Annotated in this window: 43 protein-coding genes, 3 tRNA genes and 1 pseudogene (1 of these 47 only partly in view); 19 read left to right on the top strand and 28 right to left on the bottom strand. The window is 68.4% G+C overall.

Annotated features, from left to right (window positions below):
* The 3 genes in view from ACPYN9_RS11870 to folP are tightly spaced (each overlapping or abutting the next) and all read right to left on the bottom strand, a layout consistent with a single transcriptional unit that may run on beyond the window.
* Nucleotides 1-481, bottom strand: the 5' portion of a protein-coding gene (locus ACPYN9_RS11870) for a DUF3180 domain-containing protein (RefSeq protein WP_424466735.1). Its footprint begins 146 nt before the window's first position; only the first 481 of its 627 coding nucleotides appear in the window; the start codon lies at nt 479-481; its stop codon lies off the left edge, out of view.
* The gene (gene folK / locus ACPYN9_RS11865) at nt 478-2295 is read right to left on the bottom strand and encodes a 2-amino-4-hydroxy-6-hydroxymethyldihydropteridine diphosphokinase (protein ID WP_424466734.1); all 1818 of its coding nucleotides are present in this window, start codon (nt 2293-2295) and stop codon (nt 478-480) included. Before folK ends, ACPYN9_RS11870 begins: the two co-directional genes overlap by 4 nt.
* Nucleotides 2288-4183 (bottom strand): dihydropteroate synthase, encoded by a 1896-nt coding sequence (gene folP, locus ACPYN9_RS11860; RefSeq protein ID WP_424466733.1) that lies wholly within the window; start codon nt 4181-4183, stop codon nt 2288-2290. Before folP ends, folK begins: the two co-directional genes overlap by 8 nt.
* A gap of 321 nt (nt 4184-4504) precedes the next feature.
* On the opposite strand from folP, the gene ACPYN9_RS11855 reads away from it, so the two are divergent.
* Nucleotides 4505-5086, top strand: coding sequence for a hypothetical protein (locus ACPYN9_RS11855; protein WP_424466732.1), 582 nt, complete (start codon nt 4505-4507; stop codon nt 5084-5086).
* An 87-nt stretch (nt 5087-5173) separates the two neighbouring features.
* Nucleotides 5174-5374, top strand: a complete 201-nt coding sequence (locus ACPYN9_RS11850) for a hypothetical protein (RefSeq protein ID WP_424466731.1) — start codon at nt 5174-5176, stop codon at nt 5372-5374.
* A 211-nt stretch (nt 5375-5585) separates the two neighbouring features.
* On the opposite strand, the gene ftsH is transcribed toward ACPYN9_RS11850, so the two are convergent.
* From ftsH to ACPYN9_RS11830, 4 genes are all read right to left on the bottom strand, one after another.
* Complete coding sequence (ftsH, locus tag ACPYN9_RS11845) at nt 5586-7562, bottom strand: ATP-dependent zinc metalloprotease FtsH (protein ID WP_424466730.1); 1977 nt, start codon at nt 7560-7562, stop codon at nt 5586-5588.
* A gap of 210 nt (nt 7563-7772) precedes the next feature.
* Nucleotides 7773-8330: a hypoxanthine phosphoribosyltransferase gene (gene hpt, locus ACPYN9_RS11840; RefSeq protein ID WP_424466729.1), complete on the bottom strand. Its 558-nt coding sequence runs from the start codon at nt 8328-8330 to the stop codon at nt 7773-7775.
* A gap of 60 nt (nt 8331-8390) precedes the next feature.
* Nucleotides 8391-9419, bottom strand: a complete 1029-nt coding sequence (gene tilS / locus ACPYN9_RS11835; protein WP_424466728.1) for a tRNA lysidine(34) synthetase TilS — start codon at nt 9417-9419, stop codon at nt 8391-8393.
* A 95-nt stretch (nt 9420-9514) separates the two neighbouring features.
* Entirely contained in the window at nt 9515-9775 is a 261-nt protein-coding gene (locus ACPYN9_RS11830; protein ID WP_424466727.1) for a PLDc N-terminal domain-containing protein, read from the bottom strand.
* A 235-nt stretch (nt 9776-10010) separates the two neighbouring features.
* Here ACPYN9_RS11830 and ppa point away from each other — a divergent pair, with 235 nt between their 5' ends.
* Nucleotides 10011-10499, top strand: a complete 489-nt coding sequence (gene ppa, locus ACPYN9_RS11825; protein ID WP_424466726.1) for an inorganic diphosphatase — start codon at nt 10011-10013, stop codon at nt 10497-10499.
* Between the two features lie 1557 nt (nt 10500-12056).
* Here the strand turns inward: ppa and ACPYN9_RS11820 are convergent.
* Nucleotides 12057-13859 carry a peptidoglycan DD-metalloendopeptidase family protein gene (locus ACPYN9_RS11820; RefSeq protein ID WP_424466725.1) on the bottom strand — a complete coding sequence of 601 codons (1803 nt, stop codon included), beginning with the start codon at nt 13857-13859 and terminating at the stop codon, nt 12057-12059.
* Nucleotides 13860-14217: 358 nt separating this feature from the next.
* Here ACPYN9_RS11820 and ACPYN9_RS11815 point away from each other — a divergent pair.
* From ACPYN9_RS11815 to ACPYN9_RS11805, 3 genes are all read left to right on the top strand, one after another.
* Nucleotides 14218-14290 (top strand) — tRNA-Glu (locus ACPYN9_RS11815).
* A gap of 91 nt (nt 14291-14381) precedes the next feature.
* Nucleotides 14382-14455 (top strand) — tRNA-Asp (locus ACPYN9_RS11810).
* 82 nt (nt 14456-14537) lie between these two features.
* Nucleotides 14538-14610 (top strand) — tRNA-Phe (locus ACPYN9_RS11805).
* Between the two features lie 171 nt (nt 14611-14781).
* Here ACPYN9_RS11805 and ACPYN9_RS11800 read toward each other — a convergent pair.
* Together ACPYN9_RS11800 and ACPYN9_RS11795 are read right to left on the bottom strand one after the other, a co-directional pair.
* On the bottom strand, nt 14782-15540 hold the full coding sequence (locus tag ACPYN9_RS11800) for a hypothetical protein (protein ID WP_424466724.1): 759 nt from the start codon (nt 15538-15540) through the stop codon (nt 14782-14784).
* 178 nt (nt 15541-15718) lie between these two features.
* Nucleotides 15719-17395 carry a molybdopterin-dependent oxidoreductase gene (locus ACPYN9_RS11795; RefSeq protein ID WP_424466723.1) on the bottom strand — a complete coding sequence of 559 codons (1677 nt, stop codon included), beginning with the start codon at nt 17393-17395 and terminating at the stop codon, nt 15719-15721.
* A 224-nt stretch (nt 17396-17619) separates the two neighbouring features.
* Between ACPYN9_RS11795 and ACPYN9_RS11790 the strand changes: the two genes are divergently transcribed.
* On the top strand, nt 17620-18540 hold the full coding sequence (locus ACPYN9_RS11790) for a DUF368 domain-containing protein (RefSeq protein WP_424466722.1): 921 nt from the start codon (nt 17620-17622) through the stop codon (nt 18538-18540).
* A 110-nt stretch (nt 18541-18650) separates the two neighbouring features.
* Nucleotides 18651-19181, top strand: a complete 531-nt coding sequence (locus ACPYN9_RS11785) for an NINE protein (RefSeq protein ID WP_424466721.1) — start codon at nt 18651-18653, stop codon at nt 19179-19181.
* A gap of 85 nt (nt 19182-19266) precedes the next feature.
* Here the strand turns inward: ACPYN9_RS11785 and ACPYN9_RS11780 are convergent, their stop codons facing one another.
* Nucleotides 19267-20889 carry a carboxylesterase/lipase family protein gene (locus ACPYN9_RS11780; RefSeq protein ID WP_424466720.1) on the bottom strand — a complete coding sequence of 541 codons (1623 nt, stop codon included), beginning with the start codon at nt 20887-20889 and terminating at the stop codon, nt 19267-19269.
* Between the two features lie 141 nt (nt 20890-21030).
* A complete protein-coding gene (locus ACPYN9_RS11775) occupies nt 21031-22578 on the bottom strand; it encodes an NCS2 family permease (RefSeq protein WP_424466719.1) in 1548 nt (515 codons plus the stop codon).
* 279 nt (nt 22579-22857) lie between these two features.
* On the opposite strand from ACPYN9_RS11775, the gene ACPYN9_RS11770 reads away from it, so the two are divergent.
* Nucleotides 22858-24192 carry a uracil-xanthine permease family protein gene (locus tag ACPYN9_RS11770; RefSeq protein WP_424466718.1) on the top strand — a complete coding sequence of 445 codons (1335 nt, stop codon included), beginning with the start codon at nt 22858-22860 and terminating at the stop codon, nt 24190-24192.
* A 158-nt stretch (nt 24193-24350) separates the two neighbouring features.
* Here ACPYN9_RS11770 and ACPYN9_RS11765 read toward each other — a convergent pair whose 3' ends face one another.
* Complete coding sequence (locus tag ACPYN9_RS11765; RefSeq protein ID WP_424466717.1) at nt 24351-25286, bottom strand: hypothetical protein; 936 nt, start codon at nt 25284-25286, stop codon at nt 24351-24353.
* A gap of 1139 nt (nt 25287-26425) precedes the next feature.
* Nucleotides 26426-28201, bottom strand: a complete 1776-nt coding sequence (locus tag ACPYN9_RS11760; protein ID WP_424466716.1) for an oleate hydratase — start codon at nt 28199-28201, stop codon at nt 26426-26428.
* Nucleotides 28202-28499: 298 nt separating this feature from the next.
* Between ACPYN9_RS11760 and ACPYN9_RS11755 the strand changes: the two genes are divergently transcribed.
* From ACPYN9_RS11755 to ACPYN9_RS11725, 7 genes and pseudogenes are all read left to right on the top strand, one after another.
* Nucleotides 28500-29582: a substrate-binding domain-containing protein gene (locus ACPYN9_RS11755; RefSeq protein WP_424466715.1), complete on the top strand. Its 1083-nt coding sequence runs from the start codon at nt 28500-28502 to the stop codon at nt 29580-29582.
* An 81-nt stretch (nt 29583-29663) separates the two neighbouring features.
* Entirely contained in the window at nt 29664-31319 is a 1656-nt protein-coding gene (locus ACPYN9_RS11750) for a sugar ABC transporter ATP-binding protein (RefSeq protein WP_424466714.1), read from the top strand.
* Nucleotides 31316-32335: an ABC transporter permease gene (locus ACPYN9_RS11745; RefSeq protein ID WP_424466713.1), complete on the top strand. Its 1020-nt coding sequence runs from the start codon at nt 31316-31318 to the stop codon at nt 32333-32335. Before ACPYN9_RS11750 ends, ACPYN9_RS11745 begins: the two co-directional genes overlap by 4 nt.
* Nucleotides 32332-33384 (top strand): ABC transporter permease, encoded by a 1053-nt coding sequence (locus ACPYN9_RS11740; RefSeq protein WP_424466712.1) that lies wholly within the window; start codon nt 32332-32334, stop codon nt 33382-33384. The genes ACPYN9_RS11745 and ACPYN9_RS11740 overlap by 4 nt, the downstream gene beginning before the upstream one ends.
* Before the next feature lie 299 nt (nt 33385-33683).
* A pseudogene (locus ACPYN9_RS11735) lies at nt 33684-34655 on the top strand (acyltransferase family protein); the annotation flags it as partial.
* A gap of 258 nt (nt 34656-34913) precedes the next feature.
* Nucleotides 34914-35327 carry a RidA family protein gene (locus ACPYN9_RS11730; RefSeq protein ID WP_424466762.1) on the top strand — a complete coding sequence of 138 codons (414 nt, stop codon included), beginning with the start codon at nt 34914-34916 and terminating at the stop codon, nt 35325-35327.
* A gap of 133 nt (nt 35328-35460) precedes the next feature.
* Complete coding sequence (locus ACPYN9_RS11725) at nt 35461-37035, top strand: AMP-binding protein (RefSeq protein ID WP_424466711.1); 1575 nt, start codon at nt 35461-35463, stop codon at nt 37033-37035.
* Between the two features lie 450 nt (nt 37036-37485).
* Here ACPYN9_RS11725 and ACPYN9_RS11720 read toward each other — a convergent pair whose 3' ends face one another.
* From ACPYN9_RS11720 to ACPYN9_RS11675, 10 genes are all read right to left on the bottom strand, one after another.
* A complete protein-coding gene (locus tag ACPYN9_RS11720) occupies nt 37486-38514 on the bottom strand; it encodes a LacI family DNA-binding transcriptional regulator (protein WP_424466710.1) in 1029 nt (342 codons plus the stop codon).
* The gene (locus ACPYN9_RS11715) at nt 38511-39731 is read right to left on the bottom strand and encodes a fumarylacetoacetate hydrolase family protein (RefSeq protein WP_424466709.1); all 1221 of its coding nucleotides are present in this window, start codon (nt 39729-39731) and stop codon (nt 38511-38513) included. Before ACPYN9_RS11715 ends, ACPYN9_RS11720 begins: the two co-directional genes overlap by 4 nt.
* A gap of 282 nt (nt 39732-40013) precedes the next feature.
* Entirely contained in the window at nt 40014-40808 is a 795-nt protein-coding gene (locus tag ACPYN9_RS11710; RefSeq protein WP_424466708.1) for an enoyl-CoA hydratase/isomerase family protein, read from the bottom strand.
* Complete coding sequence (locus ACPYN9_RS11705) at nt 40805-42103, bottom strand: extracellular solute-binding protein (protein ID WP_424466707.1); 1299 nt, start codon at nt 42101-42103, stop codon at nt 40805-40807. The genes ACPYN9_RS11710 and ACPYN9_RS11705 overlap by 4 nt, the downstream gene beginning before the upstream one ends.
* Nucleotides 42100-43671: a CaiB/BaiF CoA transferase family protein gene (locus ACPYN9_RS11700; protein ID WP_424466706.1), complete on the bottom strand. Its 1572-nt coding sequence runs from the start codon at nt 43669-43671 to the stop codon at nt 42100-42102. The genes ACPYN9_RS11705 and ACPYN9_RS11700 overlap by 4 nt, the downstream gene beginning before the upstream one ends.
* A gap of 97 nt (nt 43672-43768) precedes the next feature.
* Nucleotides 43769-44941 (bottom strand): aldose 1-epimerase family protein, encoded by a 1173-nt coding sequence (locus ACPYN9_RS11695; RefSeq protein WP_424466705.1) that lies wholly within the window; start codon nt 44939-44941, stop codon nt 43769-43771.
* On the bottom strand, nt 44938-45693 hold the full coding sequence (locus ACPYN9_RS11690) for an SDR family NAD(P)-dependent oxidoreductase (RefSeq protein ID WP_424466704.1): 756 nt from the start codon (nt 45691-45693) through the stop codon (nt 44938-44940). Before ACPYN9_RS11690 ends, ACPYN9_RS11695 begins: the two co-directional genes overlap by 4 nt.
* Nucleotides 45694-46022: 329 nt before the next feature.
* A complete protein-coding gene (locus tag ACPYN9_RS11685) occupies nt 46023-46937 on the bottom strand; it encodes a sugar phosphate isomerase/epimerase family protein (protein WP_424466703.1) in 915 nt (304 codons plus the stop codon).
* Nucleotides 46938-46990: 53 nt separating this feature from the next.
* Nucleotides 46991-48145 carry a Gfo/Idh/MocA family protein gene (locus tag ACPYN9_RS11680; RefSeq protein ID WP_424466702.1) on the bottom strand — a complete coding sequence of 385 codons (1155 nt, stop codon included), beginning with the start codon at nt 48143-48145 and terminating at the stop codon, nt 46991-46993.
* 163 nt (nt 48146-48308) lie between these two features.
* Nucleotides 48309-49454 carry a mandelate racemase/muconate lactonizing enzyme family protein gene (locus ACPYN9_RS11675; protein ID WP_424466701.1) on the bottom strand — a complete coding sequence of 382 codons (1146 nt, stop codon included), beginning with the start codon at nt 49452-49454 and terminating at the stop codon, nt 48309-48311.
* A 121-nt stretch (nt 49455-49575) separates the two neighbouring features.
* On the opposite strand from ACPYN9_RS11675, the gene ACPYN9_RS11670 reads away from it, so the two are divergent.
* A complete protein-coding gene (locus ACPYN9_RS11670) occupies nt 49576-50307 on the top strand; it encodes a FadR/GntR family transcriptional regulator (RefSeq protein ID WP_424466700.1) in 732 nt (243 codons plus the stop codon).
* A 416-nt stretch (nt 50308-50723) separates the two neighbouring features.
* On the opposite strand, the gene ACPYN9_RS11665 is transcribed toward ACPYN9_RS11670, so the two are convergent.
* A complete protein-coding gene (locus ACPYN9_RS11665; protein ID WP_424466699.1) occupies nt 50724-52775 on the bottom strand; it encodes an amidohydrolase in 2052 nt (683 codons plus the stop codon).
* A 393-nt stretch (nt 52776-53168) separates the two neighbouring features.
* Nucleotides 53169-54020 (bottom strand): sugar nucleotide-binding protein, encoded by an 852-nt coding sequence (locus ACPYN9_RS11660; RefSeq protein ID WP_424466698.1) that lies wholly within the window; start codon nt 54018-54020, stop codon nt 53169-53171.
* 723 nt (nt 54021-54743) lie between these two features.
* Between ACPYN9_RS11660 and ACPYN9_RS11655 the strand changes: the two genes are divergently transcribed.
* Together ACPYN9_RS11655 and ACPYN9_RS11650 are read left to right on the top strand one after the other, a co-directional pair.
* Nucleotides 54744-55553, top strand: a complete 810-nt coding sequence (locus tag ACPYN9_RS11655; RefSeq protein ID WP_424466697.1) for a thymidylate synthase — start codon at nt 54744-54746, stop codon at nt 55551-55553.
* A complete protein-coding gene (locus tag ACPYN9_RS11650) occupies nt 55550-56179 on the top strand; it encodes a dihydrofolate reductase (protein ID WP_424466696.1) in 630 nt (209 codons plus the stop codon). Before ACPYN9_RS11655 ends, ACPYN9_RS11650 begins: the two co-directional genes overlap by 4 nt.
* Nucleotide 56180: 1 nt before the next feature.
* Here ACPYN9_RS11650 and ACPYN9_RS11645 read toward each other — a convergent pair whose 3' ends face one another.
* Both ACPYN9_RS11645 and ACPYN9_RS11640 read right to left on the bottom strand, forming a co-directional pair.
* The gene (locus ACPYN9_RS11645) at nt 56181-56309 is read right to left on the bottom strand and encodes a hypothetical protein (protein WP_424466695.1); all 129 of its coding nucleotides are present in this window, start codon (nt 56307-56309) and stop codon (nt 56181-56183) included.
* 193 nt (nt 56310-56502) lie between these two features.
* Nucleotides 56503-57267 carry an SDR family NAD(P)-dependent oxidoreductase gene (locus tag ACPYN9_RS11640; protein WP_424466694.1) on the bottom strand — a complete coding sequence of 255 codons (765 nt, stop codon included), beginning with the start codon at nt 57265-57267 and terminating at the stop codon, nt 56503-56505.
* Nucleotides 57268-57671: the final 404 nt, after the last annotated feature.

Raw genomic sequence — 57671 nt, 5'->3', positions numbered from 1 at the left:
GAACGGTACGAGTCAGCGCGAACACCAGCACACCGAGGGCCACCCCGCCCATCAGCGACGAAGCGAGACTCGCCGCGCGAGCGAACGCCAGCACGCGGAACGCGTACTGCGGGTCGACACGCTTGCCCCGCGCATCGCGGGCAGCGTCGTGATCATCGTGACCTCGGCCCTGCTGGCGATCCGAGTTCCGCCCGCCGCCGCGCCCGCTCCTCGAACCGTCTCGCTCCAGCCCGGGCGCACGCCGCCTCGACTCCGCCTCGCGACGCTCCCGCCACAAGCGCCGCGTGTACGCACGGATCGGCCATGCAAGCCACAGAAGCAGCGCCGCCAGCACCACGAGCGTCAACGGCATCGTCAGCGGTGGCGCCATCACCGCCCTGCCCGACGTCACGAGCCACGTCTCCACGCACCACGCGAGCACACCGCCGATGATCGCGAGGCCGATCAGCAGGCCGGGACGGGTTCTGCTGGCGAGATTCATCGCGCCACCCGCTCGACCCGGTCGACCGCCGCCGACCTCAGCTCGGCAACACTTCCGTGAGGGACAAGCCGCGCACTCGGATCTATCTCAAGCCACGGCGCCAGCACGAACGCTCGCTCGTGCGCTCGAGGATGCGGCAGCTGCAGCTCACCGTCGCGCAGCTCCCCGGCGACTTGGATGAGATCTAGGTCGAGCGTTCGACTCCCCCACCGTGTCTCACGGGTGCGGCCGTGTGCGTCCTCGATGTCATGCAGTGCCCGCATCAGGGCCGTAGCCGGCAGATCGGTATCGACCAGGGCAACCGCGTTGCGGTAAGCGGGCGCTTCCTCGCTGACCCCGTCAAGCGTCAACGCCGGCGTCTCATAGAGGCTGGACGCGGCGAGCAGCTTCGTACCGGGCAGCTCCGAGATACTCCGCAGCGCGGCCGAGAGGGTCGCATCGCGGTCTCCGAGGTTCGCGCCGAGTGCGATCACCGCCTGCCGCACACGCGGCACCGCCTCCACCGCGACCGCGTTCGGCGCGCCGCCCTCGCGGCGCACCACCGCAGCATCGGACGGCGAACGCTCGTCCTGCTCCCGATGCGCGACCGGAGAGAAGAGATCACCCGCAGGCTCCACTCGAGGCAGCGGGACGTTGGGCGCGCCGCCCGTGTCCAGCACGATCGCAGCATCAGACGCGGAGTGCGCAGCCTGCCCAGAAGCACCTCCGCCCGCGGAAACATCTCGTGCCGTGCCGGCAAGCGCATGGCTGCCCTCAGGCGCGCCAACTGCCGCGCGCACAGCGGCGAGACTATTAACGTGTTCGCCGGTCTTTGCACCGGACGGCACTTCGGACGAGCCCGGCACCGGCGTACCCGGCACCGCGGGGCAGGCGCCGCCGAAGCTTTCAACTCCGGCGCCGACAACCCCGCCCGCGCGCGCGACCGGCCCCGCACCGCCGGCAGAGACCGAGCCTCCCCCTGGACCCGAACCCTGCACACCGGACGGCGCTTCGGGCGAGCCCGGCACCGCCGTACCCGGCACCGCGGGGCCGGCGCCGCCGACGCTTTCAACTCCGGCGCCGACAACCCCGCCCGCGCGCGCGACTGACCCCGCCGCACCACCCGAGACCGAGCCTCCCCCAGCAGCCAGTGCCGCGCCCGGCGAACCAGTTCCAGGTCCGGCTTCCGCGGCGGCGACCGCATGCGCGGCCGCAGACTCGAGATACTCGTCAGGCTCAGTCGGACGGTGGCGCAAGATACTCACCGCCACATCCTCGAAGTCCAAGGCCACAGGTGCCTGCGGCTTATGCACCGTGATCCGCACCGCCACCGCATCATCGAACCCGAAGGTGGCCTCCGCGAGGCGCTCCGCCAGCGTCTCGATGAGATCAACCGGCTCACCGGCGACGATGGCGTGCAGCGTGTGCATCCACTCTCCGTAATGGAGCGTGTCACCGATGTGGTCGCTCGCCGAGGCGGCGGCCGCATCGACCCACGCTTCGGCGTCGACGTAGAAGTCCTGGCCGTCGCGCCGCTCATGCTCGAACACCCCGTGGTGCCCCCGCGCGTGCATGCGCGTGATGAGGATCCGATCGAGCTCTGGCTCCGGCACACCTGCGCGCCGCGCGGCCGGGCGGGGGGACGCGGCGGCCCGCCCACCGACTGCGCTCGCGACGGCGGTGCTCGACGCGTCGGCGGCGGGCTCGCGCACGAACGCATGCTCGTGCGCGTGCCCCCGAGCCTCGTCGGCAGCCGCGACCGCGGCGGCCGCGCGTGCATCCGCGACCCTCCGGCCGTCGAGGTCCGGCTCGTGCCCACCCGTGTGATCAGTCATCTTGTGCTCCTTCGCGCCACGCGTCGACGACGTCCAACGCCACGCTGTTCGCCTCGACGTTGTGCACGCGCACACCCCAGATGCCGGCCTTCGCGGCCAGGGCCGTGATCACTGCCGTCGGCAGATCGCGCTCGACCACGTCGGCGTCCGGCTGCAGCACCTCGCCCGTGAACCGCTTGCGGGACGCCCCGACCAGCAGCGGATGCCCGAGCGCCACGAACTGCTCCAGCTCCCGCAGCACAGCCCAGTTGTCGTCGCGGCGCTTCGCGAAGCCGAGCCCCGGGTCGAGGACGATCTGCGACGGGTCGAGGCCCGCATCCACCGCGCGATCGCGGGCAACCGCCAGCTCTGCGAGGATCTCTGCTGCCGGGTCGCGATAATCGGCGAGGTCGTTCATACGGATCGAATGCCCGCGCCAATGGCTCAGGATGAACGGGTTGCCGCGCTCGGCGACCAGCCCGAGCATGGCCGGGTCGGCCTGCCCGCCCGACACGTCGTTGACGTACTCGGCGCCGAGCTCCAGCGCCGCCTCAGCGGTCTTCGCGTACATCGTGTCGATGCTGACCAGCACGCCGAGCGCGGCGAGCTCCTTGATCACCGGCAGTACGCGCGCCGCCTCTTCCTCCTGCGGTACGCGGACGGCGCCGGGCCGCGTCGACTCGCCGCCGACGTCGATGATGTCGGCGCCCTGCGCGACCAGCTCCCGCGCTCGGCGCAGGGCGCGCTTCGTGCGGCGATTCTGGCTGAACAGGTCCTCGAACTTGCCGCCGTCGCTGAACGAATCCGGGGTGATGTTCAAGATGCCGAGAATGCGCGGACGCTTCGGGATGGTCGGCTGCAGCAGGTTCGTGAACCGCTGCGGCAGCTCGAACGGTCGCGTGTGCACGGGGCCGGAGTCCGCCGCCCATGGCGCATCGGAAACAGCGCCGAGCTCGGTGACCTGAACCGCCTCGCGAGGCTCGACCCCAGAGGCGTCGAGCTCGACGTCGACGTCGGTCGCGTTCGTGGTGGGAGTCTGCACCGGATGCTCGCCCCCGGTCGCTTGCTCGCCGTCGCCGACCGCGGCGCCTGCGTCCGGCGAACCGCCCGCGAGCGGGTCGGAGAGCGGCTCCGCGAGCGGGTCGGAGAGCGGGTCCGCGAGCGGATCGAAGCGGGCACCTCGGAGCGCATGGCCGAGCACCGGCGCGACGCCGGGGGCCACCGCCGAACTCGCCCCGGACGCGACGTCCGGCGCACTGACCGGCTGCGCTCCGATGAGCGCGACGATCTCCGCCCGGGCGCTCGGTTCGGAGAGCTCGCCCCGCGCGGACACCGTCACCACAACGCCCGCCTGCTGGCGGGACCCTCTGAGTCCAGCGCACGCGTGGCTCGCCTCGATGATCGCCAGCGCACCGCGCGCATCCAGGGCCACCATCATGGCGTCGACGAGCTCATCGCCGAGCCGCTCCTGTAATGTCGCCCGCGCCGACAGCGTCTCAAGCAGCGTGTGCAAGCGGCCGAAACCGACGATCGAATCGGAGGGCACGTAGGCGAGATGCACGCGGCCCGAGAACGGCAAGAGATGGTGCTCACACATCGACCGGAACGCGAGATCGCGGAGCACAACCGGTTGAGAAGGCTCGGCCCCGCCGAGATCTCCGGATGCGCTGGCGCTGGCGCCCGCCGGCACGGCGTCGGCGACCGGGAACTTCGCCCCCTCGAGGGGCGCGATCGGGTCAACCCCGATACCGCCGAACAGCTCACGCGCGGCCTCAGCCACCCGTTCCGGAGTTCGCACGAGACCAGGCCTCGTGGGGTCCTCACCGATCGCGATCAGGAACTCGCGAACCGCAGCCTGGGCGCGGCCAACATCGACCTGATCGAATGACCCCGAATCGACATCGTTCATCTGCAAGTCCTCACTCCGCGCGGCCCGCGACACGGGTCCGGTCCCATCCTCCCGCGAAACGAAGCCCCCGCGCATCCCCGCACCGCTCCCGCGCGTCGCGACGGACACACGAGGCCACGCCAGCCGCGCGAACAGGCTCGCGACGCCCAGTCCGAGGCCGAGACGCGCTATCAGACGCGGAATCGCGCTCCTGAGCCCCAACGTCACGCACCGTGCACGTTCCCTGGGCGTCTGCGTCTCAGGTTGACATGCCGGTGGCGCCCTCGAGAGGCTCGAAGAGCTGATGCGCCAACCAGGCGCACGTACAGAGACGGAGGAACGATGAAGAAGTTCACGACCCTTGCAGCACTCAGCACCCTCGTCGGAGCCGCATTTGTCGGCCTCGCCGCCCCAGCCCAAGCATCCGAGGCGCCAGCGGCGACCCAGACGGCCGTCGCGCAGACCGCCGCCGCCGAGCTCACCGCCTACAAGCTCAGCGAAAACCAGCTCGGCCTCTCGTCTGCCGAGTTCACCTTTGCCGTCCAGGCTGACGGCACCGCCACCGCAACGAACAACGCGAGCGGCGCCGTCGAAACCCTCCCGAGCACCACGACCGACGCCAACGGAGCAACCGTGCAGCTCCAGTACGAGCTCACCGACGCCGGCGAAGTGCTCGTGAACCTCGTCGATCCGAACGCCACCGACGCCTCAGCCGCCGACGGACGCGCCTTCAACCCCGCCCAGTGCGCCCTCGGCACCGTCGGCGGAGCCGGTGCCGGCGCCGTCGCGGGAGGACTCGGCGGAGCCGCCGTTGGTACCGTGACACTGCCCGTCGTCGGCACCGTCGGCGCAGGCGCCGTCGGACTCATCGGTGGCGGCGTGTTCGGCGGTATGACCGGTGCCGCAGCGTCCTGCTTCGGCTGACCACCCCGCCGTGCCAGGCCCGGGCATCCGCGCCTGACCCTGCACCTGCAGATCTGAGTAGAGGAAGCGACAAGCGAAGGAGTTCACATGACCACCGAACGACCCGGCTTCCGGAGTTTCGCATCCACCCCACTCGCCATCGCGCTCTGGGTGGTCACCGTCGGCGCGACCGCGCTGTTCCTCGCGCTCGGCTGGAACGCGCTACAGCTGGGGATCCTCATCGTGCCCCTCGCGGCCGTCAGCATCGCCGTGACCGTGGCAGCGCTCAAGAAGGCCCGAGGCTCCTAAGCGCAGGCTGACAGCAACAAGTGCAGGCTCCCGGAAAACCGGGAGCCTGCACTTGTATCTGACTGGCCTCTCGCTCGGCGCCGGCGCGTCAGCGCGTCAGCGCGTCAGCGCGTCAGCGCGTCAGCGCGTCAGCGCGTCAGCGGCCGAAAGCAACCACACGCGGGAGCATGCACCCTAGCGAGCGCGGCTCGGCGGCTGGGCGGATAGGCGGCTAGAAGCCCAGCTCAGCGCCGCCGTCCTGTGCGTGCTCGATCGGGTCCATCTGATCGACCGGGATGTGCGGCTTCAGCGGCACCGGCGGCAGTGCGCTCACGGGGCGGTCGGGACTCGAAAGCCACTGCGGGCGCTCCGGGAGCTTACGAACCGGCGCGAAGATCTGCTCGAGACGCACGTGGTCGAGCGTCTCTTTCTCGAGCAGCTCAGCCGCAAGCTGGTCGAGGATGTCGCGGTTGTCGTTGATGACCTTCCACGCCTCGTCATGCGCCTGCTCGATGAGCGCGCGCACCTCGTGGTCGACAGTCTCAGCCACCGACTCCGAATAGTTGCGGCCCGCCCCCGCCTGCTGGCCGTAGACGGTCTCAGCGGACGACTCCCCGAGCTTCACCGAACCGACCGAAGCGGTCATGCCATACTCGGTCACCATCTTGCGGGCCGTCTTCGTGGCCTTCTCGATGTCGTTCGACGCGCCCGTGGTCGGGTCGTGGAACACGATCTCCTCCGCGACTCGGCCACCCATGGCGTACGCGAGCTGGTCGAGGAGCTCATTGCGGGTCACGGAGTACTTGTCTTCCAGCGGCAGCACCATCGTGTACCCCAGCGCTCGGCCACGCGGAAGGATCGTGATCTTCGTCACCGGGTCGGTGTGACGCATCGCAGCAGCCGCCAAAGCGTGGCCACCCTCGTGATACGCCGTGATAAGCCGCTCCTGGTCGTTCATCACCCGGCTGCGACGCTGCGGACCCGCGATGACGCGGTCGACCGCCTCATCAAGCGCCTCATTGTCGATGATCTGCGCGTTCGAACGTGCCGTGAGCAACGCGGCCTCGTTGAGGACGTTCGCGAGGTCGGCACCCGTGAAACCGGGCGTCTTGCGCGCGATGACCTTGAGGTCGACATCCTGCGACAGCGGCTTGCCCTTCGCGTGGACACCGAGGATGCGGGCGCGGCCGTCGAGATCAGGCGCATCGACACCGATCTGGCGATCGAAGCGGCCCGGGCGGAGCAAGGCAGGGTCAAGCACGTCAGGACGGTTCGTTGCCGCGATCAGGATGACATTCGTCGAGCCATCAAAACCGTCCATCTCGACCAGCAGCTGGTTGAGCGTCTGCTCGCGCTCGTCGTTACCGCCGCCGATACCAACGCCACGGTGACGACCGACCGCATCAATCTCATCGACGAAGATGATCGCCGGCGAGTTCTGCTTCGCCTGCTCAAACAGGTCACGGACACGGCTCGCACCGACACCCACGAACATCTCCACGAAGTCGGAACCCGAGATCGAATAGAACGGCACGCCCGCCTCGCCTGCGACAGCGCGCGCAAGCAACGTCTTACCCGTACCGGGAGGGCCATACAACAGCACACCCTTCGGGATCCGCGCACCCACAGCCTGGAACTTGGCCGGCTCCTTCAGGAACTCCTTGATCTCCTGCAGCTCCTCAAGCGCCTCGTTGGCGCCGGCGACATCCTCGAACGTGACCTGCGGACTCTCCTTCGAGACCAGCTTCGCCTTCGACTTGCCGAACTGCATGACACCGCGGCCGCCACCACCGCCAAGACCACCCGCGAAGAGGATCCAGATGAAGAAACCAATCAGCAGCAGCGGGAACAGGATGCTCACCGCCGACAGCAACCAGCTCGGCTGCGGCACGTCATCGTCATACCCACCCGCGGGAGCAGCCGTATCGACCGCCGACACGACATCGTCAGCACGCGCATCCACAAAGTAGAACTGCACGCTCTGGCCAAACTCAGGGTCAGCCTGCGTGAGCTCCATGTCGACACGGTTGTCACCGTTGACGATGACGACCTTCTCGGCCTTCTTGTCCTGAAGGAGCTCAAGGCCCTGCTGCGTCGTCACCTCACGCGTGCCACTGCCGTTGATGAGGCTGAAACCGAGGCCGATGACCAGAACGGCCAGCACCACGATGAAGATGGGGCTCTTGAGGATCTTGGTAACTTGCTTCATAAGTCGAGACTCGAGTGGCGTGCTCGGTGCCTTTCAGCCGGTTCTTCGCCAGCGCACCACGGCGCGCGATCGAGAGTCATGGTACTCGGGACCACCGACACCAGTGTCCAGTGTTCGCTGAAGGCGCGCATCCACTCACCCGTCCACCGACAGCAAAGGCGGGAACACCACCAGGTGCCCCCGCCCGCAACGCTCAGAACAGCTCGTCAGCTACTCGCCGCCATACACGTGCGGCTGCAGCACGATGATGTCCCGCAGATGGCGATACTGCTCGTCGTAATCGAGGCCATACCCCACGACGAACTCATTCGGCACATCAAAGCCCACGTACCGCACCGGCACATCCGACTTCAGACGCTCCGGCTTGCGCAGCAACGTGCAGATCTCAACCGACGCGGGCCCACGCGACTCAAGGTTCTGCTTCAACCACGACAGCGTCAACCCCGAATCGATGATGTCCTCAACGATGAGCACGTGGCGACCCGTCAAATCGGTATCCAAGTCCTTCAGAATCCGCACCACACCGCTCGACTCCGTGCCCGAACCATACGAGCTCACCGCCATCCAGTCCATCTTCAACGGAATCGTCAGCTCACGCGACAAATCAGACACGACCATCACCGCGCCCTTCAACACCCCGATGAGCAACGGCTCGCAGTCGGCATAATCAGCCTCGATACGGCGGGCGATCTCGGCGAGCTTCGCCTGGATCTCCTCCTCCGTGATGAGGACCTCACGGACATCGTTCGGAATATCAGTGGCGCGCATCCTGGCTCCCTGGTGGTTCAGCGCTCGAACAAACGAGCGCGGTGTGCGGAACGGGTGAAGCTAGGCAGTCTCGTCGAGATCATCGCCATGCGCGGAAGCCGTCGCACCAAACAAGATGCGGCCCTTCTCACGCTCAACACGAATGCCGGGAAGATCAACCGGGCCCTGACCACGCCACTCCGTCGCCAACGCCGTCACCGCCATCGTGTGCCGACGCGTCAACGAAACACCGAAGCCCTGCTCCGCGACAATGCGGCAGATGCGCTGGCGCAGCGCAGGGGGCTGCGCGACGATGCCACCCACGTCAAGCGAGATGCGTCCATCCGCATCCGTATTCACGATCTCGTGCGCCCACTCCAAGGCGAGCGCATCCAACGTCTCCGAATCCTCACGCAACGTCGTCGCCGTGCGAGCAAGCGCCTCCGAGATACCGGGGCCGATCTCCTTCTCAAGCAACGGCAACACCGTGTCGCGCACCCGAACCCGCGTGAACGCAGGGTCGCTGTTGTGCGGGTCGATCCACGGCGTCAAACCCTGGTCCTCACACGCCTGCACCGTCACCTGACGATGCAGACCAAGCAACGGACGCAGCAGCGTGCCCGTCACCGGAGCCATCCCATGCAAACTCTTCGCGCCAGAACCACGCGCCAAGCCCAACAGCACCGTCTCAGCCTGATCATCCAACGTGTGGCCAAGCAACACCCACGAAGCGCCCGTCTCAACACGCACAGCCTCGATCGCCTCATAGCGAGCCACACGCGCAGACGCCTCCGGGCCAGCGCCAAGATCCTCGACACTCACCCGCACCACACTGACCGGGGCAAGACCAAGCTCAGCCGCCTGCACCGCAGCATGCTCCGCAACCTTCGCAGACCCCTCCTGCAAGTCGTGATCGATGATGACCACACCCGCCTCGACCTCGAGGCGCTTCGACTCGAACACCGCAGCCGCAGCCAACGCCAGAGAATCAGGACCACCGCTCAGCGCGACAAGAATCCGATCACCCTTTTGCACGCGCCCAAGAAGCGAACCACGAACGGCTCGACGGAGGTCGGCGACAGCTGGAGTGAGGCGAGGGCGATCTGACACAAGTACAGCCTAAACGCGCCCGCGCGAACCGTCACGCCCAGACCCGCAACGCGCATCCACCGGCACACACCCGACAGCGCCCAACCGCAGCAACGTCAACGCTTCCGCCCGAACAGGAAGTAAGAAATTGGACCCACGAAGTTCACCAACGAGAACGCACCCCACGCAAGACGCGAACCCCGAACCTGACTCGGCTTCCGACGCAGCAAACTCAACAACGCCGCCGCAAGCAACGTGAACTGCACCCCCGCCGCCAACGCCGTACCCAGCGTCAACGCCTGCGGAAGCGCCTGACCAGTCCCCTCCCGGAGCGGAATGAACGGGTCCACGTGCAGCGCTTCCTTGAGATCAACCATGCACACCAGCATGCCACGACCCCCAAGCCGCACCCCAGCCGGAAAAGACACACCACGCCACACGAACACCCGCCGAAGGACCCCGAAACCCCTCGGAACCGCACCCCCGGCCAGGGCGCATCCACTACCCTGAACCCGAACGAAACCAACGGTTTCGTGCGGCGAGCAGCGCCCCAACAGGCCCCGCCGACAAGCCACACCGAATGAGCGCCACCAGGCGCAACGAAGGAGCGCCATGGGCAGCTACGACGTCGTCATCGAAATCCCGCGCGGAAGCCACAACAAGTACGAGGTCGACCACGAGACCGGCCGCGTCTACCTCGACCGGGTGCTCTTCACCCCCTTCGTGTACCCAGTCGACTACGGCTTCTTCGAGCACACGCTCGCAGACGACGGCGACCCCCTCGACGCGCTCGTGCTGCTCGAGTACCCGCTGTTCCCGGGCGTCGGCCTCAAGGTGCGCCCCGTCGGCGTCCTCAACATGGCCGACGAAGCGGGCGGAGACGACAAGATCCTGTGCGTCCCCGCGAAGGACCCCCGCTGGGCGAAAATCCAGGACCTCGGCGACGTCGATGACTCCACCAAGGACCAGCTCAAGCACTTCTTCGAGCACTACAAGGACCTCGAGCCCGGCAAGTGGGTCAAGGTCGAAGCCTGGGGCGACGCGGCCGCCGCAGAAGCGATCATCGAGCGCTCGATCGCGCAGTACAAGCCCGCCGAATAGACACGACCGCGCCGGGTGACCGGCGAACGGCGACAGGCTTCAGAAGCCCCGCACCAGCTGATCAGTGGACTGATCGACTGGTGCGGGGCTTCTTCGCGCGTCCTTATAGGGAGTCCAGGCGCGGGGGCGCGGGCTTGCAGGCGCGAGTGTGCCGGCGGCGGTGCTGGGTGCTGGGTGCTGGGTGCTGGGTGCTGGGTGCTGGCAAGTTGAGGGGATCATGCGGTCTGCGTGGTTCGGCGCACCGCGAGGACGTCAGCGAGAGCTACGGCCGAGCTGACAGTCAGAGTGACGTGATGGCGCGATCGCGTCACCACGCGGCCAGAAATCGCGCCTCGTCACTCTGAGTGTCACGCCGGGCCTGTCACCCGGCGTCCGACCGGGCATCGCGGGCGGGCGAGGCGAACCCAGAGGCCGATGCCCAGTGAGCGCGTTACAGCGGGCGAGCGTGCAGGGCCAGGCGAGCGCGGTCCGGCCGGTGAGCGGGAAAGGCCAGGCGTGTGAGGCCAGACAAGCTGCCGGGCTGACAGTCAGAGTGACGTGACGGTGCGATCGCGTCGCCACGTGGCCAGAAATCGCGCCTCGACACTCTGAGTGTCACGCCGGGCCTGTCACCCGGCGTCTGACGGGATGACACGAGCACGAAGCTGGGCCAGCAGCTTAAGCCATTTGAGTCATCCGAGCCAGGCAAGCAGGGCGAGGCCGGTGAGGCGAGGCGGGGCCGGCACGCAGTCGAGGCCAGTTGCCGGGCTGACAGTCAGAGTGACGTGGCGGCGAAGTCACGCCGTCTTGATGCCAAAGAGCTCGCCTCGTCACGCTGAGTGTCAGGTCTCGCTTCGACCCGGCGACTGACCGGGCCTCGCGAGCGGGCAAAGCCAACCCAAATGCGGCACGCGGCGAGGCGTGCAAGGCCAGGCGAACGCGGTACAGCGGGCGAACGCGGTACGGCCAGGAGTGCTGCCGTACTGACAGTCGGAGTTCGGTCGCAGCACGCTCGCGCCATCGCGGGGCCAGAAATCGCGCCTCGTCACTCTGAGCGTCACTGATTCAGGGAAACCGCCGCCTGGTCTGCTCTCGAAGTCTTGAGCTCAGAAGTCCTCGGCTCGCTCAGCCTCAGTTGGTGGGCCCGGCGGAGCAGTTTCCCGATCGCGAGGCGGGAGGTCGTGAGTTTCCCGCCTACGGGTCCGAAGGTCGGGAGTTTCTCGCCCGTGGTTCCGAAGGTCGCGAGTTTCCCGCTCGCGGGCCACAGCTCGTGGTCACTGCGGTTGCGCAAGGCGTATGAGGCCAGGCGACCGGGCGGAGTGACAGTCAGAGTGACGTGGCGGGGCTATCGCGCCGGATAGGAGACCAAAATCGCGCCTCGTCACTCTGAGCGTCAGAGAGTCAGGGAAACCGACCTGAGCAACGGACAGCGGCGAACGGGCTGAAGGGCAAAGGGCAACGGGCAAAGGGCAACGGGCAACGGGCAAGCCGAATCTGCACCTTGAACGCGGAAGGGCGGCCCGCCGAAGCGCGGGCCGCCCTCTCGTTCGCGTCGGAATCAACGGACGCGGGCACTGATCAGTAGTAGTAGATGCCTGCCGAGGCGAGCCACGGCTTCGGGTCCATCAGCGTGCCCCAGTACTTCAGCTCGAAGTGCAGGTGGCAGCCGGTGGACGACCCGGTGGTTCCGGCGTAGGCGAGCACGTCACCGGCCTGGACCGTCTGGCCGACGTACACGTTGATGCCGCCGTCCATGATGTGGGAGTACGACACCTCGGTGCCGTTCCCGAAGTCCAGGACGACGTGGTTTCCGAAGCCGCCGTTGTAGCCGGCGTAGGTGATCGTTCCGCTGTGGACGGCGTAGAGCGGGGCGCCACAAGTACCGCCGTTGACACCGAGGTCAAGGCCATTGTGCATGCGGTAGGTGCCGAAGATCGGGTGCAGTCGCATGCCGTACTCGTCGGTCACGACACCGTTGCTGATCGGTCCGTAGTAGCCGGCGAGGACACCGCTCGGAGTCTCAGGCGTCGTGGGCGTCACGACCTCGGGCTCGGGCTCCGGCTCCGGCTCGAGTTCGAGGTCGGGCTTGGCCGGCTCTTCAGGGAGGATCTCTATGTCGGGCTTGCTGGGCTCGGGCTCCGGCGCCGCGGTGGGAGCGGCGGTCGGCTGGGGCTCCGGTGCCGTGGTGGGCTCAGGATCGCTGGTTGGCTGGGGTGCCGAGGTCGACTCGGGGGCCGACGTCGGCTCCGGCGCCGTCGACTGCCCAGGCGTCTCGGGCGCGGGCGACTCTGCAGGTGCCGTCGGCTGCTGGCTGGGGGCCGGCGCGGTGGGGTCAGCGGTTGCCGTCGGCGGCGCCGTGGGCTGACGTGGTGGCGCGGCCTGGCCAGGCGGCCGCAGCGACTCGGGCGCAACGGAGGTGTCGGTGGGGTCCGCGGGAGCGAGCGGCGCTGCCGCGACGGGTGGCTCCGTCGAGATCTCGGGCTTCGCGGGCGGTTCGACGCCGGCCGCCTCGGCGTCAGTCACGGCCTGCTGGTGCGCCTCCTCCTGGTAGGCGGCGGCAGCCTCAGCGCGCTCCTTATTGGTCTGCGCGATCTGCTCCTGGCGCAACTTCTCGCCCGCGGCGTAGTCACTCGCGGTGACGTCGCGCTTCTCCTTGAGCGGAGCGAGCATCGCCTGCAGGTCTGCCTTCTTGCTGTCGGCGAGGTACTTCTCGTTCTGGAGAACAACCTGCTCTGCCTGAGCGGCGTCGAACTTCGTCTTCGCGTCGGCCTCGAGCTTCGCGAGCTCGTCGTGCGCAACGGACGCCTGCGCGCCGAGGACATCGGCGGTGTTCTTCTCGGTGACAGCTTGGTTGTAGATGCCGTCTGTCTGCTCGGACAGTTTGCTGATGGTGCCGAGCTGGTACAGGAGTGTGTCGGCTTCGCCCGGATTGAGGAAGAGCGCGAGCTTCGGGTCACCGGCACCGCGGGTGCTCATGGCAGCGGCCAACTGGCCTGCCTTCTCGCGTGAGGTCGAAGCCTTCTCCTCGGCCGCGTCCGCCTGCTCCTGCAGGATGGTGACTTCGGCGAACTTCTCGCTGGACGCCGTCTGCGCCTTGCCGTGTTCCTCACCGGCCGTCTTCGCCGCCGATGCGGCCTCGGTGACCTTCGCGTCGAGGTCAGCGATCTGCTGCTCGATGTCGGTGATCAGTGCTTCCTGGCGGTCGACGTCGCCTTCTGCTGCGACGACGTCTTCCCAGGTGGCGTAGTCGTCGTCCGCAGCGAACGCGGGGCCTGCTGAGAGTGCGAGCGCGGCGAGGACTGCGGCGGACGCTGCACCGACGAGCGGAGTGCGCCAACGGTCGCGGAGTCGCAGGGGCTTTCGGCTCCTGGTGGCGGGCATTCGCTCTCCTCGTGGTGGATCTTGGGTGTGTATCGAGGCGGGGGCCACTCACAACGCGAGGCCGCACCTACCACTGCAGCCACTCGTTTCACACCAACAACACGAGAAACAGTAACAAGTTTGTCAACTTCTGCCTAGCGCATCACAGAGACCCGGGTGATGAAACCTGTAGGGGGTCATCGCTCGGGCCTGCGTTTCCTCGTTGGGCTCGCGTTTCAGCGTGATCGAAGCCTGCGCGCAGCCGTCCGAGCGAAGGGATGCGACACGCCGTGCAGACACGTATGCGGCTCAGGATTTGCCGAGATCGGAAAACGCCCCTATGCTCTTCTCTCGGTAGTCAAGTCAACTACAAGCACTCGGCCCCATCGTTTAGCGGCCTAGGACGGCGCCCTTTCACGGCGTTAACACGGGTTCGAATCCCGTTGGGGTCACGGTCGTGACACACCAGGTGCTCGGATGCTGTACATTGAACTGTCGCAATCGAATACAGATGCACCAGCCACGGCTGGGACATCACATTATGGCCCTGTAGCGCAGTTGGTTAGCGCGCCGCCCTGTCACGGCGGAGGTCGCGGGTTCAAGTCCCGTCAGGGTCGCTAAGCATCTTGCCCTCTTTTCGAAGAGGGCAATTTGCAACGGCGACAGGCATCCGTTTGTCTCCAAGAGGCGTCAGCCTCCGGCTCTGTAGCTCAGTTGGTAGAGCGCACGACTGAAAATCGTGAGGTCACGGGATCGACGCCCGTCGGAGCCACTGAAACCCCGCCTAGCTTCTACATGGCGGGGTTTCTTTGCATCTATGGGCACACGCCTCCGGTGGAACAGCTACACATCTCAATGCCGAGAGGCCAGCACCGCGACACTCTGCACCACAGAGTGCACCTCATCCCGTTCCCGCAGGTCGCCGACGCTCACTTCATTCCGATCATCGCAACCACCATCGCCGCTCCGCGCTTCCAAGTGCGTCCTTGGCATCAGGATCCGCATCCAGCAGCGGCATGTGCTGCCGATCCACGGAACTGGCCCATCGAACGCGTGACGACGTTTGCCCACGTTCACGGCTCTCTCCGTCGTCCCGATACACGCGCCGACCGCCTCCTGCGGTGAACCCAGCCCGGACATAGGCGTCACGCAACGGGTCGGTGGCGGCGGCCGCGACGACGATGCCGCCCGCTGGCACACGCTCGAGCAGCTGCTTTGCAAGGATCACGGCCGTCAACCGCGTGCCGGGGAGCTGCGCAAGCGCTGCGATCATCCACCGATCACCCTTCGGGGTCTCCGGGCCGGACGCCGACAGCGTCGTGCCGCCTGGCTGCACCAGGGCGATCACCGAACCGACCAGGAACAGCAGGTACACGCACATCCCCGCGGCCAGCAGGACCGCCTCGTCGAGCAACAGGATGCTCGCCACCCAGAGCCCGAATGCGCCGAGGGTCACTCCGGCGATGAGAAGACCGTCAAGAACCGGGCGGCGCCGCGCGAACAGCACGGTTCCGGTGCGCGTGCCGTCGAGGTACAGTCCCCCGCGAACCGTCATCGGCAGGATCGAGAACCCGTAGACCGGCACAGAGAGCCACGCCGTGACGACGTTTGGCGTGCACGCTCGCGCCGCGATCCAAGCCGCACGCGGCATATCGCGGAGGGTCGACGGACTGGGGCGCACTTCGGGGGAAAGTGAGGGCATCCCGGCCAGGGTATCGAGCCGTGCTCCGCAGATCCTGGCCCGACGACTCCCGCACGTCGATCCACACGGCAGATACATGGTCGCTAGGCGACGAGCATGCACGTACCGTGTGGATACGCGTCCAGTCACCCGAGCGGGGCAGGGAGGAGACCGGCGCAGCGAGGCAGACGGGCGGGAGCTACCCGGTGACGTTCACCGTGATCTCGTGGTGGCCCGTGGCGCCGTCCGGCACCACGTTCGCGATCGCATCCGTCTGCACCTCGCCGGACTTGGCCGTGGCTCGCACTCGCACGGTGTGCTCACCAGCCTGCGCATCCCAGTCGAGCTTCCACTGCAGCCAGGTATCGTCGGAAATCGGCGCCGCGAGCTGCGTCGCCTGCCACTCGCCGTCGTCGATCTGCACTTCGACGGCTTCGATCCCCGTGTGCTGCTGCCATGCGAATCCGGCGATCGTGGTGGGTCCGGCCTCGACGCTTCCCCCGCGGGGCACGTCGATGCGCGAGCCGATCTTGATGGGGCCTTCGGCGCTCCACCCCCGGTCGGTCCAATACGCGTTGACCCTGTCGAAACGAGTCACCTCGAGGTCGACGACCCATTTGGTCGCCGACACGTAGCCGTACAGGCCGGGCACGACCATCCGCACGGGGAATCCGTGCTCGGACGGCAGCGGCTCACCGTTCATGCCGACGGCCAGGATGGCGTTGCGATCGTCGGTGAGCGCCCCGAGCGGGGTGCTCGCCGTCCAGCCGTCCACGGATTTCGACAGCACCATGTCGGCGTCGGCGTGCGGGCCTGCGCGTTTGAGCAGCTCCCGCAGGGGGTATCCGAGCCAGAGGGCGTTGCCGATGAGCCCGCCACCGACCTCGTTGGAGACACACATGAGGGTCGTGATGCTCTCCTCGAGTGGCAGGGCGAGCAACTCATCCCAGGTGATGGTCACCTCGTTGTCGACGAGTCCGTGGATGCGCAGCGACCACCCTTCCGGGTTCACGAGCGGCACGCTGAGGGCCGTGTCGATGCGGTAGAAGTCGGAGTTGGGGGTAACGACGGGCGGTAGTCCTGGGATGTCGAGCTGCGCACCGGCGGGGACCGCTGCGGCCTTCACCGCTGCCTGAGGCAGCGCGATCGCTTCGCGGACGGCCGTCACCGCGCGCGTCCCGGCCGAGAGCACGGCGCCCGAGGCCGCAGCGATGGCGCCCACGATGACGGACGCTCCGGCGTAGACGAGGAATCGACGCCGGTCGACGCCGACGGGTGCGGCGGGTGCTTCGTCCTGGTGGATGCGCCCCGCGGCTCGGCTCGTGGCTCCGCTGGCGGAGGCGCGGGTGTCTGCGGGCGCACCGACCGGCTCGTGCGCTCGAGTCTGGGCTCGGTCCTCCGCGTGCACGAGCTGCTTGGCGAGGAACTGCAGCGCCAGCACGGCCACCACCATCGCGAGCAGCGGAGGCACGGTGTCGAGCGGAGAGAACGGGGTGCGCGTGGCCACGGCGACCGCACCGAACGCGGCGATCAGGCCGAGCACGACGCGACCCCACGGCGGACGCCTCCACTCGAGCACGCCGGCGAGCGCCGCCAGCACCAGCACCACAACGGCGACGAGGGCGATCAGCGCGATCTTGTCGGCGGTCCCGAAGAGGGCGATGGCGGTGTCCTTCGCCCACGGTGGGGCGAGGTCGATCAACAGGGCGCCGACCGCGACCACGGGGCTCGCGGTCGTCTGCAGGAAGGCAGCGGCGAGCTCCCCGAGACCGACGCCGAGTACCGCTGCACCGACACCCGCGAATGCTGCCGGCACAGCGGCGCGCGACCGGACGCGACGAGCTCGGACCGGTGCGTTGGTGGCTTCCAGAGACATGGCGGTCACGGTACGCGCGCGAGTCCTGGCCGGGCTGAGTGCGGGTGGATGGTGTGCATCCGCTGTGAACTTCGGCCCGGTCAGCCACCCAGTGGAGCGACGGGCCCACGCCCACCGACGTGCGCCGCCACGGTCGCACTGGCAGACTGGAGGCTTTGCGGCGCCTCTCCCGGCGCACGCGCATCCGGCGCCGACCCCGACCCCGGCGCCCGAGAAGGGCCGGTTTGTCAGCGCTCAACGTCCTCGTCAACCTCTTCCGGGGAGCGCTCATCGGCGTGACGGAGATCATCCCCGGTGTCAGCGGAGGCACCATCGCCCTGCTCATCGGCGTCTACGAGACGCTCATCGACTCGGCGGGGCACCTCGTGCGCGGCGTGGTACGGGCGGCTGTCGACACGGTGCGAGGCCGCGGACTCGGCCGGGCACGCGACCACTTCGCCCAGGTGCAGTGGGGCATCGTGCTGCCCATCGGCATCGGGATGCTCGTGGCGCTGGTCGTCGCGGCTCGCCTGGTCGCTCCCCTCATCGAGGCGCATCCCATTCCCTCGCGAGCGCTCTTCGCCGGCCTGATCGCGGTCTCGCTCATCGTGCCCGCGCGGATGCTCGGCGCTCGCTGGCAGCTGCGCGACTATGCGATCGCCGTTCCCGCCGCGGTCCTGAGCTTCGTCCTGACAGGCCTGCCCTCGGCAAACGACGCCGACCCCTCCCCCGTCGCGATCTTCGTGTCGGCCGCAGTCGCCGTGTGCGCGCTCGTGCTGCCCGGCGTTTCAGGGTCGTTCGTGCTGGTCACGACCGGCATGTACGAACCCACGCTGCGTGCGCTCAACTCCCTCGACTTCGGCTACGTGGCGCTCTTCGCCGTCGGCGCCATCACCGGCCTCGCCCTGTTCGTGCAGGTGCTGCTCTGGCTGCTGTCGAAGCACCGGCGAGTGACGCTCGCGCTCATGACGGGCCTCATGGCCGGATCGCTGCGCGCCCTCTGGCCCTGGCAGACCGACGACCGCGAACTCCTCTGGGCGTCTGGCGACTTCGTCGGCCCGGTGCTCTGGTTCCTGCTCGGCGCGGCAATCGTCGCCGCCCTCCTCATCGCCGAAGGCGTGCTCGTACGACGTGCCCTCCGCAGGGCGGCGGATGCGCGCCCCTGACCGCGCGCAGTTTCCACGGGCCGCCCGCAGATTCCACAGGCAACCCGTGCAGTGTCGGTGGTGCTCGCTAGCATGAGTTCCGCATCCACTCGACAGCAGGGAAGTGCCCGATGAGCCTCGTACCGACGGACCCATACGCCTCTCAGCCGGACGACGGCGCCCCCGGCTCGCCGCATGCCGCCAACCCGCCCTCGTCACCCGCGGCTGGCTGGTATCCCGACCCGACGGGGCGGCAACGCTACTGGGACGGCACCCAGTGGGGCCACTACGCTCCGACGCCCGCGGCCAACGCGCCGGTGCTCTACCAACAGACGGTCGTGGTCAACGGCGGCAAGGAAGTCGGCATCACCTACGTGCTGGCGATCTTCCTCGGCGCCCTCGGCATCCACAACTTCTACCTCGGCCGTACCGGCATCGCCGTGACCCAGCTGGTGCTCTACCTCGTCGGCTGGGCGACCGCGTGGCTGGGCGTCGGCCTGCTGCTGATCTTCGGCGTCAGCGTGTGGATCATCGTCGAGCTCTTCCTCATCCCCCAGTTCGTCCGCGAAGCGAACGCCCGACTCGCGGGCTTCGGGGGCTACGCCGCCAATCAGGGCTACGGGCCTGCCGGCGGCAGCGGCCCTTATCCGCGGCAGTACTAGGCCTGCCGGCGGCCCGCCTGGCGACCCGGGCCGCGTGCCTGACAACCGGGCGACCCGCGCGGTCTCCCTCCCCCGTTGCACGGTCTCAGCTGAGCGAGAAGACCTGATTGCCCCACGCGGCTCGAAGGTCGGCGTCGAGGTCGTCGACGATCCGGTCCTCGTGGTCGACGACCAGCGTCGAGCGTGCCGCACCGAACGGCGGCCACGGCACCGCACCGGGCAAGCCGGCGTCCTTCGGCTGACCATCGCGAGCGAACGAGGTCCAGAGGGCGAGCATCCGGTCGGAGACCTCGCCCGCCTGGCGTCGCCCGCCTAGCCTGTAGGCGAGCCCGCGGGGGTCCGTGTCGAGGTTGCCCCACACGTACGCGATCTCGGAGCCGTGCGTGGCACCGAGGCGCAGCACCTTGAGCAACGGAGTCGCGAAGTCGTACCGGTAGAGGAACGTCGGGGCGACCTTCGAATGCCCCTCCGCGATCCACAGCGTCGGCATGCGGAAGCCCACATCGCGGGCGATACCGAGCCCGACCATCCGCTGCCGCACCCCTTCGTACGCGTCGAGGATGTGCTCGCGGTCCGGCATCTCGACCGACGGGTTCTCGGCGGCGATCTCGGTGATCATCGTCGTCAGCGCCGTCTCGCCGACCGGCAGCAGCGGTGACTTCGCGAGCTTGAAGAAGGTCGCCTCGTCGCGGTTCGTGCCGATGATCAACGGCACGGGCAGCCCACGGCCCTCACTCAGCACGGTCACCGGATGCTCGGGCACCAGCCCGCCGTCGACGACCGGTGCGAACGCGAGCGTGCCCGGGAACTCGGTCGGAATCTCGGCGAACAACTCACCCGCCGTCTCGATGACACTCGACACGGGCAGGTCGCGCAGCGCGGACCAGTCGCGGCCATCCGACGCCACCGCGCGGAGGCCCTCCGCTCCGAGCTTCTCGGCGAACCGTTCGGCGACCACCTTCGCCCGCTTGAGCCCGTACACGCTCGTCGCCGGCGAGCTCTCGACGATAGCCGCCGCGAACAGCCCGCTCGCAGATGGCGTCGCGAGCAACGTCGACACGATGCCGGCTCCGGCTGACTCCCCGAACAGGGTGATCCTTGCCGGGTCGCCGCCGAACGACGCGATGTTCGACCGCACCCACTCGAGTGCGCACAGCACGTCGCGCAGGCCCACGTTCGAGTCGAACTGCCCCTCGGCGCCCTCGAGCGTCGACAGCTCGAGGAAGCCGAGGCCGCCCAGCCGGTAGCCAAGCGTGACGACCACGACGTCGCCGCGCGCGGCGAGCGCAGCCCCGTCGAAGACCGGCTGCGTCGTGCCACCGAGCACGTACGCCCCGCCGTGCACCCACACCATGACGGCGCGTGGCGTCGCGTCCGGCAAGCCTGCGTCCGCCGGCCGCCACACGTTCACGAAGAGGCAGTCCTCGTCGGTGATGGCGTTCGCTCCCACGTCCATCGCCTTCATGCGGGGCTGCGGGGCGATCGGGCCCGCGATGCGCGCATCCACGACCCCTCCCCACGCGCCGACCGGCACTGGGGCGCGCCAGCGTCGCTCGCCGGTGGGAGCCTCCGCGTAGCGAATGCCGAGCCAGCGCTCGGTCGCCCCATCAGCAGCGCCGCGCAAGACGCCATTGGCCGTCTCGACCAGCGGATGCGCGGAGCTCGACGCCTGCGACGCCTGCGGGTGCGGTTGTGCGGCTGAGCCCATGGGCAACTCCGGCGTTTCGAAGGGGCGGGGTGGAGTCACAGCATCCCACCGTGGGCGTCGGCGCTACAAGCGCTGCGCGACGGCCAGATCGACAGCATCCACTCGGCGGAGCCGCCCGCGAGCCGACCCGCCTGACTCGAGCTAGGCGAAGGCGGCCTCGATCGGACCGCGCGCGAAGTAGATGAGGAACCCGACCGCGACAATCCACAGCAGCGGCGACACCCGGCGTGCCTTCCCCGTGAGCGTCTGCACCAGCACCCACGAGATGAAGCCAGCGCCGATGCCGTTCGCGATCGAGTACGTGAGCGGCATGACCACGATCGTGAGGAACACGGGGAGAGCGACCGAGAAGTCATCCCACTTCAGCTCGCGCACCTGCGACACCATGAGCACACCCACGACCACCAGGGCGGCGGCAGCGACCTCGAGCGGGACGATCTGCGTCAACGGCGTGAAGAACATCGCCAGCAGGAACATGGCGCCCGTCACGACGCTCGCGAGACCCGTACGCGCGCCTTCGCCGACGCCAGCGGCCGAGTCCACGAAGATCGTGTTCGACGAGCTCGACGTCGCCCCACCCGCGACAGCGCCGATGCCCTCGACCACGAGCGACGACTTGAGGCGCGGGAAGTTGCCCTGCTTGTCCTGCAGGCCGGCCTCGCGCGTGAGGCCCGTGAGCGAGCCGACCGCGTCGAAGAAGTTTGTGAACACCAGCGTGAAGACCAGCATCACGCCAGCCAGGATGCCGATGCGCTCGAACGCCCCGAAGTCGAACGCCCCGATGAGACCGAGATCCGGAACCGACACGATCTGCGAGGGTAACGTCGGCACGTTGAGCGACCATCCGCCCTCGTTCTCGAACGCCGGGCCGAGCTTCATGATCGCCTCGACCGCCACCGCCACGATCGTCGTGCCGACGATGCCGATGAGCAGCGCGCCCTTGACGCGGCGTGCCATGAGCACGCCCATGACGATGAGTCCGATCACGAAGATGAGCGTCGGCACCGTCGTCACCGAACCGCCCACACCGAGCTGGACGGGAGGGGAGGCGTTCCCCGACGACGTGACGAAGCCCGCATCCACGAGCCCGATGAACGCCAGGAACAAGCCGATGCCCACCGTGATCGCCGTCTTCAGCTGCGGCGGCACGGCATGGAAGATCATCTCGCGCAAGCGCGTCGCCGACAGGACGACGATGACGAGGCCGTTGATGACGACGAGCCCCATAGCCTCAGCCCAGGTGACCTGCTGCACCACGTTGACCGCGAGGAACGAGTTGATGCCGAGACCCGCCGCGAGACCGAACGGCAGGTTGGCGACGACACCGAAGAGGATCGTCATGACGGCGGCCGTCAGCCCCGTGACCGCGGCCACCTGCGACGCCTGGAGCCAGCCGCCCTCGACATCGAGCGTCGCCTGGTCCTGCGAGAAGCCGCCGAGGATCAGCGGGTTCAAGATGACGATGTACGCCATCGTCATGAAGGTGACGAGGCCACCGCGAATCTCGCGCGGCACGTTGGAGCCGCGGTGTGTGATCTCGAAGAACGAGTCGAGGCGTTCCCGGAAGGTCGAGCCACTGCCACGCCTCGTCGGCGCTACCCGCGTCGCGCGGGTCGGAGCAGCCGCGTGACCAAGGTCGCCCGCTTCCGCCTGCTCGTGATCGGCTGCGGACTCGTGGCTGGCGCTCATGCGGCTCCCCTGATCGTGCTGCTCGCGGTACGGGACAAGCGTAGTCAGCGCTGACGGTGCTCGATGCCGCCCGAGGTCGGCGGTGCGACGAGCTCGCTGACAGTCAGAGTGACGTGGGGCGAATCTCGGCGCACACGGCGATCGATCTCGGCCTCACGTCACTCTAAGTGACACGGAGGCCCGTCAACCCCGCCCGCCACATCGCCTAATCTCGTAGAGGTCACGCGCCGCTCCGCCAGCGCAGGCCGATCCCCCGAACGAGTTGGAAGCGAGACCGCTGTGGCACTCCCCTGGAAACTGCACGGAGACGGCAAGAACGTCCCCGCAAGCGACATCGTGCTACCTGAGGAGCGGCTCACGTGGCCGCGCACCATCGGGTTCGGCGCGCAGCACGTCGTCGCCATGTTCGGCGCGACCTTCCTCGTGCCGCTGCTGACGGGCTTCCCGCCGTCGACGGCCCTGCTCTTCTCGGGCATCGGCACGATGCTGTTCCTGCTCATCACCCGCAACCGGGTGCCCAGCTACCTCGGTTCCTCGTTCGCGTTCATCGCGCCGATCCTCGCGGCCGTGGCCTCGGACGGGCAGGGCGTCGCCCTCGCCGGTGTCATCGTCGTCGGCGCGCTCCTGGCGATCGTCGGCTTGATCGTGAACCTCGCGGGCACCCGCTGGATCAACCTCCTCATGCCCCCGGTCGTCGCCGGCACGATCGTCGCGCTCATCGGCTTCAACTTGGCGCCGGCCGCGAAGAACAACTTCGAGGCGTCGCCCATCGTGGCGTCGATCACCCTGCTCACGGTCATCGTCGTCGCGGTCGCGTTCAAGGGCATGGTTGGCCGACTGTCGATCCTCATCGGCGTTGTGGTCGGCTACATCGTCGCCGCGTTCATGGGCCAGGTCGATCTTTCGGGCCTCGACGAAGCCGCCTGGATCGGACTCCCCACGTTCACGACACCCGTCTTCGCCGCCGAGCATCTGCTCGTCTACCTCATGTTTGTGCCGGTCGTGCTGGCCCTCATCGCCGAGAACGTCGGCCACGTCAAGGGCGTCGGGCAGCTCACGAACCGCAACCTTGACCCGATGGCCGGCCGCGCCCTGCTCGCCGACGGCCTCGCGACGGTGCTGTCGGGCTTCGGCGGCGGCTCGCCGACCACCACGTACGGCGAGAACATCGGCGTCATGTCGGCGACCCGCGTCTACTCGACGGCCGCCTACTGGGTGGCCGCGATCGCCGCGATCCTCCTCGCCCTCTCACCAAAGGTGGGCGTGCTCATCGCGAGCGTGCCGGGCGGGGTCCTCGGCGGCATCACGACCGCACTCTACGGGCTCATCGGCATCATCGGCGTGCGCATCTGGCTCGAGAACAAGGTCGATTTCTCGTCGCCGACGAACCAGTTCACGGCGGGTGTCGGCCTCATCGTCGCCATCGGCGACTTCACCATCAACAGCGGCCAGGTGACGTTCGGCGGCATCGTGCTCGGCACGGTTGCGACGCTCGTCGTCTACCACCTCATGAGCGGCATCGCGAAGCTCCGTGGGTCCGACGCCGACGATGCCGGCGAAGACCTGGTCGCGGGCGCCGACGGGGCAGCGGATGCGGAGCGCGGCGCGCGCTGACCGGCACGCGCATCCGAGTCCGGGTCGAAACACCCACCGGTCGGGGGCATCCACACGAAGAATGCAGCTTGACGCCCTCGGGAACCTGCTTATCCCGCATGTTTCGGCTCTGCGTGGGCAGGGGCGGGCGGGGTAGATGCGCGGGACGTGCGGGCGGGCTACGGCAGCGCCGCCTCGAGCGCGTCGAGCCAAGCGCCCCAGTATGCCTTCCAGAGCTCGATCTCGTCGAGGAGCTGCAGCTTCTCGTGCATGATGGCGAGCTTCGTGCGCCCGTTCGTGGCGGTATCGAAGGTGAAGAGCAGCCCGCCGAGCGGCTCGCCATCGCGCGCGATGAGCACCTTGTAGGTCTTCGACGCGGCCTTCGACCGGAACTCGGTCTCGAAGCCGAGCAGCGCATCCCTCGTCTCGTCGGCGGCGATCAGCTCGCGCAGCACCTCACGGTCGACCGGTAGCGTGCGCGAGCGGTTCGCCGTGAACGTGCCATCCGTTATCTGCCCGGCGAGGCGGCGACCGGTCATACGCTCAAAGCTGACGGCGATGCCCTGGCTCCACCAGCCGTTCTGGGCCGAGTTGGCCATGACCCACTCGACGATCTGCGGATGCTTGGCGTCGCGGCCCACACCGGCGTCGATCGCGTCGATCCAGTCGTCCCAGCCCCGACCAGTCTGCGCCCGGATTGCCGCGTCCGAGTGCATGGGCTGCGCAACCCAGTCGTGGCGGGTGACCGGGCTGTCCGCCGCCGTTGCCGGCGTGCTGTCTGGGAGCCTCGTTGCCGTGCGGCCCTCGACTGGCGTGGTACTCGAAACCGACGTGCCGCCCGTGGTTAGCGTGGCGTCCAGTGCCAGCGTGCTGCCACGAGCTCGCGTGCCGTCCGAAACCGGATCAGCCCCGTCGCCCGAGGCCCACGCCGACGCCGACGCCAACGCCGACGGCATGCTCGACGCTTGCTGCGCATCCATCGGGCCGCTTCGGCCCGCCGAGCCGCATGCATCTGCCCCGAGCCCGAGCAGCTCGGCTCTGCGACCCAGCGTCTCCTCGAGCTGGGCCCGCGTCTTTGCGCCGACGGCCGCCGAAACTTCCGCAAGTGATCCCACGTCGCATCCCCTCGTCGAGGCTCACCCTACCCAGGCAGGTCGCGAGGCGCGGCCGCGTTCGCGAGATGCCCCAAAGGGTCGCTATCAGGCGCAGGATGACGACCTTTCGCGGCATCTCGCGCAGAAAAGGCGCAGCCGACGCGCCCAAGGAAACGGGCGAGTCGACGGCAAGACGAGAGGCCACATGCCCGCCACGAGATGCCTAGAAGGTCATTCCCGAGGGACGATGACAACCGTTTGCGGCAACTCGCGCAAAGAAGGCGCCGGCAAGAGACGAGGCCAACCTCGAGATGCCCCAAAGGGTCATTCCCAAGGAACCATGACAACCCTTTGGGGCAACTCGCGCGGTGGGAGAGCGGCGAAGCGCACCTGCACCACCGTTTGCGGCAGGTCGCGCAAAGAAGGCGCCGCCAAGAGACGAGGCCAACCTCGAGATGCCCCAGAGGGTCATTCCCAAGGGAACATGACAGCCCTTTGCGGCATCTCGCGCAGAGAATGAGCGGCGAAGCGCACCTTCACAACCGTTTGCGGCAGCTCGCGATATGAACATGCGGCCAAGAGGCGAGGAAGATCCACGAGATGCCCCAAAGGGTCATTTCCAAGGGACCATGACAACCCTTTGGGGCAACTCGCGCGGTGGGAGAGCGGCGAAGCGCAACTTGACAACCGTTTGCGGCAACTCGCGCAGAGAAGGCGCCGCCAAGAGACGAGGCCAACCTCGAGATGCCCCAGAGGGTCATTCCCAAGGGAACATGACAGCCCTTTGCGGCATTTCGCGCAGAGGATGAGCGGCGAAGCGCACCTTCACAACCGTTTGCGGCATCTCGCGCAGAGGAGGAGCAGGCAAGAGACGAGGCCAACCACGAGATGCAAGCGCGAGATGCCCCAAAGGGTCATTCCCAAGGAAATTTCACGACCCTTTGGGGCATCTCGCGCGCGGTTTGAGGCATCTCACGAAAGCGCACTCTCGCCCCGGGCGCGCGCACGAGCGGGGTGAGCACACGCGCGGGGCACACGCGCACGCGCGGGGCGCACGCACGAACGCGCGGGGCGCAGTCTCGCGCCGGGGCGCGCGCACGCGCACGCGCGGGGCGGTCACGCGGGCTCGCGCCGCGCCGCCGCCCCGCGCATCCGCCCGGCTAGATCAGCTTCGCGTCCTGCAGGAGCTCTTCGACGTAGGTGCCCTTGGCCTTCGCGAGGGCGGCCTTCTCGAGCACGCGCGCGGCGAACGGCAGCTTCACCTCGTGGAGCTTCTTCCGGTCGTTGAGGTAGTAGACCGCGTTGAGGAGCGTGCGCACGTCGAACGACGATGCGAACACCTCTGGCACGCCGCGGTCGATCTCGAGCAGTGTGTAGACGGCTTCCATGGCGGTGCGCACGGAGTACTCGGTCGTGAACACGGTGTCGCGCTCGGTTTCGGCGAAGTTGCCGAGGAACGCGAGGTTCTTGGAACCCTCGGGTACGACGAGCGGGCGGTCGCCGGCGGCGCGGGGCATGAAGTACGTCGTGATGTACGGCATGTTGCATGGCACCGTGTTGGCGGAGTTCTTCGCGAGGTCGTCGATTTGGTCAACGGGCACGCCCATGTGGTACAGCCATTCGGCGGTGAGCTCCCAGCCGGAGCATTCGCGGATGGTCTTCTTGATGTAGTCGCCGGGCTTGTCGGAGAACAGGCCGTACAGCCAGACGACGAGCTCCTTCTGCGGGTCCTGCGCTTCGAAGTGCGGCTGGCGGCTCATGGTGTATCCGTAGAGCCTGGAGGAGTCTTTGAAGTTGCAGGGTCCGCCGGTGACGATCTTGCCGTCGCGGGGGTCGCGGCCGGTGATTTTCTGGATGTAGGGGGCGATCTTGTCGTCGGTGAGGGTCACGGTCGCCGAGATGGTCCAGTTTGCTTCCGGGATGTTCTCGCAGAACTTCTCTGGGCGTCCGAAGGCAGGGTCTTGGGCTGCGAGGTTCTTCCACAGCGACCAGGCGCCGCCGCGGTCGGTGACGACGGGTGCCGGGTTGTTGTTGTCGCCGAAGGTCGACGATTCGGTGATGGAGCCGTTGGTGACGAACACGAGGTCTTCTGGCTGCAGTTGAATGGTCTTGGATGCGCCGCCGGTGGTCAGTTGGAGTTCGGTCGCGACCTTCTCGCCGTTTTCGTTGGCGACGATGATGTTGTCGACCTGGGTGTCGTAGACGAACGTGACTCCGGCGTCTTCGAGGTAGGCGACGAGGGGCCGGATGAGCGACTCGTACTGGTTGTAGCGGGTGAAGCGCAGCGAGCTGAGGTCGGGGAGCGTCGCGATGTGGTGCACGAAGCGCAGAATGTAGCGGCGCATTTCGAGCGCGCTGGCCCACGGCTCGAAGGCGAACATGGTGGCCCAGTAGAACCAGAAGTTCGACTGGAAGAACTCTTCGGTGAAGACCTCGTCGATGCGTTTGTCGTCGAGGTCCTTCTCTGGGGTGAGGGCGAGCTTGAGGAGCTCTTCGACGGCTTTCGGGGTGAGGGTGAGGTCTTGCATGTCTTCGATTTCCTGGCCCCGCTTCCAGATGCCGCGCATGGGGTTCGAGGAGGGGTCGGTCTTCTGCAGCCAGTACATTTCGTCGAGCACGGATGCGCCGGGCTCGGCGAGCGACGGGATCGAGCGGAAGAGCTCCCAGAGGGTTTCGAAGTGCGCTTCCATCTCGCGCCCTCCGCGGATGATGAAGCCCTTGTGCTCGTCGAAGATGCCGTCCATGCTGCCGCCGGGCAGCGCGAGCTCCTCGTAGATGGTGATGTCGCTTCCGGCCATCTGCGCGTCGCGCACGAGGAAGGCTGCTGCGCTGAGGGAGGCGAGCCCTGAGCCGACGAAGTGGGCCCGTTTGCCCTCGACGGCGGCGGGCTTCTTGGGGCGGGCGAACGCTTCGAAATTGCCGTTGGAACGGTACACGGGGACGCCTTCGTTGGAGGGCAATGTGGGCCGACGCAGCATTGGGTCGTTGCCGCCGTCATCTGGGGAGGTGGAACGACTTCGACGCTATCGCGTGCCGTTCCGGGGATTCAATGGGTGACTGCATGATCACCACGGGGAACTGTCCCGAATCAATTTGGCAGCGCTACTGGTAGCGCTGCCATTTTTGGGCTAGTGTCACCAAGCAAGCTGGCGAACAGCCCCTGATCTCCCTCAGCGGCCAACACCTCCCACCTCACGACGCCAGCAGCATCCGCCCGATTTCAAAGGAGAAATCATGCACACTCGTCGACCCAAGTCCCGCTTCCGGATGGGTTCAGCGCTCGTCGCCGCGGCCTCAGCCGTGGTCCTGCTCGCCGGATGCACCAGCGCGCCGGCAGAGGGCGGTGGCGGCTCCGCAGGGGGCGAAGACGGCAAGTTCGTCATCGGCTTCCAGCAGCCCCTCGGCGGCCAGGCCTGGCGCGAAATGGGCCTCGCCTCACTGCAGGCCCTCGCCAACTCCCCCGAATACGTCGACAAGGTCGAGCTCAAGATCGTGCGCACCGACGACAACGACGCAGCCCAGCAGAACGCCGCCATGCAGAACCTCATCGCCGACGGCGTCGACCTCATCCTCTTCGACCCCGCCTCCTCGAGCGGCGCAGACCCCGCGATTGCGCAGGCGACCGCGCAGGGCATCCCCGTGATCGCCAACGGCGGCCCCTACGACAGCGAGGACGTCTACACGGTCTCGACCGACTGGGCGAGCGCCGGCACGATCGGCGCAGAGTGGCTGCTCGAGAACCTCACCACCAACAAGGATGTCGCCGTGCTCGAGGGCCTCGCCGGCGTCCCGCTCAACGAGGGCTCCATGCCGGGCGTCATCGACACGCTCGAAAGCGGCGGCGCAGCCGTCGTCGCGCAGGACACCAACGGCTGGAACGAGGCGACCGCGCAGGAGTCGATGGCGAACATCCTCCGCTCCAACCCCGACATCGGCGGCGTGTACTCGTTCCTCACCGGCGGCCAGGGCGTCGCGGAAGCGTACAAGGCGGCGGGCATCCCGTTCGTGCCGACCGTCGGCGGCTCCGGATACAACGGCGAAGCGTGCGCGCTCGTCAAGTACGCGCCAGAGGGCTACACGGGCAACATGATCTTCGGCCAGCCCGCGATCTACGCCAAGGGCCTCGAACAGGCCGTGAAGCTGCTCGAGGGTGAAGACATCGAGCGCGAGCAGTTCTTCCCGCCGCTCGAGATCACGACCGAGAACGCCGCCGACTACTGCCTCGAAGATCGCCCCGCGAACTTCCAGCTCGGCTACGACTTCCCCGGCCTCGACCTGAAGCTCGAGGACGTCATGGAGTACTACTCCGGCTCCTAGTCAGCGACGGCGGCGGCTCCCGCCCACGGCGGAGCCGCCGCCTGCTCCCACTCGAACCGATCAGCGAGGACACATCGAGTCATGAATGCAAGTGAAGTGGGCGCCGCCGCCCCAGGGGCGACCCTGCCAGCTGCGGCGCCCGGGGCGGCGACGGGCGAAACGCTTCGCCCCGAGTCGTCGGGCGAGGCGCTCCTCGTCGCGACCGACCTGGTCAAGAGCTACGGCCCGGTCAAGGCCGTGCAGGGGGTGAGCTTCGTCTGCCACCCCGGCGAGGTGCTCGCCCTCGTGGGCGAGAACGGGGCGGGCAAGAGCACGGTCGCGAAGATGCTGGCGGGTGCGGTCACCCCGACCTCCGGCACGATCACGGTCGAGGATGCGCCGCTCGCGTCCGGCAGCGTGCGCCTGTCGCGACGCTCCGGCGTGCGTTGCGCGTTCCAGGAACTCGCGCTCGTGCCCGAATGGACCGTCGCCGAGAACCTCAGCCTCCCGGACGGGGCGCCGCTGCGCGGCTTCTCCCAGAAGAAGGCAATCACCGCCGCGAGCGCACTGCTCGAGTCGCTCGACCTGGCGCAGATCGATCCGCGCGCGCTCGTCTCCGACCTCTCGCTCGCCAACCGGCAGCTCGTGGAGATCGCGCGGGCCTTCGCGGGTGAACCGAAGCTGCTGATCCTCGACGAAGCGTCCTCGGCGCTCACTCCCCCGGGCGTCGAATGGCTGTTCGCGCGCATCCGGGAACTCACCGCTCGCGGCGGCAGCGTCATCTACGTGTCGCACCGCCTCGGCGAGATCGCCGAAATCGCCGACCGCGGCATCGTGCTGCGCGACGGGGCGCTCGCCGGTGAATTCGCTCGCGGCTCCTGGACTGACGACGAGCTCATCTCGCTCATGGCCGGCCGCAAGGCGGAGCGGTTCTTCCCCGACCCGCCGCAGCGCACCGAAGAACGCGACGTCCTCGAGGTCGAGGGGCTGCGCGCCGAGGGCGTCCACGGAGTCTCCCTCACCATCGGTGCCGGCGAGATCGTCGGCATCGGCGGCCTCGCGGGGCACGGCCAAGCCGAACTCCTGCGCGCCCTGTTCGGCGCATCCGCCGCCACCGCCGACGCGTGGAGCATCGACGGCGAAACCGTCACACGCCTCACCCCCGTGCGCGGCGTTCGCCGCGGCCTCGGCTACGTGCCAGAGGACCGCAAGAAAGAGGGCCTCGCGCTCGAGCTCGGCGTCGGCGAGAACCTCCTTGCTCCGTGGTTCAAAGCCTGGCAGCTCGGCGGCAAGCCGCGCCTCGCCCGCGAGCGCGGCTGGCTCGACGGGGTGCTCTCAGCGCTCTCCGTGCGCACCCGCGGCCCCCTCGAAGCCGCCGGCGCACTGTCGGGCGGCAACCAGCAGAAGCTCGTGTTCGGCAGGTGGATGAACCGCTCGCGGTCCGTCATCCTGCTGCACGACCCCACGCGCGGCATCGACGTCCGCGCCAAACAGGAGCTGTACGGCGCCATCGTCGACCTCGCCAGGCAAGGCGTCGGCGTGCTGTGGTTCTCGACCGAAGTCGAAGAGCTCGTGCACGTCTGCCACCGAGTGCTGGTGCTCTACAACGGCCAAGTCACCGACGAACTCGCCGGCGAACGACTCACCGCGGACGCCATCGTCGGCGCCGCAGTCGGCGTGACCGGCAGCATCCAGACCGTCTCCGCAGCCGAGCTCGAAGAGACCGCACGACAGAAGACAGCGAGGAACAGCAGATGACCGCCACCGTCACCCCTCCCCCGGCTGCCCCGGTCACCCGGGCCGTCGCGCGGAGGCAGGGACTCGTCAGGCTCCGGCGCGAGGGCGCATTCGCGCCAGCAGCCGCGTTCGTCGTGTTCCTGATCGTCTACATCATCATCAACCCCGAGCTGCTGACCCGGTTCCAGCTGCAGACCGCCGCCAACCTCGTCGTCCCCCTCGCCTTCGTGGCCCTCGGACAGCTGCTGATCGTGCTCGTCGGCGGCATCGACATCTCCATCGGCGCCATCATGAGCCTCTCGAACGTGGTCTTCGCCGCCCAAACCGAACTCGTGCCGGCACCCATCGCCGTGCTCATCGGGCTCGCGACCGGCCTCGCCTGCGGCCTCTTCAACGGCTTCCTCGTCTCCTACGGCGGGCTCCCCGCGATCGCCGTCACCCTCGCGAGCGCCTTCATCTTCGGCTCCCTCGCCCGAGAAGTCATGGACCGACCAGGCGGCAACATCAGCACCGAGTTCCACCTCGCGACCAGCGGCGAAGCCATCCCGTTCGTCCCCGTCGCGCTCGTCTGGCTCACCCTCGTCGCCGTCCTCCTCTGGTTCGTGCTGCAACGCACCGCCCTCGGCAGGCACATCTACGGCGTCGGATCCAACATGGACAGCATCCGCGCCGCCGGCCTCAACGCCCGCCTCACGAAACTCGCCGCGTTCGGCATCGCCGGCGTCCTCACCGCGACCGGCGCCATCATGCTCGCCGGTTCCACCATGACGGGCGACCCGAGAAGCGGCGACCCCTACCTCCTCTCCTCCATCGCAGCCGTCGCCCTCGCCGGCGCCAGCTTCACGGGCGGGCGAGGCAGCATCCTCGGCACGATCCTCGCCGGCATCACGCTCGGCCTCATCGGCAACCTGCTCTTCTTCGCAGGCATCAACTCGTACTGGCAGTACGTCATCTCGGCGCTCATCATCGTCTCCGTCGTGGGCATCCCCGTCGTGTGGCGCAAGGTGTCGTTCGCTCGGAAGGGAGCACGGTCATGACCCAGACAGTTCCGGCCGCAGTCGGCGGCACCGGAGCATCCGGCGCCGGAGGGTCGACCTCAGGCCAAGGCGCAGCCGGCGGCGAGCACGAGGTCGAGTACACGCCCTCCAAGTCGCTGCTCGCACGAGTCCCACGCAGCGTGTGGCCGCTCCTCGCGTTCCTCGTGCTGTTCCTCATCGGCGGCATCATCCGACCGAACCTCATCACCATCGAATCCCTCATCGGCACCGCGACGTTCGCGATCATCCTCTCGATCGCCTCCTTCGGGCAGACGTTCGCCGTCATCCAAGCCGGCATCGACCTCTCGGTGCCTAACACGATCGCCTTCTCGGCGCTGTCGTTCCTCGCCATGGTCGGGCCACTCGGCCCATTCGGGGCGTTCGTCGGGGCGCTGCTCGCCGGCGCCGTCATCGGCCTCCTCAACGGACTCGTCATCGCGAAGCTCGGACTCACCCCCATCGTCACGACGATCGCCATGAACGGCCTCCTGTTCGGCGTGATCCTGCTGCAGTTCAACTTCTCGGAACTCACGCAGATCCCCGACTTCATCACCGCCATCACCTCAGCGCAGATCAGCGTCTTCGGCCTCTCCATGGCCGCAGTGCTGCCCCTGGGACTTGTGCTCATGGTCGTGCTGCAACTGGTCCTCAGCTACACCGGATGGGGGCGCTCCCTGTTCCTCGTCGGCGCCGCCCCAGAGACCGCCCGGCTCGCCGGACTGCCCGTCGACCGCATCCGCATCACCGGGTACATCGTCTCCGGCGTGCTCGCCGCCTTCGCCGGCATGGTCATCGTCGGCTACTTCCAGCAGGCATCCGCAACCATGGGCGACAGCTACCTGCTGTCCTCCGTCGCCGCGGTCGTCGTCGGTGGCGCATCCATTTTCGGCGGGCGAGGCTCGGTCGTCGGCACCGTCGGCGGCGCCCTCGTGCTCGGCCAGGTGGCGACGCTCGTGACCGTGCTCAACCTCGGCTCGAACGTGCAGCAGCTCATCTACGGGGCCATCATCCTCGTCGTGATTTCGCTGTACGGGCGCAAGCGCGGGTAAGGCGGGGCCGGGCGGGTAGGGGCGGGGTCTGGTCCCGATCCTCCGCCGACAAGGTTGTGGCGAAGTGCTGTTCCGAACCGTCGGAACAGCACTTCGCCACATTTCTTCGAGGGGCATGGGCGCGCGCGGGGATCAGGGTGGGGCGTGGATGCGGGGCGGCGGATGCGGGGCCGCGAGCGCGGTCGGATTCCGGGATCCGGGCGAGGCAATACGCCCCGCGTCGCGAGTCGCGTAGGGTCGAAGACTGCCGAGGCGAAGCCGTCGCGCCCCCGCAGCTCCCAACCAGACGCGCATCCGGAATGACTTCACCTTCCCAGCAGTCCGCACAGCCCGCAGCTGGCCGCACCCCGAGCGGCGAATCCAGGGCCCGCTGGATGGACCTCATCCGCGGCGCCGCGATCCTGCTCGTGGTGCTGCTGCACGCGACGGCGATCCCGTGGATGTTCGCGGGCATCACGTCGGGCCGGGTCGTGAACGACGTCAACTCGTTCTTCGCGCCGTACCGGATGAGCCTGCTGTTCCTGCTGTCCGGCGTGCTGCTGACGCGATCGCTCGCGAAGCCGCCCGGCACCTACTACTGGAACAAGGTGCGCACCCTGATCTGGCCGTACCTCGTGTGGATGGTCATCGGCATGCTCACCGAGGGCTACACCGACCTGCGCGACCCGTTCTTCTGGATCCCCAACAACTGGCTGTGGTTTATTTTCTTCCTCGCCGTGTACTACACGGTGGCGCCGCTGCTGGCGCGCATTCCGGGCACCTGGTTCGCCGTCGTACCCGCCGTGCTCTGGCTCGCCAGCTGGCCCCTGCCAGACGGCGACCTCTCGAACCTCAGCTACTACGGCGGGTTCTTCTTCGCCGGGCACCTCTGTGTGCGCCTCCGCTCGCACCTCTCCCGGCTCGAAACGCGCACCCTCATGTGGGTGTGCCTCACCATCGCGACCGCCTTCGGGGCCTTCATCATCGCCGGCAATCGCGGCTACACCAACGCCATGACGGCCGGCTTCGACGCGCACCGGCTCGAACTGCTGCCCGTCGTGCTCGCCGGCATCGCAGGCACCGTCATGGCCGTGCGGCGGGTCACCGGCGCGCACCGGGCGCAGAGCCACGACCGCGCCAAGTGGCTGCAGTACATCGGTCGCAACTCGGTCGTGTTCTACCTCGTGCACTTCCCCACGCAGGTGTGGATCACGAACAGCCTCAGCGACCTCGGCGTCACCAACCCGAACATCTCGCTGCCGGCATGCTTCTTCGGCGCCCTCGCCGTCGCGTTCCTCGCGTGTTGGCTGCGCCGCTTCCGAGTCGTGGATGCGCTGTTCGTGTTGCCCAAGTTCAGGCGCCGTGACAAGGCGGTCGCGTCGACGACGACGCCCTCGACGCACCAGCTGACCGGCCGCGAGCGCTCAGCTGGTGCAACGACTGGCGAGCCGACGCGAACCCGTTGTTGCGGGAGCATCCGCATCCACATCCACGCATCCGCATTTACGCATCCACCCCCTGCATCCGCACACCCTCTGGAGGTACACCCGATGTCGAGCTACGTCACCCTGATCCGAGCCGGAGCGCTCAGCGACGCCGCCGAGTATGCCTACGCGTCGTCGGTCGAGGCCGGCGCGCGCCTCGTCTTCCCCGCCGGAGCCTGCCCGCTGAACGATGACGGCACCACGGCAGCCGTCGGCGACTACGCCGGCCAAGCGGCGAAGTGCGTCGAGAACCTCCGCGTCGCACTCGCCGCCGCAGGCGCCAGCCTCGACGACGTCGCCAGCACGCGCGTGCTCGTGGCCTCCGCCAAGCAGGCAGACCTCGTCACCGCCTGGGAAGTCGTGCGCGACGCGTTCGGCGACCACGACGTGCCGAGCACCCTCCTCGGCGTGACCGTGCTCGGCTACGACCATCAGCTCGTCGAGATCGAAGCCGTCGCCGCGGTCGCCCCACGCGGGTAGGACGGCGCGCTGGGGTGCCTCCCATCTGGGGTGCGCAAGATGGGGAGCGGATGCGCCACGTGCATCCGCTGAAAGGCCCGGCACGGCTCGACCGGCCGCCGGGCCGCATGCGTTTCGATCAAAGGAGATCGCCGTGTTCAAGAGCCCCTACCCAGACGAGCAGATCCCGAACGTCTCGGTCTTCGACTTCCTGTTCGCAGAGCTGAGCGAAGCGGATGCCTCACGCACCGCCATCGTCGACGGCACGAGCGGCGCCGAAACGACGTTCGCCGCGCTGAAGCAGCAGATCGAGCTCGTCGCGGGCGCGCTCGCCGGGGGCGGCCTGGGCGTCGGTGACGTCGTCGCCCTGCACTGCCCGAACGTTCCGGCCTTCGCGTCCGTGTTCCACGGCATCCTCCGCTCGGGGGCGACAGCGACCACGATCAACGCGCTCTACACGGCCGAGGAAATCGAGACCCAGCTGCGCGACTCCGGCGCGAAACTCCTGTTCACGGTCAGCCCGCTGCTCCCCCAAGCCCACGAAGGCGCGATCGCGGCCGGCCTCGACCAAGACGCGATCATCGTGCTCGACGGCGCTGAGGGGTACCACGACCTGCGCGAGCTGCTCAGCGCGGGCCTCCCCGCCCCGCAGGTGACCTTCGACCCGGCAACGCACGTCGCCGTGCTCCCCTACTCGTCAGGCACCACCGGCAAGCCCAAGGGCGTCATGCTCAGCCACACCAACCTCGTCGCAAACGTGGTGCAGACCTACCCGGTGCTCGACGTCGAAGACGACGACGTCGTGCTCGCCCTGCTCCCCTTCTTCCACATCTACGGCATGACGGTGCTGCTCAACATCGCCATCAAGAAGCGCGCACGCCTCGTCACCATGCCCAAGTTCGACCTCGGCGAGTTCCTGCGCATCATCGAGACGCATCGATGCACGTACCTCTTCATCGCTCCCCCGATCGCCGTCGCGCTCGCGAAGCATCCGCTCATCGACGACTTCGACCTGTCGAGCGTACGGTCGGTGTTCTCCGGCGCGGCCCCCATCGACGCGGCGCTCATGCGGGCCGTCGCCGACCGCATCCACACCCGCACCCGCCAGGGCTACGGGATGAGCGAAGCGAGCCCCGTCACGCACGTGCTGCCGCCGGACGACAACGGGATGTCGCTCGGCTCAGTCGGTGTGCCCATCGCCAACACCGAGGTGAAGCTGGTCTCCGTCGACACGGGCGAGGAGATCGAAGCCGTCGACGACGGGCAGAGCGAACCCGGCGAGATCTGGGTGCGCGGGCCGCAAATCATGCTCGGCTACCTCGGACGCGACGACGCGACCCGCGAAGCTGTCGACGACGACGGGTTTCTGCACACTGGCGACATCGCCACCGTCGGGCCGCTCGGAGAGTTCAGCATCGTCGACCGCCTCAAGGAGCTCATCAAGTACAAGGGCTACCAGGTGGCACCCGCCGAGCTTGAAGCCCTGCTGCTCACCCACCCCGACATCACCGACTCCGCCGTCGTCGGCGCGCTGGATGCGGACGGGCAGGAGATCCCGAAGGCGTTCGTCGTGCGCCGCGAAGGGTCGACGCTCGATGAAGCCGGCGTCGAGGCGTTCGTCGCCGAGCACGTCGCGCCGCACAAGAAAGTGCGGTCCGTTGCCTTCATCGACGTGATCCCGAAGTCGGCGTCGGGGAAGATCCTGCGGAAAGATCTGCGCGGGCGGTGAGGTTGGGGCAGGCGGGCGGAGACGCTTGGGAGGGCGGAGACGCTCGGGAGGGCGGAGACGCTCGGGAGGGCGGACGCTCGGGAGGGCGGACGCGGGAGACGCGCAAGTCCCGAGCGCCGGCACCCGAGCGCCGAGACCCGAGCGCCGAGACCCGAGCCCCGAGCCCCGAGAGCCCGAGAGCCCGAAGTTGTGGCGAAGTGCAGCCAGCGCGCGGGCTAAGCACATTCCGCCACAACTCTGTGCGGGCCGGCGGGCGAGCGGCACGCCCGCGCCGAGCGGCAGAGCGGGACGTCCGCGCCGAGCGGCAGAGCCGCACGCCGGCCCGAACGCCGCACCAAGCAGCCGCGCCGACAAGGTTGTGGGAAAACGCCGCCAGCGCGCCGCTCAGCTACAGAACGCCACAACTCTGGCCCCAGTCGCGAGCGCACGCCGAGGCGGCAGCCCCGGGGCCTACGCGCTCTCGCGGGCGACGACCTCGAAACCGAGGTCGACGGTCTCGCCCTGAGGCGCATCCGCACCGCCACGGCTCATGCGCGCCAGCAGCAGCTCGCCCGCCTTCGTGCCGATCTCACGGTTGGGCACGGCCACGGTCGTCAGCGTCGGGGTGAGGTGCGAGGACAGCTCGAAGTCACCGAAGCCCGTCACCGCCAATTCTCCAGGCACGGCCACGCCGCGTCGCGCGCACTCCAGCACGGCGCCGGCTGCGAAGACGTCACTCGCGAACATGAGCGCGTCGGTCTCGGGATGCTCGCGGAGCGCCGCGTCGAGGAGCGCGCGGCCCGTCTCCAGGTCGACGGCGGCGACCCCGGAGTCGACGACCCGCACCGGCTCACCCGGGTACTGCTCTGCGACGGACGCCTCGAAACTCGCGCGTCTCGCCGCGGCTCGGAAGTCACCCGACTGAAAGGAACCGGCGAACGTCGGATGCGCGTACCCCTTGCCGCGCACGTACTCGACCAGGGCGCGGATCGCGTCTTCGTTGGAGAAGCCGATGAGGCTGTCGACCGGGTTCTCGCTGGAGTCCCACGCCTCGACGACCGGGATGCCGGATGCGCGCAGCAGCGTCGATGCCGCATCCGTGTGCTGGGCGCCGACGATGAACATGCCATCCGGCCGCCGCCCGAGGAACGCTCGAACGAGCTCCTCCTCGTGCTCAGGGCTGTACCCGGTGGTGCCGATGAACAGCTGGTACCCGGACGGCGAGAGCATCGCCTCGAGCCCGTGCAGCGCATCCGCGAACACCGACGCGGAGATCGAGGGCACGATCGCGGCGACCGTCATCGACCGATTCGACGCGAGGTTCGACGCGGCCAAATTGGGCACGTATCCCAAGGCGGCGATCGCCGACTGCACCCGCTCGAGCGTGTCTGCCGACACGAGGTCCGGCGTCCGCAGCACGCGCGAGACCGTCTGCGGAGACACCCCCGCAGACGCGGCGACGTCGGTCAGCGTCACCTTCTGCGTCGACCGCCTGGTCACAGCAGCCTTCTGGCCGCCAGGTTGCGCATGAGCGCTGCGATCCCGAATGTCCACGGCGCACACCCCTCGCTGCTCTGTACCTGGCCTACCAGACTACCGAGGGCTGGCGAGGAGATGCGCACGACATCACCAGCATGGTGGGTGAACCCACGGTCCGGCTGGTCGCGGTCGACGATCGGCGCGAACATGGTGCCGAGCATCAGCACCGCCCCATCGGGGTACTGGTGGTGCGGGCCGAGCAGTTGGGCGGCGAGATCGGCGGGATCGCGCGAGATCTGCGCCAGGTCGGACGACCCGTGCAGGGTGAACCCGTCGAGCCCCACAATGTCGAGCTCGACGGTCATGCCGCGCACCGAGTCGAGGTCGAAGTCACCGTCGAACAGGCGGATGAACGGGCCGAGCCCGCAGGACGCGTTGTTGTCCTTCGCCTTCGGCAGCAGCAGCGCGGAGCGGCCCTCGATGTCGCGGAGGTTGACGTCGTTCGCGAGGGTCGCCCCCACGATGGCGCCCGTGGATGCGATGAGCAGCGCCACCTCCGGCTCGGGGTTGTTCCACTCCGACGAGGAGTGCACGCCCACCTGGTCGGCGGTGCCGACGGCGGATAGCGTCGGGCCCTTGGTGAAGATCTCAGCGTCGGGGCCGATGCCGACTTCCAGATACTGGCTCCACAGGCCTTCCCCCACCAGGTACGTCTTGAGCGCGGCAGCCTCCTCGGATCCAGGCTTGAGGCTGGCGAGATCGGTGCCAATCTCGGCGAGGATCTGCTCGCGCATCCGCGCCGCCGCCTCGATGTCTCCCCGCACCCGCTCCTCGATGACGCGCTCGATCATCGACACCGCAAACGTCACGCCCGCCGCCTTGAGCACGTGCAGGTCAACGGGAGCCAAGAGCCACGGCTTCGACTCGTCGCGCGCATCCGGCTCCGTGTTCGCGAAAATCTCCTCGAGCGAGCCGAGACTCGGCGCATCCGCTGCAGCCGCACGCACCGCAGCCGCTGAGTCGGCTGACTCGGTGATGTCACTCACCGTCGCGAACGCCCCGCTCAGGTCCAACACGCCCTCGCTCGTCACCAACACGGGCGAGGGGCCGCCAACCGCCGGGTCCCAAACGCGGCCGACCAGCGTGCCCGTCGTTCCGTCGGCCGGGAGCGCCTGGGCGACGCTGCCCGACCATCCCTCTGGCGCCTGCTGGGCGGCTGCCGTCTGCTGCGTTGTCATGTGAACTCCTGAGGGTCGGGTTGTTGTGTGTGGCAATTCGGTCGGGTCCGGGGCGGGTCGCGTTGCCTCGCCTCTCCCGTCTCGGTCGGGTGGGGTGCCGGTCGCATTGTCCCGGCGTTCCTGACGTGGGATGGGTTTCTCATCTCGGGATGGCTTCCTACCCATCCCGAGGTGAGGAACCCATCCCGAATCGGAGGTGGGGTTCGAAGGTGGGGTTCGTAGGTGAGGTGTGAGCGGAGGCGCGGGCGGTAGCGGGGCGGTGCTGCCGCCGACGATCTGCGGTCAGCGGCGGTGGAAGATGCCCTGGCGCTTCTCGGCGAAGGCGGCGCGACCTTCGTCGGCGTCGGCGGTCGCGAAGGTGATGGTCTGGAGGTCGCGTTCGTAGGCGACGGCCGCATCCTGGCCCATGTTGTAGGAGGCTCGCAGGTTCGCTTTCGCGGTTTCTGCGGCGATCGGCGGTCGGGATGCGATGACGGCGGCGAGTTCGCGGGCCCGTTCGAGCAGTCGGTCGCTCGGGAGGACCTCGGAGACGATGCCCCAGGCGAGGGCCTGCTGCGCCGAGATGGGGTCGCCGGTGAGGAGCATGATGGCGGCGTTGCTCGCGCCGGCTGAGTGGGCGAGGAATGAGGCCATACCGCCGCCGCCGATCCAGCCGAGCTTGATCTCGGGGGCGGCGAGCGACGCGGTTTCGGCGGCGAGGCGGATGTCGCAGGTCATGGCAGTCTCGAGCCCGCCGCCGAATGCGTAACCGTTGATGGCGGCGATGATGGGTTTGCGGAGGGCGCGGAGGGCGTCGCAGTAGTCTTCGCGGTTGCGGAAGTCCCAGGGGGTCGCGTACTTATCGAGCGAGCGGATGTCGCTGCCTGCACAGAACGATCGCTCGCCGGCGCCGGTGAGGATGACGACGCGGACGTCGTCGCTCTCGTTGGCCCAGGTGGCGACGGTGACGAGCGCGTCGGACATTTCCTGCGTCACCGAGTTGAGCTTCGCGGGACGGTTGATGGTGACGATCGCTGTGGAGCCGTCGAGCTCGACGAGGATCTCGTTGGTTCCGAGCTGCGGGATGCTGCCGGTCATGAGGTGACTCCTGAGGTCGTGGGGGTTGCTGAGTGGATGCGAGCCTCCGCTGCATCGACGCGCATCGATGCGGTGTAGGCGGCCTCGAGGGAGTCGAGGCACGATTCAACGGGGTCGGCTTGGTGCCGGGTGGCGACGGCGGCTGTCCGAGCTGCGGTCGTGTCACTGGTGACCCCGTTGCCCGATGCCCCTGCCCCGAGCAGGGCGTCGCGCAGCAGTTCGGAGGCCTTCGTCTGGAAGGCGATGTACCCGTCGTAGCGCGGGCGCACCCACGACTGCTCGATGGTCGCGGCGGTGCCCGAGTAGAAGTCGTGGGCCGCTTCGTTGACGGCGGCGTCGTGCCACGCGGAGCGCAGGCCTGGCTGCCCGTCGTGCTGCGGGATGAACGTGCGCTGAGTTTCGGGGTCGAGGAGCCAGGCGAGGTGCGCGGCCAGCTCCGGGGTCACCCGGCAGCGCTTCGAGATGGCGATGCCGGTGCCGCCGATCGTGGAGCCCGGGCGGGCGGAGCCGGCCCAGCGGGGCGCATCCCGGAACTGCAGCGAGCGCGTGGAGTAGTTGACGTAGCCGTAGACAAGGGGCACGTAGGCGAGCGAGTCGGTGCCGGCCATGCGTTCGAGCAGCGCGATGGGGTTCTCGGTGTGGGTCTCGACCGGCGACCGGCGGGCGATGGCGCCGAGCAGTTGGAGCGCCTCGCGCGCGACCTCGCGGGAGGAGAACAGCGTTCCCTCGGCGGGACTGTCGGCGACGGGAGCGCCGGCTCCGGCGAGGACCGACGCGAACGTGAGGAAGGCGTGCGGGCCGGCGAGCGAGAGCGCGACGGGGGCGCGCTCTGCAAGGGCGAGCACCTCATCCCAGGTGCCCGGAACCGTGCCGTCGATGAGGTCGACGCGCGCCGCCGCGACCTGCGTCGCCGCATCCAGGGGCAACGCCCACTGCGAGCCATCAAGGGCGTAGGAGGTGAAGCTCGGGCCGATCGCGTCGCCCGCGATGCGGGCGAGCGTCGCGGCGTCGAACACGTCGTCGAGCGGCACGAACGAGCCGCTCGCCAGCGCCTCGCCGAGGTGCGGGTGGTCGAGCACGATGAGGTCGTACCGGTCGGCGAGCTCCGCGATCGGGGCTGATTCGAAGCCCTCGAGCGGATGCGCATCCCACTCGATCTCGACGCTCCCCTCGGCCGCAGCAGCCGCAGCGGCGGCCTCGAGCGCGTGGCGGCCCCGGGGGTGGTCCCAGGTCAGCCCGCGGTATCGCGGCGGAGGACCGCTCGATGCCGTCACCGACGGCGATGCGTCGCTCATGATCGTTCGCCGACGACTTCCGAGTGCTGCGCGTCCGGCGAGGCAGCGGCAGCGGGTGCGGCCGCGCCGGGTGCAGCCGCAGCGGATGCCGCCGCGCTAGATGCCGCAGAACCAGGCGCCGTCGCCTCCGCAGCGGTTGCCGCGACCGACTCGGGCGCGCCTTCTCCCGTGAGCACCGCATCCGACCCGCCCGGCCGTGCCGTACCGTCGGCCGCCACCGCGCCACCCAGCTGAGCCTCAGCGCGCGTCAGGGTCTCGCGAACCGCGATCGCTCCGCGCTCGGCGAGCTCCTCGATGTGAGCCGCCGCGTGGCCCAACTCGCTGAGGATCTCGCGCGTGTGCTCGCCGGTGAGAGGCGCCCCGCGGTCGATGCGCGCGGGCGTCTTCGAGAACTTGTACGGGAACCCGGGCGTCTTCACCAGGCCCTCCGTGGGGTGCTCGTACTCGACGAACGTGCCGTTGTGCGCGATCTGCGGATCGGCGACCAGATCCGCGTAGCCGTAGACGGGGCCAGCCCAGATGGAGGTCTTCGAGAAGGCATCAAGCCAGTGCGCGCTCGTGTTCGTCGCGAGCCGCGCGGCGGTCTTCGCGAACACCTCGTCGCGCAGCCGCCACGAGTCGTCGAGGGTGTGGAGGCCGATGAAGCTGTCTTCCCCGATCGTGCGCCCGAGCTCTTCCAGGTCGGGCATCGCGAGCACGATGAACCCGTCGGACGTCGCGAACGACCCGTAGGGCGAACGAATGTACACGTGCGCGTGCGGCTCCGCGCTTCGCTGCTGTGGCACCCCGCCGGCGGTGAAGACCGAGAGCTCCTGCATCTGCAGGGTTGTAATGGCGTCGAGCATGTTGACCGTCACGAGCTGACCCTCGCCGGTGCGCTCACGGTGGAAGAGCGCGGCCAGCACGCCCTCGAAGGCAGTGGATGCGGTGATCGCGTCGACCAGGTACTGGCCGGCCGCCTGCGGGGGCTCGCCGTCGCGGCCGGTCGACAGCATGGCGCCGCTCATGGCCTGCAGCAGGAGGTCCTGACCGGGGCGCATCCGGTACGGCCCATCCTCGCCGTAGCCGGAGACCGAAACGTAGACGATGCTGGGGTTGATCTCGCGGAGCGTCTCGTAGTCGACGCCGAGCCTGCCCGCGACGCCGGGGCGGTAGTTCTGCAGGAACACGTCGCTGGTCGCGACAAGCTCCCGCAGTACCTCGCGACCGTCGTCGGACTTGAGGTCGAGCGCGATGGACCGCTTGTTGCGGTTGAGGGAGAGGAACGACACGTTGATCTCGTTGCCGGCGGCGCCGCCCGCTGGCGCGTGGCGCTGCCACTCACCTGCTGGCGGTTCAACCTTGATGACATCGGCTCCGAGGTCGCCCAGCCGCTGGGCGGCGAAGGGTCCCGCCATGGCGATCGAGCAGTCGAGGACCCGGATGCCCGACAGGACGCCGCGCGTGCCCCCGGCCTCGGCGGCTGCGGCAGGCGCATCCGCTGCTCTCTGATGCACCCCGCCCGCCTCGCTGGCGGCCGGGCTGCCGCCGGTTGCCGTGTGGTCGCTGGTGCCTGCTGCGCCGCTCATGGGTTCCTCGTTTCGGTCGTTGCGCTTGTGGCAGCGCTAACATCTCAAGTGTAGAACGCCCGAGGCCAACTTCGTCGTCAGCCCCGGGCGCCGGGGGTCATTCCGGCTGATCGCCGATGGCACGAATCGCGGCCTCGACCGCGTTCGTCTCGTCAACACCGTCAAGCACGCGGATCGTCGTCGAGTAGCTCCTCGACTCACCGTGCTCCAAGAACACCGCAGTACCGTCTTCACGCGACGCGGCATCGCCGGACACGTGATGCGTGCTCGGCTCGAGCCCGATGCCGTACTGGCCGCTGCGCAAGTTCTGCCACTCGAAGAAGTGCGGCATGCCCGCAGCCTCCCAGCTCAGCTCGATGCCGCGACCGCCGTCCGCCGCGATCAACGCCACCCGATGCCTGCCATCCGCGCCGACCACCAGCTCATGCTCGGTCACCTGCTCGACAAAGCCATCGATCGGCGCCGGCATCACGCGGTAGCTCGTGCCCTGCTCGGCCACGGAGTCCGACTGCCAGAGATGCCTCGAGATGGGAGCAACGAACCTCGTGCCCTCATCCAAGAACGGCCAGCCGACGTTGATGTGGTACAAGAACATGTGGGGCGTCGGGTCGAAGCCGAGATTGTCGACGACGTCATCGAAGCGCACCTCACGGCCATCAAAATCAAGCTCGATCGTGCGCGTCAGGCGCAGGTGCTCGCCGAACGCCGTCGCCTGGATCACCTCGCCAACCACCCGCAACACCACGCGTCCATCCCGATCGACCTCGCGCGCCTCGAGGAGCCGCGCGGGAATCGCCGTCAGCCGCCCGTGCAGCCCATGCGTGACCGTCTGCTTCGGCGGGTAGTTGTAGCGCGTCGCATCCACTTCCCCGCCGAACAGCGTGTGATCGAGGCCACCCGAGACGAGCAGGCCGTCGAGCGCACGCAGCCAGGACAGGCCGCCCTCGTCGTTGTGCTCGTGCAGGCCGGGGTGGCGGAAGCCGTTGCCGCTGCGCCACCCGATGGGCGCTCCGCGGAAGCGCATCGAGCCGAGGTCGAACGCCCGGTCGACCAGCACCTCGAGCTCCAGACCGGCGGAGGTGCGCAGGTCGATCGCCCGCACGCCCCGCTCGACGCCGTTCTCGAGGACCACCTGGCGGATGCCCGCGACCGCCGACAGATCGCCAGTGCGGCGCCGAAGGTCCGCGATCGAGAGGTCGGCGCCGAAGACCTCGACGCCCCCGGCACCCGCACCGCTGGCCGCGCTCACTGCTGCTGTCTGCTCGCTCACATCATCACCCATCCGCCATCGACGTTGATCGTCTGTCCGGTCACGAAACTCGAGTCCCTGCCGACCAGGAACGAGATGACACTCGCCACCTCATCCGGGTCGCCGCGCCGCTTGAGCGACTGATGATCCAGCACGAACTGCGTGTACTGCTCCGGGTTCTCGTGGATCTCCTCAGCCTTCGTCGGGAAGGCGCCAGGCGAGAGCAGATTCACGCGGATCCCAAACTCGCCCAACTCGCGAGCCAAAGCGCGCGTCATCGCAACAGCCGCGCCCTTCGTCGTGACGTAGCTCGCCAACTTGTCCCAGCCGCCGCTCCACGTGATCGAGCCGATGTTGACGATCGCGCCGGTGCCACGCTCGCGCATGAGCTCGGCCGCCGCCTGCGCCGCCACGAAATAGCCACGCTGGTTGACCGCGACGACATCGTCGAACTCCTCGACCGTGATGTCGAAGAAGGGCGTCGGCGGGTAGATCGCGGCGTTGTTGATGAGCGCGTGCACCGGCCCGAACTCCGCCTCAGCCTCGCGGACCGCGGCCTTGATGGCTTCCGCGTCCCGTAGATCGACCTCGAGCACGTACGTGGGCACGCCCGCCGCCCGCAGCTCATCCGCCGTCTCCGCGAGGGTCGCGCCCCCGCGGCCGAGCACCGCAACCGCGAAGCCGTCGCGACCGAGCCGCAGCGCAGTGGCCCGCCCGAGCGATCCGCCCGCGCCGGTCACGATCGCGACCGGCTTCTCACCTGTTTCCGTCATGATTCCTCCGGCCGAAGCCTGTCGTTGTGTGGGGGTACTCAGCTTGCGCTGACACTCAGCGTGACGTGAGCGCGTCGACCGCGGTCGCTCGACGCTATTTCGTCGCCACGTCACCCTGAGTGTCAGCATTCCAGTGCACCGTGGGGATCAACCGCCGAAGTAGCCCGGGCGCCGCCGAGATCGCGCTGCGCGGGAGCCGGGTGGTTGGCACTTGGGGCTGGGTTGGGTTGGGGCTGGGCGAGCGCGGCGCACTGGGCGGCTAGCCCGACGCAATGGCCGGCTAGCCCGACGCCCCGGCAGGCCCGGCCAGCCGGCCCGGCCCGGCCCGATTAGATCGAGTACTTCCGCAGGATGTCGTCGATGAACTTCTTCGCGCGCGGGATGTCCGACTCGTCGAGGTGCTCGATGATGAGCGGCGCGTTGGGGTTGCGTTCCGCGAGGCGCTGCAGGTAGAGCTCGTAGTCGAGTGAGCCGAGGCCGGCGGCGGGCAGCTCGATCTCGCCGACGCCGCGGAAGGTGTGCGACGCGAGTGCGTCGTCGTCGCCGATGTCGGCGTGCTTCTCGCTCTTGTCGTCACCTGCACGCTTGACGTCCTTGGCGTGGGCGACGCGCACCTTGTCGGCGAGGGTGTCGAAGACCTCGTTGAGCACGCCGGCCTGGTCGTCGATGTTGGAGGCGTCGAAGTAGTTCGTCGGGTCCATGAGCAGCTCGATGCCGGGCGAGCGGATGTCGTTGAAGACGCGCACGGTCTCGCGGACGGAGCCGATGACGTTGTTGACGTACGTCTCGAGCAGGAAGATCGAGCCGTGGTCGTAGGCCTCCTGGGCGAGCTCGGCGAGCACGTCGCGCACCTGCTCGTAGGCGTCTTCGGTCTTGTTGTGTGGGTCGCTGTCCCACTCGCTGTCGGGGTTGAAGGTGCCGGACTCGGAGATGACGTACGGCGTGCCGAAGGAGCGCGCGTTGCGGATGATCTCCTTCAGGTAGTCGACGTTGGCGCGGCGGTGGTCTGGGTCGGGGTGCACGATGTTCGTGTAGCCCGAGATCGCCGAGATGGGGAGGTTGTTGTCGCGGAACGTGTCGGCGACGAGCTTCGCCTTTTCCTTCGTGATCTGCCCTGCAGTGAGGTCGAGGTCCTTGAAGTGCAGGTCGAGCTGCACGGTGTTAAAGCCGAGGGCACGCGCCTTTTCGGCGGTGGTCTTGAGGTCGTAGGGGAAGTATCCGCTGAAGATGCCGACTTGGATCATGAGCTTCTTTGCTCCTTCTGTGAGGGTTCGGGTTGGTGGTGGATGCGTTGGGTTCAGAGGGCGAATTCGTCGAGTCGCACGGGGCGGCGTTCGGCGATGGAGCGGTAGCCGGCTTCGATGAGGGCGACGGTTTTGACGTTGTCTGCCACGGTTAGGGCGGGTTCGCTGCCGGAGTCGAGCGCGTACTGGAGTTGTTCCATGACGCCGATGAAGGCGTGGGGGAACCAGTGCGTGTCCCACGTGGGGGTCACCCATTTGCCGTCGGTGGAGGGTCCTCCGTCGTCGCGGGCGGCGGAGGCGTAGGTGATGGTCGAGGGCGTGCCGCTCGGCCACCCGATGGTTCCCTTGGCGACGCCGCGCGTGCCTTCGACGCGCCAGGTGATGGAGAAGTCGTCGTCGAAGCCTTCTTCGCGGGGCCCTCCCCAGACGTCTTCGGTGGAGAGCGCGAGGAGTCCGCCTGGGAAGCGGAGCGTGGAGACGACGATGCCGTCGGTGTGTGGGAACTGGGTGCGCGGGTCGGTTCGGGTCACGGTCGTGATCTCTTCGGGGTCACCGAAGAGGAAGCGGAGCGCATCGAGGTGGTGCACGCTCATGTTGGCGAGGGTGAGCCGGTCGTAGCCTTCGAGGAAGCCCTGCCAGTGGGGTACGGCTTTCATGTCGATTTCGACGAAGACGGGTTCGCCGAGCTCGCCGCGGTCGAGCAGCTGCTTGAGCACGCGGATCGACTGGTCGTAGCGCATGTTCTGGTTGACCGACAGGATCTTGCCCGCTGACGCCGCTTCGTCGCGGAGCGCGATGGCCTCGTCGAGGGTGAGGGCGAGCGGCTTCTGGGCGAGCACGGCCTTGACGTGGGGCTGCGCGAGGGCGTGGCGGATGAGGGCCGGCTGCAGGTCCGGCGGGTACGCGATGTCGACGATCTCGACGTCAGGGTCCTCGATGAGCTGCTCTGGGGTGTCGTGCACGGTCGGGATGCCCCACTGCTCGGCGACCCGCTCGGCGTTGGCCTTGGTTCGGGACGCGATCGCGACCACCGGGAACCCTGCTTCGCTGTAGGCGGCGAGGTGCTGGTCTGCCATGATGGCGCCAGCGCCGATGGCGCCGATCTTCGCGGAGCGGGCCCGTACGGGGCCGTCGGGAGTGAGGCCGCCTTCGGCCTTGGCCTTGGCCTCGGCCTCGTTGGCCTGCGTTTCAAGGGAACTCGTGGACACTTCGACTCCTTCGCGCCGTTGCGTGAGCGTGTGCTTTCGGACCGGGGAAGTCCGAGCTATGTGAGCGCTACTGCTAGCGCTGCCATTGCACCTAATGTACCGATGCCGTGCGCCTGCCGCAAGTCCCCGACGCAGGTGTTCCGCGTGTCGCACGCGGATGCGGTCAGCGCTCGACGCCGTCCAGCACGACGCGCAGCCCAGCCCGAGACGGCCGCATGTGGGGGCCCGCCGGATCCGCCCACCCGCGCCCCGCATCCACGATCGCCGACTCGTCGATCGAAATGCCGGACCCGACCGAGTCACCCAACACAATGCCCCCATCGGCGAACTCCTGATCGACGCTCATGCCATGCGCCCAGTGCAGCGCCTGCACCTCGGTCGTCAGGTGATTCGGCACCGCCGTCATCGCAGCCGCCACCGCAGGGTTCGCGTTGTAGCCCACCGGACTCACGGGAAGATTGCGCGCATTCGCCGCGTACGCAAGACGCAGCACGTGCGTGACACCCCAGACCGCGCCAGCCTGCACGATATCGGGAGCACCGGCATCGAACAGCGGACGGAACTGGTCGACGCCCGTCAGGTTCTCCCCCGTCGCCACCGCGGCGCGCACCGCCGCAGACAATCGCGCGTGCCCGAGCGCATCCCACCGCCTCAGCGGTTCCTCAACCCACAGGAGGTCGATCTCAGCCTCGAGCGCCGACACGTAGCGCACCGCCTGCTTCACCTGCCACGACTCGTTCGCGTCGAACATGAGACCAGGATTCGGGGTATTGCGACCCAGCACGTCACGCAGCAGGCGAAGCCGCCGCAGGTCAGCGACCGGATCGACGCCACCCTTGAGCTTGCCGGCGACATACCCGCGCTCGGCGAAGTCCGCGTAGAAGGCGACGAGCTCGTCGTCGTCGAGCGCGATGTCGAGTCCGGATGCGTACCCCGGCACGAACCTGTCGCGCCCGCCGAGCAGGCGCCAGAGGGGCTCACCCGCGAGCTTCGCCTTGAGGTCCCAGAGGGCGGCGTCGAGCGTGGCGACGCCACCGTAGGTCGCGCCGGCGTGGCCGGACTTGAACACCTGGGCGAGCATCCGGTCGAAGAGCGCGGACACGCCCCGCGGATCCTCGCCCTCCAACGCCGGGAAGAGTCGCGCGATGTCGGCATGCGAGCCGACGCCGATGCCCTCGACCCCCTCGTCAGTCTCGAGGATCACGATGGGGACATCGGTGATCGCGGCGCTGATGTGACCGTTGACGTCGCCGATGGACCGCCCCCAGTCATGCCTGGTGGTGAGCAAACGGAAGCCGGTGATCTTCATATCGTCCTTGATCCTCAGATGGGAGATTCAGCATACATCACATGATTTATTCGTCATATGTTTTTCGTGATCTTCGTCGTGTGCTCGCCTCAAGAGGCCCGTTCGTGGCTACAATCGCGGCATGTCCAGCACCACCACGCCCCGGCTCGGCGCCCATCGCACGCCCGCCGCGAGGCTCGGCGTGCAGGTCGTTCACGACCTCGTCTCCGCCATCGTCACCGGAGAAGTCGCACCCGGCGACCTCCTCCCCACCGAGACCGAGCTCTGCGAAAACTTCGGCGTGAGCCGCACCGTGATCCGCGAATCCATGAAACGACTCGAGGAGAAAGGCATGGTGTCCGTCGTCCAAGGACGCGGCACACAAATCGCCCCGCAATCAGAGTGGAACATCCTCGACAAGGTCGTCCTCGGCACCATGATCGAGAACGACGAAACGCTCGGCATCCTCGACGAACTCGCCGTCGTCCGCGGCCAACTCGAATCGAGCATCGCCGCCGCAGCAGCAAGCGCGAGGAGCGACGACGAGCTGCGTGTCATCCACGACCACCTCCACACGATGCACGCCACCGCGGAAGAACGCGACGCCTTCGCGGCCGCAGACGTCGCCTTCCACTTCGCCGTCATGGACATCGCAGGCGACCGACTCGCATCCGGCATCGCCCGAACCCTCTCCAAACGAGCCGGCGAAAGCAGCCGCTACTACGGAGCCCCAGGCGCCGACGCCGTGCGCCTCACCCTCGAAGAACACCAACGCGTCTACGACGCCATCGAAGCCGGCGACAGCGAAGCAGCCGCCCGCGAAATGCGCGACCACATCGCGCTCGCCTGGGAACGGCGCCGCATCCGCGACTGACGCGGGAGCGGGCGCGGGCGGATGCGGATGCGGATGCGGATGCGCGCGGGCGGGCGGGCCCGGGCGGGTGCGGGTGCGGGTGCGCGCGCGGTGCGGTGCGCGGCCGCCCGACGAAGGCGGATCTGACCGCAGAATTGTGGCGAAACGCACCCCAGAACGATCCCGCCTGCACATTCCCACAACTCTGCAGACCCAGCCCGGCACCCCACTCCCTGCAGGACTCCGCGAAACCCCAAGACCAATGCCCACACGCTCATCCACCAGAGAGTTGTGGCGAAACGCACCCCCGCGCGATCCCAGCTGCACAATCCCACAACTCTGCGGCTCCCCGAACCCGCGACCCCGCAGCGCCACGACCCGCAAACCCGGGGCCGCACCCCCAGCCCCAACGCCACCGCGCGCTGCGGCACCCGCGGTCAGCAGCCGTGGCCGGTGTGCCCTCGCGCCGCATGGTGGGCGTGCGGCGTCGGGTCGCTTGCATGCGCGGCGGCGAGGAACTCTGCCAGGTCGACGCGCGCCCCGCCGACCCACGTTCCGAGCACCTCGACGCGTTCCGCGAGGTACCGAGGGGTGACCTCGTAGGGGTCAGCGCTCAGCTCGACGAAGTCGGCGAGCTTGCCCACGGCGATCGACCCGATCAGGTGCTCACGGTGGAGGGTGCGGGCCGCATCGATCGTGTGGGCCTTGAGAGCCGCATCCACTGAAATCGCCTGCCCAGGACCGTGGATGCGCCCGCTGCTCGTGCGCCGGGTCGCGGCCGTCTGCACGTTGAGGATGGGCGCGGGCGGCGACACCGAGCCGTCGTTGTGCAGCGACACGACGACCCCGGCGTCGACCGCGTCGGCGAACGCCTGCCAGCGAGATCCCTGCTCGGGCGCGAACATTTCGCCGTCGAGGAGGTCACCCCAGTAGTAGTACTGGAACGGCGCGAGCGACACATGCGCGCCGAGGCGCGCGGCCCGCTCGAACTGGTCCCGCCGCCCCGAGCCCGCATGTTCGATGCGCCAACGATGGTCGGTGCCGAGCAGGCCGTGCTCGGCGAGCGCGCGCTCGTAGGCGTCGAGGGCGAAGTCGATGGCCAGGTCGCCATTCGCGTGGAACGACATCTGCCAGCCAAGGGGCGCGCAGGCGTCGAGCGTCGCATCCACCGCCTGCCGCGTGTAGTTGAGTGCGGATGCGCCTCCCGCGGTCGCCGGGTCGATGCCCGCGCGCCGCGTCGCGCCGTTGTCCAGGTAGGGGAATGAAGTGGCGACGTTGCCGATCCACGGGGAGCCGTCGGTCCAGAGTTTCACGCCCTGCTTCACGAGGCGCTGCTCCCCCGCGGCGAACGTCGCCGCGGCGCCCGGGTCGGCTGCCGTGGACACTTCCCACAGGCTCACGCGCAGCGGTGACGACGGCATCGCGGCGAGCGCCTCATACGCGGGGGCGAGATCGGCCGAGAACGTCATGTCGGACGTGGACGTGATGCCCGCGCGCGCCATGAGCGCGTAGTACTCGGCCGCACTGCCGAGGGGGTTGCCGCCGAGCCGCTGCATGACCGGCCCGAGCACCGCGGTGTTCGCGGGGATCTCGAACGAGACGCCCGTGAGCGCGCCCGCCGCGTCACGCCCGAAGGAGCCTCCGACCGGGTCTTCCGGTGGGGTGGTGTCCCACCCTCGGTCGCGGATGAGCGCAGACGTGAAAGAGCAGGCGTGCCCCGAGTTGTCGACGACCACCGCCACCCGGTCCCCGAAGATCTCATCAAGGTCGGCAGCCGTCGGGGCGGGGCGGCCGTGGAGGAGCGCGTCGAACCCGTTGAACAGCAGGGGCGTCTCGGCGTCGTGCTCGGCCATCGCCTGCGAGAACACGCTGAGCACCTCGCTCCACGTCGGCGCCTTCCACGGCGCGATGGAAAGCGCTGGCAGCTGCGTCGCGAGTCCGCTCAAGAACGGGTGGCTGTGCGGGTCGATGAAGCCCGGCATGAGGACGGGCGCGCCACTGTCGACGACCGCCGCTCCAGGCACGACCTCGGCGCACTCGGCGAGGGTCCCGACCGCGACGATCTTGCCGTCCGCGATCGCGACCGCGGATGCGCGCGGCAGCTGCGCATCCATCGTCACGATCGTGGATGCGGTCAGAATGAACGCCCCGGAAGCGTGCGCCGTGCGTGAGTCGGGGGTGATGCCGGGGCCATCGGGCCTGGGGGCAGCGGCATGCGGCGCGGGGACGGGAGGAACGGCGGCGGGAGGAACGGAGGCGGGAGCAGGATCCGCACCGTCAGCGGCGGCGGGAGCAGGATCCGCACCGTCAGCGGCGGCGGGAGCTGCAGGATCCGCGCCTGCCGCAAGAGCAGCAACGGGATCTGCAGCAGCACCGGCAGCGGCCACGGCATCGACCTCGACATCTGCACCGACAGCAGGAGCACTCGCCGCAGCGCTGGCGGCGGCAGCGGCAGCGGCAGCGGCAGCGGCAGACCTTGGCTCGGACATGCGACTCCTTCGGGCGCCGCGCTGTGCGGCTGGCAACGAATGTGGGATGGAGCGGGAGTGGAGCGAGTGTGTTGCGTGCGACGCCATCAGTATGGCGCGCGAGGGTAAAACTCTCTACACGATGCCGCGTGCGCTCACTTTTGGCCGCGAGTTACCCCAAACGGTCGTTCTGGAGCGTCCGATGACGACCCTTTGCGGCAGCTCGCGGATGGCGACGTGTGGCACGAGATCAGTGGCCCGGGTTTGCGAAGCGCGAGCCCAACGGAGCGTGCCCAGCGTCCCGAGCCCCGCAGCGCGGGACCCGCATCCCCGTGCCCCTCGGCTCACGACCAGCAGCACGTGACCGCATCCGCAGCCCCGCAACGCTGGTCCCGCGAGAAAGAACCCCGGGCTTCAGCTGGCTCGGAGCCGCACCATCTCCGCGTAACCGTCTCGGTAGCCGGGGTACTCGAGCGCGCCGAGGAGGCCGAGCATCCGCTCGCCGCTCAGCACGGTTCCGCTTGCCTCGTCCTGCTCGGCGCGAGGCGGCGCATCCACCCCCAGCTCCCCCGCGACAAACTTCGCGACGTCGCCGAGCGAAGCCGGATGCGCGTCAGTGGCGTGCAGCAGCGTTGGCGCATCCGCGCGCTCGAGCATCGCCTCGATGGCGCGAACGAGGTCGGTCTCGTGCACGCGGTTCGTGCGGCGCGCGTACTGGATGGGGGCGCCGGCGAGCACGCGGCGGACGAGGCTGTCGCGGCCCGGCCCGTAGATGCCGGACGGCCTGATGACGGATGCGCCGAGCAGTTCGGCCGCGCGGCGCTCCCCGTCGACAAGCGCACGGGCTCGGTCGGACGCCGGCGAGGGCGCATCCACCTCGCTGAGCACCGAACCGTCGCCGCTGCCCTCGAAGACGCGAGTGGATGACACGAACACGACACGCTCCGGGATGCTCGGCAGGCTCTCGGCCAGGGCCTCGAGGGAGCGCCGGTAGCCGTCCGGCGCCACGACACCGTCGACCGAGGGCGGCGGCAGCGTAACCACGAGGGCGTCGACGCGGGGTAGCTCGAGGGGCGCGGCGGCAGGGCTCGAGAGGTCCGCGGCGATGAGCTTCGCGTTGCGCTCATCCGCGACGTCGCTGCGGCGCACGCCGAACACTTCGGTGCCCCTCGGGCCGTAGCGCTGCGCAAGGCGGGCGCCGAGCTTACCGAAGCCCGCGATGAGGAGTCGGGCGGGCACAGGCGAGGATGCGGCGGGGGCGCTCATCCCCCGAGCGTAGGTGGCCGCCCCCGCGAGCTGCCCCAGAAGGTCGCTCCGGATGCGCGCATCACGACCATTTGAGGCATCTCGCGGCGATCCCAGACCGAGCAGCCCCACAAGATCGCCCTAGATGCGCGAACTGCCGTAAGGGTCGCCCTCGATGCGCGAGCTGCCGCGAAGGGTCGCTCCGGATACGCGCACCACGACCCTTCGCGGCAGCTCGCGCCAATCCAAGACCAAGCAGCCGCACAAGATCGCCCCGGATGCGCGAACTGCCCCAAAAGGTCGCCTGGATGCGCGAGTTGCCCCAAGAGGTCGCTCCGGATGCGCGCATCACGACCGTTTGAGGCATCTCGCGGCAATCATCGCCCGAGCCGCTGCAAAGGTCGCCCCCGATGCGCGAGCTGCCGCAAAGGGTCGCCCTAGATGCGCGAGCTGCCCCAGAAGGTCGCTCCGGATGCGCGCATCACGACCATTCGAGGCATCTCGCGGCAGTCATTGGCAGCCGCCCGGCCGCTGACATCCGAAAACGGCACGGACTGCCCCTCACCGGCGCGAGCAGTGATCCCGCCATTCGATGCGTACCGCCACGAGCGCCAGAGCGATCCATTCCGAACGCCGCGAACGCAACGAACACCGCGAACGCAACGAACACCGTGAAGGCAGCGAACTCCGCGAACTCTGCCGACGCAGCGTACGCTGCGGACGCAGCGGGCGTATCCTCGGGACGTGACTTCGGAGATCCTGACCCCGTACGAAGACCTGCTGCGCGACGTGCTTGAGAACGGCGCCCACAAGTCTGATCGCACCGGAACGGGGACGCGCAGCGTGTTCGGCCGGCAGATCCGGTTCGATCTGGCGGAGAGCTTCCCGCTGATCACGACGAAGCGCGTGCACTTCAAGTCGATCGCGTACGAACTGCTGTGGTTCCTGCGCGGCGACTCGAACGTGCGCTGGCTGCAGGAGCGCGGCGTGAAGATTTGGGACGAGTGGGCCGACGAGAACGGCGATCTCGGCCCCGTCTACGGCGTGCAGTGGCGTTCGTGGCCGACGCCCGAGGGCGGTCACATCGATCAGATTGAGCAGGTTGTCGAGCAGATCCGATCGAACCCGGACTCGCGCCGCCACATGGTGACGGCGTGGAACCCTGCAGAGATTTCGACGATGGCGCTGCCCCCGTGCCATGCGCTGTTCCAGTTTTATGTTGCCGACGGCAAGCTGTCGTGCCAGCTGTACCAGCGCAGCGCGGACTTGTTCCTGGGCGTGCCGTTCAACATCGCCTCCTACGCGATGCTCACGCTCATGGTTGCGCAGCAGACGGGCCTCGAGCCGGGCGAGTTCGTGTGGACGGGCGGCGACTGCCACATTTATGACAACCATGAGGAGCAGGTACGGGAGCAGCTCACGCGCGACCCGTACCCGTACCCGCAGTTGCGCATCCACCGCACCCCCGACACGATCTTCGACTACGAGTTCGAGGACTTCGAGGTCGAGAATTACCAGCACCACCCCGCGATTCGCGGCGCTGTCGCCGTATGAGCGGCGCGGCGCGACCGGAGCAGGTTGCCGGGGCAGCGGATGCGGCGCGCGCGCAGCCAGAGGGCGACGCCCGGGCGCGGCCCACGGTTGGCTTGGTATGGGCGCAGGCCCGCGGCGGCGTGATTGGCGCTGAGGGCGGCATCCCTTGGCACGTGCCGGAGGACATGGCGCATTTTAAGGCAGTCACCGTGAAGCATCCAGTCATCATGGGGCGCAAGACGTGGGATTCGCTTCCGGAGCGGTTCCGACCGTTGCCGGGGCGGCGCAATATCGTCGTGACCCGGCAGGCCGAGTGGGCCTCCGAGGGAGCCGAACGCGCGGGATCGCTCGAGGCGGCGATCGCGCTGGCTGGCGCCCCGGCGGGCGAGGACGATCTGGACGAGGCAGCCGCTTCAGCCGCTTCGGCTGAGGTTTGGGTCATGGGCGGCGGCGAGCTCTACCGCGAAGCCATCGCGGGCGCCGACCGCCTCGAGGTCACTGAGATCGACCTCGAGGTCGACGGCGACGCGCACGCCCCCGACTGGTCGGGCGACGAGTGGCGGGTGGATGCGCGCGAGCCGTCCGCGGGATGGCTCGAGTCGCGCACGGGCATCCGGTATCGGTTCCTGAGCTTGAGCCGCACGTGACTCACTCGACCTGACGCAAGGAACCTGCGGCGGAAGCCGAGTCGCTGGCGGGCGGAAACGCCACCGTCACCATCACCGTCACCGCCAACGCCGACGTCAGCGCCAACGTCTCATCCACCGTCAGCGTCACCGTCGACTCCGACTCCAACTCCAACGAAGCCGACGCCAACGCCGACGCCGACGCCGACGCCGACGCCGAATCCAACGCCAACGCTGCCAGCCAAACTGCCGTTTTGCCGCGCGCGGCGCGAATCGCCGCCAGTCGAACGGCCCTTGTGAGCGCCGGATAAGGGCCGTTCGACTGGCAGCGTTCGCTGCGACCGCTACGCCTGCACCGGCCTCACTCGGAGGCCACCGAAGCCGCCGTCGACGGAGACGACGCTGCCGGTCGCGGATGCGGACAGCGGCGACGCGAGGTAGGCCACTGCCCCAGCGACCTCGGCTGGTGTGACGAGCCGCCCCGTCGGCTGCCGCGCGTTCATGGCCGCGCGCTCGGCCTCGGGGTCGGCGACGTTCGCGACCATCCGCTGCACCCACGGTGTATCGGTGGTGCCGGGCGAGACGGCGTTGACGCGAATGCCGTCGTGCACGTGGTCTGCGGCCATCGCGAGGGTGAGCGCATGCACTGCGCCTTTGGTCGCCGAGTACAGGGCACGCTGCTGGATGCCCGTGGTTGCGGCGATCGAGGTCAGGTTCACGATGGCGGCTGCATCGGACTCGCGCAGCGCTGGCATCGCCGCGGCGCACACCCGGGCGACGCCCTGCACGTTCACGTTGAGGACGCGCGACCATTCGTCGTCGCTCGAGTCCTCGATGGTGCCGAACGCGCCGATGCCCGCGCAGTTCACGACGACGTCCAGCCGCCCGAAGCGGTCGAGGACGGCCGCGACCCCAGCATCCACTGAAGCCCGATCGGACACGTCGACGTTTACGCCGAACGCCCGCTCCTCGACCGAGGCGCCGTTGAGGTCGAAAACCGCGACCTGCGCACCCCGGGAGAGTAGCTCGTCGGTGACGGCCGCCCCTATCCCGGATGCGCCGCCCGTCACGATCGCGACCCGCCCGGCGAACTCGCCTGTCGCGCTCATGCGGTCACCTCCGCGCATCCAGCAGTCTCGGGATGGGTTCCGCATCTCGGGATGCCTTGCAACCCATCCCGAGGTGAGGAAGCCATCCAGAAAGGTGTGGGAGAGCCTTCGAACTCGACGACCGAGTGGAACGCCGGAGAGGTCGAGACTCGGGCCGCCCCGCCGTCGCCAGCCGCGCATCCAGCAGTCTCGGGATGGGTTTCGCATCTCGGGATGGCTTGCAACCCATCCCAAGGTGAGGAACCCATCCCGAAAGGTGTGCGAGAGCCTTCGAACTCGACGACCGAGCGGAACGCCGGCGAGATCGAGACTCGGGCCGCCCCGCAGTCGCCAGCCGCGCATCCAGCAGTCTCGGGATGGGTTTCGCATCTCGGGATGGCTTGCAACCCATCCCAAGGTGAGGT

It is taken from the genome of Pseudoclavibacter helvolus, from assembly GCF_049707175.1.
Lineage (GTDB): Bacteria > Actinomycetota > Actinomycetes > Actinomycetales > Microbacteriaceae > Pseudoclavibacter > Pseudoclavibacter helvolus_A.
Note: the sequence above shows the minus strand (reverse complement) of the source record. Positions and strands in the feature narration are given on the sequence as shown.

What these genes read in the sequence shown, in the direction of transcription:
- ACPYN9_RS11740 (WP_424466712.1), top strand. Translation starts at nt 32,332, where the DNA reads ATGACCCAGACAGTTCCGGCCGCAGTCGGCGGCACCGGAGCATCCGGC.
- folK (WP_424466734.1), bottom strand. Translation starts at nt 2,295, where the DNA reads ATGACTGATCACACGGGTGGGCACGAGCCGGACCTCGACGGCCGGAGG.
- ACPYN9_RS11665 (WP_424466699.1), bottom strand. Translation starts at nt 52,775, where the DNA reads ATGTCCGAGCCAAGGTCTGCCGCTGCCGCTGCCGCTGCCGCTGCCGCC.
- ACPYN9_RS11855 (WP_424466732.1), top strand. Translation starts at nt 4,505, where the DNA reads ATGAAGAAGTTCACGACCCTTGCAGCACTCAGCACCCTCGTCGGAGCC.
- ACPYN9_RS11700 (WP_424466706.1), bottom strand. Translation starts at nt 43,671, where the DNA reads ATGAGCGGCGCAGCAGGCACCAGCGACCACACGGCAACCGGCGGCAGC.
- ACPYN9_RS11675 (WP_424466701.1), bottom strand. Translation starts at nt 49,454, where the DNA reads ATGAAGATCACCGGCTTCCGTTTGCTCACCACCAGGCATGACTGGGGG.
- ACPYN9_RS11730 (WP_424466762.1), top strand. Translation starts at nt 34,914, where the DNA reads ATGTCGAGCTACGTCACCCTGATCCGAGCCGGAGCGCTCAGCGACGCC.
- ACPYN9_RS11780 (WP_424466720.1), bottom strand. Translation starts at nt 20,889, where the DNA reads ATGGGCTCAGCCGCACAACCGCACCCGCAGGCGTCGCAGGCGTCGAGC.
- ACPYN9_RS11660 (WP_424466698.1), bottom strand. Translation starts at nt 54,020, where the DNA reads ATGAGCGCCCCCGCCGCATCCTCGCCTGTGCCCGCCCGACTCCTCATC.
- ACPYN9_RS11705 (WP_424466707.1), bottom strand. Translation starts at nt 42,103, where the DNA reads ATGAGCGACGCATCGCCGTCGGTGACGGCATCGAGCGGTCCTCCGCCG.
- ppa (WP_424466726.1), top strand. Translation starts at nt 10,011, where the DNA reads ATGGGCAGCTACGACGTCGTCATCGAAATCCCGCGCGGAAGCCACAAC.
- ACPYN9_RS11820 (WP_424466725.1), bottom strand. Translation starts at nt 13,859, where the DNA reads ATGCCCGCCACCAGGAGCCGAAAGCCCCTGCGACTCCGCGACCGTTGG.
- ACPYN9_RS11670 (WP_424466700.1), top strand. Translation starts at nt 49,576, where the DNA reads ATGTCCAGCACCACCACGCCCCGGCTCGGCGCCCATCGCACGCCCGCC.
- ACPYN9_RS11775 (WP_424466719.1), bottom strand. Translation starts at nt 22,578, where the DNA reads ATGAGCGCCAGCCACGAGTCCGCAGCCGATCACGAGCAGGCGGAAGCG.
- ACPYN9_RS11850 (WP_424466731.1), top strand. Translation starts at nt 5,174, where the DNA reads ATGACCACCGAACGACCCGGCTTCCGGAGTTTCGCATCCACCCCACTC.
- ACPYN9_RS11650 (WP_424466696.1), top strand. Translation starts at nt 55,550, where the DNA reads ATGAGCGGCGCGGCGCGACCGGAGCAGGTTGCCGGGGCAGCGGATGCG.
- ACPYN9_RS11745 (WP_424466713.1), top strand. Translation starts at nt 31,316, where the DNA reads ATGACCGCCACCGTCACCCCTCCCCCGGCTGCCCCGGTCACCCGGGCC.
- ACPYN9_RS11715 (WP_424466709.1), bottom strand. Translation starts at nt 39,731, where the DNA reads ATGACAACGCAGCAGACGGCAGCCGCCCAGCAGGCGCCAGAGGGATGG.
- ACPYN9_RS11690 (WP_424466704.1), bottom strand. Translation starts at nt 45,693, where the DNA reads ATGACGGAAACAGGTGAGAAGCCGGTCGCGATCGTGACCGGCGCGGGC.
- ACPYN9_RS11755 (WP_424466715.1), top strand. Translation starts at nt 28,500, where the DNA reads ATGCACACTCGTCGACCCAAGTCCCGCTTCCGGATGGGTTCAGCGCTC.
- ACPYN9_RS11785 (WP_424466721.1), top strand. Translation starts at nt 18,651, where the DNA reads ATGAGCCTCGTACCGACGGACCCATACGCCTCTCAGCCGGACGACGGC.
- ACPYN9_RS11830 (WP_424466727.1), bottom strand. Translation starts at nt 9,775, where the DNA reads ATGGTTGATCTCAAGGAAGCGCTGCACGTGGACCCGTTCATTCCGCTC.
- ACPYN9_RS11795 (WP_424466723.1), bottom strand. Translation starts at nt 17,395, where the DNA reads ATGTCTCTGGAAGCCACCAACGCACCGGTCCGAGCTCGTCGCGTCCGG.
- folP (WP_424466733.1), bottom strand. Translation starts at nt 4,183, where the DNA reads ATGAACGATGTCGATTCGGGGTCATTCGATCAGGTCGATGTTGGCCGC.
- ftsH (WP_424466730.1), bottom strand. Translation starts at nt 7,562, where the DNA reads ATGAAGCAAGTTACCAAGATCCTCAAGAGCCCCATCTTCATCGTGGTG.
- hpt (WP_424466729.1), bottom strand. Translation starts at nt 8,330, where the DNA reads ATGCGCGCCACTGATATTCCGAACGATGTCCGTGAGGTCCTCATCACG.
- ACPYN9_RS11800 (WP_424466724.1), bottom strand. Translation starts at nt 15,540, where the DNA reads ATGCCCTCACTTTCCCCCGAAGTGCGCCCCAGTCCGTCGACCCTCCGC.
- ACPYN9_RS11710 (WP_424466708.1), bottom strand. Translation starts at nt 40,808, where the DNA reads ATGACCGGCAGCATCCCGCAGCTCGGAACCAACGAGATCCTCGTCGAG.
- ACPYN9_RS11685 (WP_424466703.1), bottom strand. Translation starts at nt 46,937, where the DNA reads ATGATCCAAGTCGGCATCTTCAGCGGATACTTCCCCTACGACCTCAAG.
- ACPYN9_RS11640 (WP_424466694.1), bottom strand. Translation starts at nt 57,267, where the DNA reads ATGAGCGCGACAGGCGAGTTCGCCGGGCGGGTCGCGATCGTGACGGGC.
- ACPYN9_RS11750 (WP_424466714.1), top strand. Translation starts at nt 29,664, where the DNA reads ATGAATGCAAGTGAAGTGGGCGCCGCCGCCCCAGGGGCGACCCTGCCA.